Origin of the sequence: Pseudomonas zanjanensis (genome assembly GCF_014268745.2) — a bacterium.
GTDB classification, from domain to species: domain Bacteria; phylum Pseudomonadota; class Gammaproteobacteria; order Pseudomonadales; family Pseudomonadaceae; genus Aquipseudomonas; species Aquipseudomonas zanjanensis.
The window spans coordinates 1203406-1261076 of the sequence record NZ_JABWRB020000001.1 but is presented as its reverse complement, the minus strand read 5'-3'; the positions used below and the strand labels follow the sequence as shown (position 1 = coordinate 1261076).

Annotated in this window: 51 protein-coding genes (2 of these 51 only partly in view); 32 read left to right on the top strand and 19 right to left on the bottom strand. The window is 62.3% G+C overall.

Annotated features, from left to right (window positions below):
• From HU715_RS05745 to HU715_RS05670, 16 genes are all read left to right on the top strand, one after another.
• A protein-coding gene (locus HU715_RS05745; RefSeq protein WP_186708632.1) for a UDP-glucose dehydrogenase family protein crosses the window boundary here: on the top strand, positions 1 to 43 show its 3' end. It extends 1322 nt beyond the left edge of the window; the window shows 43 of its 1365 coding nt (coding positions 1323–1365); its start codon lies beyond the left edge, outside the window; its stop codon occupies positions 41 to 43.
• Positions 40 to 1095: an NAD-dependent epimerase gene (locus HU715_RS05740; RefSeq protein ID WP_186708630.1), complete on the top strand. Its 1056-nt coding sequence runs from the start codon at positions 40 to 42 to the stop codon at positions 1093 to 1095. The genes HU715_RS05745 and HU715_RS05740 overlap by 4 nt, the downstream gene beginning before the upstream one ends.
• Entirely contained in the window at positions 1092 to 1838 is a 747-nt protein-coding gene (locus tag HU715_RS05735; protein ID WP_186708628.1) for a sugar transferase, read from the top strand. Before HU715_RS05740 ends, HU715_RS05735 begins: the two co-directional genes overlap by 4 nt.
• Positions 1839 to 2483, top strand: coding sequence for a CpsD/CapB family tyrosine-protein kinase (locus HU715_RS05730; RefSeq protein ID WP_186708626.1), 645 nt, complete (start codon positions 1839 to 1841; stop codon positions 2481 to 2483). It abuts the gene before it with no gap.
• 20 nt (positions 2484 to 2503) lie between these two features.
• Complete coding sequence (locus tag HU715_RS05725; RefSeq protein ID WP_186708624.1) at positions 2504 to 3526, top strand: polysaccharide biosynthesis/export family protein; 1023 nt, start codon at positions 2504 to 2506, stop codon at positions 3524 to 3526.
• 15 nt (positions 3527 to 3541) lie between these two features.
• On the top strand, positions 3542 to 5134 hold the full coding sequence (locus tag HU715_RS05720; protein ID WP_186708622.1) for a GumC family protein: 1593 nt from the start codon (positions 3542 to 3544) through the stop codon (positions 5132 to 5134).
• On the top strand, positions 5131 to 6234 hold the full coding sequence (locus tag HU715_RS05715; protein WP_186708620.1) for a glycosyltransferase family 4 protein: 1104 nt from the start codon (positions 5131 to 5133) through the stop codon (positions 6232 to 6234). Before HU715_RS05720 ends, HU715_RS05715 begins: the two co-directional genes overlap by 4 nt.
• Positions 6231 to 7601 (top strand): O-antigen ligase family protein, encoded by a 1371-nt coding sequence (locus HU715_RS05710; RefSeq protein WP_186708618.1) that lies wholly within the window; start codon positions 6231 to 6233, stop codon positions 7599 to 7601. Before HU715_RS05715 ends, HU715_RS05710 begins: the two co-directional genes overlap by 4 nt.
• Positions 7598 to 8557 carry a glycosyltransferase gene (locus tag HU715_RS05705; protein WP_186708616.1) on the top strand — a complete coding sequence of 320 codons (960 nt, stop codon included), beginning with the start codon at positions 7598 to 7600 and terminating at the stop codon, positions 8555 to 8557. Before HU715_RS05710 ends, HU715_RS05705 begins: the two co-directional genes overlap by 4 nt.
• Positions 8550 to 9686: a glycosyltransferase gene (locus HU715_RS05700; RefSeq protein ID WP_186708614.1), complete on the top strand. Its 1137-nt coding sequence runs from the start codon at positions 8550 to 8552 to the stop codon at positions 9684 to 9686. Before HU715_RS05705 ends, HU715_RS05700 begins: the two co-directional genes overlap by 8 nt.
• Before the next feature lie 12 nt (positions 9687 to 9698).
• Positions 9699 to 10703, top strand: a complete 1005-nt coding sequence (locus HU715_RS05695) for a polysaccharide deacetylase family protein (RefSeq protein WP_186708612.1) — start codon at positions 9699 to 9701, stop codon at positions 10701 to 10703.
• Positions 10700 to 12004, top strand: a complete 1305-nt coding sequence (locus HU715_RS05690) for an oligosaccharide flippase family protein (protein ID WP_186708605.1) — start codon at positions 10700 to 10702, stop codon at positions 12002 to 12004. The genes HU715_RS05695 and HU715_RS05690 overlap by 4 nt, the downstream gene beginning before the upstream one ends.
• A gap of 263 nt (positions 12005 to 12267) precedes the next feature.
• On the top strand, positions 12268 to 14217 hold the full coding sequence (locus HU715_RS05685; RefSeq protein ID WP_186708664.1) for a hypothetical protein: 1950 nt from the start codon (positions 12268 to 12270) through the stop codon (positions 14215 to 14217).
• A complete protein-coding gene (locus tag HU715_RS05680; protein ID WP_186708603.1) occupies positions 14214 to 14903 on the top strand; it encodes a GNAT family N-acetyltransferase in 690 nt (229 codons plus the stop codon). The genes HU715_RS05685 and HU715_RS05680 overlap by 4 nt, the downstream gene beginning before the upstream one ends.
• A gap of 5 nt (positions 14904 to 14908) precedes the next feature.
• Entirely contained in the window at positions 14909 to 16084 is a 1176-nt protein-coding gene (locus tag HU715_RS05675) for a GNAT family N-acetyltransferase (protein ID WP_186708601.1), read from the top strand.
• Complete coding sequence (locus HU715_RS05670; protein WP_186708599.1) at positions 16056 to 16850, top strand: carbohydrate deacetylase; 795 nt, start codon at positions 16056 to 16058, stop codon at positions 16848 to 16850. The genes HU715_RS05675 and HU715_RS05670 overlap by 29 nt, the downstream gene beginning before the upstream one ends.
• Positions 16851 to 16989: 139 nt before the next feature.
• Here HU715_RS05670 and HU715_RS05665 read toward each other — a convergent pair whose 3' ends face one another.
• Complete coding sequence (locus HU715_RS05665) at positions 16990 to 17532, bottom strand: hypothetical protein (protein ID WP_186708592.1); 543 nt, start codon at positions 17530 to 17532, stop codon at positions 16990 to 16992.
• Positions 17533 to 17693: 161 nt separating this feature from the next.
• On the opposite strand from HU715_RS05665, the gene HU715_RS05660 reads away from it, so the two are divergent.
• Complete coding sequence (locus HU715_RS05660) at positions 17694 to 18632, top strand: alpha/beta hydrolase (RefSeq protein WP_186708589.1); 939 nt, start codon at positions 17694 to 17696, stop codon at positions 18630 to 18632.
• 323 nt (positions 18633 to 18955) lie between these two features.
• Here HU715_RS05660 and HU715_RS05655 read toward each other — a convergent pair whose 3' ends face one another.
• Positions 18956 to 19669 carry a FadR/GntR family transcriptional regulator gene (locus HU715_RS05655; RefSeq protein ID WP_186708587.1) on the bottom strand — a complete coding sequence of 238 codons (714 nt, stop codon included), beginning with the start codon at positions 19667 to 19669 and terminating at the stop codon, positions 18956 to 18958.
• 300 nt (positions 19670 to 19969) lie between these two features.
• On the opposite strand from HU715_RS05655, the gene gudD reads away from it, so the two are divergent.
• The gene (gudD, locus tag HU715_RS05650) at positions 19970 to 21313 is read left to right on the top strand and encodes a glucarate dehydratase (RefSeq protein WP_186708585.1); all 1344 of its coding nucleotides are present in this window, start codon (positions 19970 to 19972) and stop codon (positions 21311 to 21313) included.
• A 353-nt stretch (positions 21314 to 21666) separates the two neighbouring features.
• Here gudD and glgB read toward each other — a convergent pair whose 3' ends face one another.
• The 3 genes from glgB to HU715_RS05635 all read right to left on the bottom strand — a co-directional run bounded on the left by glgB (position 21667) and on the right by HU715_RS05635 (position 29462).
• Positions 21667 to 23901 carry a 1,4-alpha-glucan branching protein GlgB gene (gene glgB, locus HU715_RS05645; RefSeq protein WP_186708576.1) on the bottom strand — a complete coding sequence of 745 codons (2235 nt, stop codon included), beginning with the start codon at positions 23899 to 23901 and terminating at the stop codon, positions 21667 to 21669.
• Between the two features lie 11 nt (positions 23902 to 23912).
• Positions 23913 to 27257, bottom strand: a complete 3345-nt coding sequence (treS, locus tag HU715_RS05640) for a maltose alpha-D-glucosyltransferase (protein ID WP_186708567.1) — start codon at positions 27255 to 27257, stop codon at positions 23913 to 23915.
• A 207-nt stretch (positions 27258 to 27464) separates the two neighbouring features.
• Entirely contained in the window at positions 27465 to 29462 is a 1998-nt protein-coding gene (locus HU715_RS05635) for an alpha-1,4-glucan--maltose-1-phosphate maltosyltransferase (protein ID WP_186708558.1), read from the bottom strand.
• Between the two features lie 212 nt (positions 29463 to 29674).
• Between HU715_RS05635 and HU715_RS05630 the strand changes: the two genes are divergently transcribed.
• Positions 29675 to 29839: a hypothetical protein gene (locus tag HU715_RS05630; RefSeq protein ID WP_186708556.1), complete on the top strand. Its 165-nt coding sequence runs from the start codon at positions 29675 to 29677 to the stop codon at positions 29837 to 29839.
• Between the two features lie 160 nt (positions 29840 to 29999).
• Here the strand turns inward: HU715_RS05630 and HU715_RS05625 are convergent, their stop codons facing one another.
• Positions 30000 to 30500: an MgtC/SapB family protein gene (locus tag HU715_RS05625; RefSeq protein WP_186708554.1), complete on the bottom strand. Its 501-nt coding sequence runs from the start codon at positions 30498 to 30500 to the stop codon at positions 30000 to 30002.
• Between the two features lie 135 nt (positions 30501 to 30635).
• Here HU715_RS05625 and HU715_RS05620 point away from each other — a divergent pair, with 135 nt between their 5' ends.
• The 3 genes from HU715_RS05620 (at position 30636) to mapR (ending at position 34313) form a co-directional block, all read left to right on the top strand.
• Positions 30636 to 30872 carry a DUF3203 family protein gene (locus tag HU715_RS05620; RefSeq protein WP_186708552.1) on the top strand — a complete coding sequence of 79 codons (237 nt, stop codon included), beginning with the start codon at positions 30636 to 30638 and terminating at the stop codon, positions 30870 to 30872.
• 420 nt (positions 30873 to 31292) lie between these two features.
• Positions 31293 to 32705 carry a cytochrome c oxidase accessory protein CcoG gene (ccoG, locus tag HU715_RS05615; RefSeq protein ID WP_186708550.1) on the top strand — a complete coding sequence of 471 codons (1413 nt, stop codon included), beginning with the start codon at positions 31293 to 31295 and terminating at the stop codon, positions 32703 to 32705.
• 198 nt (positions 32706 to 32903) lie between these two features.
• Positions 32904 to 34313, top strand: a complete 1410-nt coding sequence (mapR, locus tag HU715_RS05610; RefSeq protein ID WP_186708542.1) for a GntR family transcriptional regulator MpaR — start codon at positions 32904 to 32906, stop codon at positions 34311 to 34313.
• Between the two features lie 149 nt (positions 34314 to 34462).
• On the opposite strand, the gene HU715_RS05605 is transcribed toward mapR, so the two are convergent.
• Together HU715_RS05605 and HU715_RS05600 are read right to left on the bottom strand one after the other, a co-directional pair.
• Positions 34463 to 35209: an SDR family oxidoreductase gene (locus HU715_RS05605; RefSeq protein ID WP_186708540.1), complete on the bottom strand. Its 747-nt coding sequence runs from the start codon at positions 35207 to 35209 to the stop codon at positions 34463 to 34465.
• Positions 35210 to 35287: 78 nt separating this feature from the next.
• Positions 35288 to 36166, bottom strand: a complete 879-nt coding sequence (locus HU715_RS05600) for a Dyp-type peroxidase (protein ID WP_186708538.1) — start codon at positions 36164 to 36166, stop codon at positions 35288 to 35290.
• A gap of 226 nt (positions 36167 to 36392) precedes the next feature.
• Here HU715_RS05600 and ampC point away from each other — a divergent pair, with 226 nt between their 5' ends.
• On the top strand, positions 36393 to 37541 hold the full coding sequence (gene ampC, locus HU715_RS05595) for a class C beta-lactamase (protein WP_186708536.1): 1149 nt from the start codon (positions 36393 to 36395) through the stop codon (positions 37539 to 37541).
• Positions 37542 to 37718: 177 nt separating this feature from the next.
• Here the strand turns inward: ampC and HU715_RS05590 are convergent, their stop codons facing one another.
• The 4 genes from HU715_RS05590 to HU715_RS05575 all read right to left on the bottom strand — a co-directional run bounded on the left by HU715_RS05590 (position 37719) and on the right by HU715_RS05575 (position 41428).
• Positions 37719 to 38267, bottom strand: coding sequence for a DUF4174 domain-containing protein (locus HU715_RS05590; protein WP_186708534.1), 549 nt, complete (start codon positions 38265 to 38267; stop codon positions 37719 to 37721).
• Between the two features lie 136 nt (positions 38268 to 38403).
• Positions 38404 to 39762: an erythromycin esterase family protein gene (locus HU715_RS05585; protein ID WP_186708525.1), complete on the bottom strand. Its 1359-nt coding sequence runs from the start codon at positions 39760 to 39762 to the stop codon at positions 38404 to 38406.
• Between the two features lie 69 nt (positions 39763 to 39831).
• Positions 39832 to 40617: a sulfite exporter TauE/SafE family protein gene (locus HU715_RS05580; protein ID WP_186708523.1), complete on the bottom strand. Its 786-nt coding sequence runs from the start codon at positions 40615 to 40617 to the stop codon at positions 39832 to 39834.
• A 106-nt stretch (positions 40618 to 40723) separates the two neighbouring features.
• The gene (locus tag HU715_RS05575; protein WP_225917558.1) at positions 40724 to 41428 is read right to left on the bottom strand and encodes a hypothetical protein; all 705 of its coding nucleotides are present in this window, start codon (positions 41426 to 41428) and stop codon (positions 40724 to 40726) included.
• Positions 41429 to 41769: 341 nt separating this feature from the next.
• Here HU715_RS05575 and HU715_RS05570 point away from each other — a divergent pair, with 341 nt between their 5' ends.
• Positions 41770 to 42918, top strand: a complete 1149-nt coding sequence (locus tag HU715_RS05570; RefSeq protein ID WP_186708518.1) for an aldose epimerase family protein — start codon at positions 41770 to 41772, stop codon at positions 42916 to 42918.
• 161 nt (positions 42919 to 43079) lie between these two features.
• Positions 43080 to 43901, top strand: coding sequence for an aldo/keto reductase (locus HU715_RS05565; protein ID WP_186708516.1), 822 nt, complete (start codon positions 43080 to 43082; stop codon positions 43899 to 43901).
• Between the two features lie 149 nt (positions 43902 to 44050).
• Here the strand turns inward: HU715_RS05565 and HU715_RS05560 are convergent, their stop codons facing one another.
• Positions 44051 to 46414, bottom strand: coding sequence for a DNA polymerase II (locus HU715_RS05560; RefSeq protein WP_186708498.1), 2364 nt, complete (start codon positions 46412 to 46414; stop codon positions 44051 to 44053).
• 375 nt (positions 46415 to 46789) lie between these two features.
• Here HU715_RS05560 and HU715_RS05555 point away from each other — a divergent pair, with 375 nt between their 5' ends.
• The 5 genes from HU715_RS05555 to HU715_RS05535 all read left to right on the top strand — a co-directional run bounded on the left by HU715_RS05555 (position 46790) and on the right by HU715_RS05535 (position 50745).
• On the top strand, positions 46790 to 47230 hold the full coding sequence (locus HU715_RS05555) for a CBS domain-containing protein (RefSeq protein WP_030138503.1): 441 nt from the start codon (positions 46790 to 46792) through the stop codon (positions 47228 to 47230).
• 69 nt (positions 47231 to 47299) lie between these two features.
• Positions 47300 to 47896 carry a paraquat-inducible protein A gene (locus tag HU715_RS05550; RefSeq protein ID WP_186708496.1) on the top strand — a complete coding sequence of 199 codons (597 nt, stop codon included), beginning with the start codon at positions 47300 to 47302 and terminating at the stop codon, positions 47894 to 47896.
• Positions 47893 to 48552 (top strand): paraquat-inducible protein A, encoded by a 660-nt coding sequence (locus tag HU715_RS05545; RefSeq protein WP_186708494.1) that lies wholly within the window; start codon positions 47893 to 47895, stop codon positions 48550 to 48552. Before HU715_RS05550 ends, HU715_RS05545 begins: the two co-directional genes overlap by 4 nt.
• The gene (locus tag HU715_RS05540) at positions 48533 to 50191 is read left to right on the top strand and encodes a PqiB family protein (protein ID WP_186708492.1); all 1659 of its coding nucleotides are present in this window, start codon (positions 48533 to 48535) and stop codon (positions 50189 to 50191) included. The genes HU715_RS05545 and HU715_RS05540 overlap by 20 nt, the downstream gene beginning before the upstream one ends.
• A 17-nt stretch (positions 50192 to 50208) precedes the next feature.
• Positions 50209 to 50745 carry a PqiC family protein gene (locus HU715_RS05535; RefSeq protein ID WP_186708490.1) on the top strand — a complete coding sequence of 179 codons (537 nt, stop codon included), beginning with the start codon at positions 50209 to 50211 and terminating at the stop codon, positions 50743 to 50745.
• A gap of 85 nt (positions 50746 to 50830) precedes the next feature.
• Here HU715_RS05535 and HU715_RS05530 read toward each other — a convergent pair whose 3' ends face one another.
• The gene (locus tag HU715_RS05530; RefSeq protein ID WP_186708663.1) at positions 50831 to 51460 is read right to left on the bottom strand and encodes a glutathione S-transferase family protein; all 630 of its coding nucleotides are present in this window, start codon (positions 51458 to 51460) and stop codon (positions 50831 to 50833) included.
• Between the two features lie 222 nt (positions 51461 to 51682).
• Here HU715_RS05530 and HU715_RS27245 point away from each other — a divergent pair, with 222 nt between their 5' ends.
• Entirely contained in the window at positions 51683 to 52195 is a 513-nt protein-coding gene (locus HU715_RS27245) for a phage infection protein (RefSeq protein ID WP_225917557.1), read from the top strand.
• Between the two features lie 199 nt (positions 52196 to 52394).
• Here the strand turns inward: HU715_RS27245 and HU715_RS05525 are convergent, their stop codons facing one another.
• The 4 genes from HU715_RS05525 to HU715_RS05510 form a co-directional block, all read right to left on the bottom strand.
• A complete protein-coding gene (locus HU715_RS05525; protein WP_186710864.1) occupies positions 52395 to 53489 on the bottom strand; it encodes a DUF1615 domain-containing protein in 1095 nt (364 codons plus the stop codon).
• Positions 53490 to 53748: 259 nt separating this feature from the next.
• Positions 53749 to 54723 (bottom strand): porphobilinogen synthase, encoded by a 975-nt coding sequence (gene hemB / locus HU715_RS05520; RefSeq protein ID WP_186710862.1) that lies wholly within the window; start codon positions 54721 to 54723, stop codon positions 53749 to 53751.
• Positions 54724 to 54839: 116 nt separating this feature from the next.
• A complete protein-coding gene (locus HU715_RS05515) occupies positions 54840 to 55697 on the bottom strand; it encodes a PhzF family phenazine biosynthesis protein (protein ID WP_186710860.1) in 858 nt (285 codons plus the stop codon).
• Entirely contained in the window at positions 55694 to 56392 is a 699-nt protein-coding gene (locus HU715_RS05510) for a glutathione binding-like protein (protein WP_186710858.1), read from the bottom strand. Before HU715_RS05510 ends, HU715_RS05515 begins: the two co-directional genes overlap by 4 nt.
• Positions 56393 to 56701: 309 nt before the next feature.
• On the opposite strand from HU715_RS05510, the gene HU715_RS05505 reads away from it, so the two are divergent.
• Positions 56702 to 57376, top strand: a complete 675-nt coding sequence (locus HU715_RS05505; protein ID WP_186710866.1) for a histidine phosphatase family protein — start codon at positions 56702 to 56704, stop codon at positions 57374 to 57376.
• Positions 57377 to 57510: 134 nt separating this feature from the next.
• Here the strand turns inward: HU715_RS05505 and mnmH are convergent, their stop codons facing one another.
• Positions 57511 to 57671, bottom strand: partial view of a tRNA 2-selenouridine(34) synthase MnmH gene (gene mnmH, locus HU715_RS05500; RefSeq protein WP_186710063.1) — the 3' end only. 943 nt of this gene lie beyond the right edge of the window; 161 of the gene's 1104 nt are visible here — the last part of the coding sequence; its start codon lies beyond the right edge, outside the window; its stop codon occupies positions 57511 to 57513.

Sequence of the window (57671 nt, the reverse complement as noted above, 5' to 3'; positions counted from 1 at the left end):
CCACACCGTGCCCAGCCCCCTGGCACCAAGGCCACAAGCATGAACATCCTGGTCACCGGCGCAGCCGGTTTCATCGGCGCCCACGTCGTGCTGCGGCTGCTGCGCGACGGCCATCGGGTGTGCGGGCTGGACAATTTCAACGATTACTACGACCCGCAGCTCAAGCACGATCGCGTGGCCTGGGTGAACGGCCAGGTCGGCAGCTTCCCCTTGGCGCGGCTCGACCTGGCCGACGCGCCGGCCATTGATGAACTGTTCCAAACCCGGCGCCCGGACGTGGTGATTCACCTCGCGGCCCAGGCCGGCGTGCGCTACTCCCTGGAAAACCCCCAGGCCTATGTCGACAGCAACATCACCGGGTTCCTGAACATCCTGGAAAACTGCCGCCGGTATCCCGTCAAGCATTTGATCTACGCCTCCTCGAGCTCGGTGTACGGCGCCAACACGCGCATTCCCTATTCAGTCCAGGACAATGTCGACCACCCGTTATCGCTGTATGCGGCGAGTAAAAAAGCCAACGAACTGATGGCCCACAGCTACAGCCACCTGTTTGGCATTCCCTGCACCGGCCTGCGGTTCTTTACGGTGTATGGCCCTTGGGGCCGGCCGGACATGTCGCCGATCCAGTTTGCCCGCGCCATCGCCGAAGACCGGGGGCTGCAACTGTTCAACCACGGCGAGCACCAGCGGGATTTCACCTACATCGACGACATCGTCGAAAGCATCGCCCGCCTGATCGACCGTGCGCCCCAGGTCACGCCCTTGCTGGATCACGAACAACCGGACCCGGCCACCAGCCGCGCGCCCTGGCGGATCTACAACATCGGCGGCCAGCACCCGGTGGCGCTGCGCACCTATGTCGCGCTGCTGGAAAAACACCTGGGACGAACCGCTCGCATCGAACTGCTGCCCCTGCAAGCCGGCGATGTACTCAACACCTGCGCCGATGCCAGCGACCTGGCACGGGCCACCGGTTTCCGGCCGTGCATCGCACTGGACGACGGCCTGGGTCGTTTCATCCAGTGGTTCCTCGATTACTACCCACTGCCTGCCCACGCGCCGCTCGCGGCCCAACCTCAGCGGAGGAGTCTATGACCCGACATGAACAAGCCATCGAGATCAACGCCCCCGGGCGCGACAAACGTGTCGATCCCGACCACCGCAGGCGCCTGGACGCGGCCATCCACCGCCAGGGCCGTGGATGGTTGACCGGTCGCGACGGCGGCCGGCCCTGGACGGTCTCGCGCACCAACCGTGTCGTGGCCTGCCTCGGCGCGCTGGCGATCCTGGTGGTGTTCTGCCCGCTGTTGCTGGGCCTGGCACTGCTGGTCAAATTTTCCAGCCCGGGCCCGGTGCTGTTCGTACAGAAGCGCACCGGTTATCGCGGGCGGGTGTTCGGCATGTACAAGTTCCGCACCATGGTCGCCGACGCCGAGGCCCTCAAGGAGTCGCTGCGTCACCTCAACAAACACGGCGCCGATGCCATCGATTTCAAGATCGACAACGACCCGCGCATCACGCCCATCGGCCGGTTCCTGCGTCGCAGCAGCCTCGACGAACTGCCGAACCTGATCAACGTAGTGACTGGCGACATGCGCCTGGTGGGCCCGCGGCCAACCTCGTTCAACGCCTATCGCTACAAGGACAACCATCTTGTGCGCCTGAGCATCTACCCCGGCATGACCGGCCTGTGGCAGATCTCCGGGCGCAGCAATATCGACTTCGACCAGCGCGTGGAATTGGACCTCAGCTATATCGCTGAACAAAGCCTATGGCTGGATTTGAAGATCCTGATGCTAACCCCCTTCAAAGTTTTCAGCGGCCACGGAGCGAGTTAAATGGACGGTTCAACGAATATCCTGACCATAGCCAGCCCGAGCGAGACCAACCTGACCTCGACCGTGCTCGACCCTTCCCTGCGGATCCTGCTCTTGACGTCCGCCAACACCGGCACTGGCACCAGCACCAGCGCCATGGCACTCGCCGCGCAACTGGCGCAGATGAGCAACGGTCGCGTCCTGCTGGTGGATGCCAGCCAGTCACCGCGCAACCTCAGCCAACAGCTGTCGTTGCACAAGGAGCGCGGCTTCACCGACCTGTTGTTCAACAGCCTTGCCCCGCCCCTGTTGCAGGATTGCGTGGTGCAGGCGTCCAGCCTGCCCTTCGACGTGCTGCCCCACGGTCGCCTCGGCCGCAATGCCGACCACCTGAGCCCCGAGCGCCTGCGTCCGTTGTTCAGGCAACTGGCGGCGCAATACCGCTTTGTGGTGATCGACGGCGACGCGGTGTATTCGGCCAGCGACACCCTGGTGCTCAGCACCCAGGTGGATGGCGTGGTGCTGGTGGTGCGCGGTGAAGACACCCGCTGGGAAGTGGCCCAGGCCACCCGCCAGCGCCTGTCCCAAGCCGGCGCGAAAGTGGTCGGCAGCGTGTTCAACCGCCGCAAGTACTACATGCCCAAGTGGCTCTACAACAACCTGTAAGCCTGCAAAAGGATGACGAGATGAACGCCAAGATGCTTGTCCTGCTGTTGCTGCCGCTTGCCGGTTGCTCCAGCACCACCGATACCCGCTCGATGCCGGTGCAGATCCTCACGGCCGCGCCGGCCAACGCCCAGGCCACCGACATGCCCAGGGTCGAACAAACCCTGAGGCCCCAGGATGTGTTGGATGTGATTTTTCACATCGACACCACCTCGTCCCAGGCTTATCGAGTACAACCTGGCGATCAGGTTGCCTTGAACTTCACCGCCGCCAGCCAGCTCAACGGCACGCAACAGGTGATGCCCGACGGCAGCATCGAACTGCCGGGCGCCAACACCTCGGTGAAAGTCGCCGGCCTGACCACCGACGAAGCCCGTCTGGCGGTGCAGCGTGCCTACAACCAGAAGATGCTGTTCCAACCCAACCGCAACCAATTGACCGTTTTGGTGACGAGCCCGCTGTCCGGCGAGACGAACTTGCGCAACACCCTGACCCACCCGGCCACGGGCATGAGCCGGGAAATCATCGTGGGCCGGGATGGCTACGCCAGCTTCCCGGAAATCGGCTCGGTGCCGTTGCAAGGCATGACCGTCACCCAACTGGAAACCTTCCTCAACGAGCGCTACGCGCAGCTGCCCGGCCACATGACGGTGGATGTGCTGCTCAAGTCCACCGCCGGCAACGAGATCTATGTCCTCGGCGAAGTGGCGCAGCCGGGTTCCTACCCAATCCGCCGGCCGATCTCGGTCCTCGAGGCCCTGACCCTGGCTCGTGGCACCAACGTCAAGGCAAGGCTCGACTCGGTGGTGATCATGCGTCGCAACGGCAATCAGGTTGAAGCCCGCCACTACGACGTGGAGAAGGCCCTGAGCGGTGACGCCTCGCAGATCGCCTACCTGCAACCGGAAGACATGCTGTATGTGCCCAAGACCGGCTTGGCCAAAGCCGGTGAAATGGCCAGGCAACTGGCCGACGTGGTGCTGTTCCAGGGCGTTGGCGTCAGCTTCGGCTACGACCTCGACAACGACAGCAGCGGCAACTGACCCAGGTGAATGATCATGAACCCCAAGGAAAACTATCTGCACGAGTTCTTCAGGATCTTCTTTGCCAACAAGCAGTGGGTGAAGCGCGTCTTCCTGATTTTCGCCATGATCGCCCTGGTGCTGCCGTTGATGCTCAAGCAGAGCTTCGACATCACCGCCCAGGTGATCGTCCAGTCGAAAAAGCTCTCCCAGGGCGACGCCACCACGTCGCTGAACCAGGAAAACGCCACCTTCATCCCGCCGTCCCTGGCGGACATGGAAACCGAGAGCAACATCCTGCGCTCGCCGGCGCTGATCCGGCAGACCATCAGTGTCCTGCGCGAACAGGGTGAATACACCCCAAGTCCCGGCATTCTCAACAAATGGGTGAGTGAACCGCTCAAGCGCTACATCACCCAGCCCCTGCGCGAGTACGTCGTCAACCCGCTGCGCGATGGCCTGGGGCTTGAGGTCGATCCGGTGCGCGACACCGTGCTCGATACCCTGACCGACGAGGCCATCGAGAACCTGAAGATCGAGACCCTGCCCGGCTCCAACGTCATCTCCATCGTCTACAGCTTCGGCGATCCGGCCCAAGGCACCCGGTTCGTGGCGCAACTGCTGCAGAACTACCTCAGCAACCGCCAGGACCTGCAGTCGATCGAACTGCCGCAGACCTTCTACGAGCAGAAGAAAGCCCAATACCAGACGCGCCTTGACGGCTTGGAAGGCAACCGCCTGACGCTGCTTGAAGGCGTCGGCTCTTCCGATCCCAAGGAAGAAATCACGTTCCGCTTGAATGCGATCAACACCGAGGAACAGGCCTTGAACCTGTACCAGGATCGCTTGCTGCAAAGCCAACGCTGGCTCGACTACCTCAAGACCAGCCTGGCGGCGGCGAACAGCTCGCGGTTCAACGACTACACCTTCCCGTTCACCTTCACCACCACCGTGGACAACATTGCCTTCGAAGACCGGGAAATCCGGCAAATGGGCGAGCAATTGACCAGCCAGGTGAGCCGCTACATGAACGACCTGGCGATCTTCCAACCCAGCAGCGAACCGATGCTGCTGGCCCGGGAGCAGATCGTGCGCACTCGCCAGCAATTCCTCAAAGTGGTGAACAACCGCATCCAGGAACGCACCACCGACCTGGCGGTGGTCAGCTCGGTGATCAACCAGAAAGTCGAACGCATCGCAGCCTTCAAGGAACGCATCCACCAGTTGCAGGAAACCCAGAGCAAGCTGCGGCAGATGGACACCGAGATCAACGCCCTGCATGCGGCCTTCTCGACGTATGCCCAACGCTTCGCCGAGGCCAGCACCGCGCGTTCGCTGGACAACGACCTGTCCAACGCCAGGGTCCTGAGCCCGCCGTTCGAACCCACCGCCGCGGCCTTTCCCAAGCCGATGCTGATCATTGTCTTCGGCATGTTCAGTGGCCTGCTGCTGGCGATCGCCCTGGTCTACGTGCGTGAGTTCTTCGACCATCGCTTCAAGCACCCAGCGCAAATCAGCCAGCAACTGGATCTGCCGGTCTTGCTGGTGATCAACGAGCAGTCACCCGAGCAGATCAATCCACACCGCAACTGGAGCCTGCCCAGCCTTGTCCATTGGGTGAGAAATTGAACGCGCCGTTCGGCCCGTCCCGCCATGACAGCCCCTTGTCGATCATTCATCTGCTCGACAGCGGCGGCTTCTATGGGGCCGAGCGGATGCTGCTCGATCATTGCCTGGCGACACCCGGCCAACATCAGGTGGTGTTTCTGGCGGCGCCGCCGACCTTGATCACGCGGTTCCGCCAGGCCGGAGTCGATTGCCACCACTGCGCCAGTTGGGCCGAGTTGTTGCAACATTTGCGGCAACGGCGCGCCGAGCGACCACTGATCAATACCCACAACTTCAAGGGTCTGTTGTTCGGCTGGTCGGCGGCCACGATGCTGCGCCTGCCGCTGGTGATTACCCAGCACGGCTTCACGCCGCGCAGTCCAAAGCAGCGGTTCTATACGTGGCTGAGCCTGCAACTGTGCCGTACCGCGCCGGTCAAGCGCGTGGTTTGCGTGGCCGAAAGCATCGCGGCGCTGCACCGCCAGGCCAGCGTGCGGGCGGAAAAACTCGATGTGATCCCCAACGGCCTGCCCGCCGTCACGACGCCGCTGCCCCACCACGCCGACAGGCAGCGCTGGCGGGTCGGCTACGTCGGTCGGTTGAGCAGCGAGAAGGGCCCGGACCTGTTCCTCGACGCGATGATCCCGCTGTGCCAGCGCCATGCGTCGCTGCACGCGGTGATGCTTGGCGACGGCCCGGAACGCCAGTCCTTGCTCAAACGCATCACCGATGCCGGGCTGCCCACGCGCATCGAACTGCCTGGTTATCAGACAGACATGAACGGCTGGTGGAGCCGCCTCGATGCGCTGGTGATCAGTTCACGCACCGAAGGCACGCCGATGATCCTGCTCGAAGCCATGCAGGCCGGCGTGCCGGTGGTGGCGTTCGGCGTCGGCGGCATTCCCGATATCCTGCAAGACCGCCACAACGGCCTGCTCGCTACACCGGCCGACAGCGAGGCGCTGGCCAGCCAGATCGAAACGCTGTTCAGCGAACCGCCCCTGGCGCAGATCCTCGCCGACAACGCGCGGTGCACCCAACGCGACCGCTACGACCTGCGCACGCTGGCCGAACGCTGGTCACAACTCTATATCCGCACGGCACGGGAGGCTCGGCCATGATCGTCCCGCTCTCGATCGTCAGTCTGCTGGGGCTGGTCTGCCTGGCATTGTTGGCCAGTCCTTATCCGTTCCTGGCACCGGGCGCAGTGTTCGGCCTGGTGGGCGTCGCCATGCTGTACCGCAAGCCCAGCTGGGGTTTGCTAGGCATTGCCGCGCTGCTGCCGTTCGAAGGCCTGTTCAAGGACAACGCGTTTTCCGGCAGCAAATTCCTCGGCGTGGCGCTGATCCTGATCCTGATGCTGCAGTTGGCCTTGCACCAGATCCCTGGGACGCGCTTGCGCAGCAATATCTGGAAGCCGCTGCTCGGCTTCATGGCGTTGTATGGCCTGAGCCTGTTGATCTCGGAAAACATCGGCGTGTCCCTGACGCATCTGCGAGAACTCGCCGTAGGGCTGATTCTGTTTGTGATCGCGCTGCTGATCGGTCGCGAGCTGAACCTGGATATGTTCGCCCGGCTGATGACGGTGAGCGTCGCCACGGCCTGCGTGCTCGCGATGTTTTCAGCCCGGTACCAGGATCAGGGCCGCGCCTCGGGTTTGCTGGAAGACCCGAACGCCTTTGCACTGTTGATTGCCTTTACCGTACCGCTGGCATTGCTGCTGACCCTACGCAGCCAGAACCTGTTGCACCGGTTGTTCTGGGGTGGCGCTTTCATCCTGTTGTTGGGCGGGATGACGAAGACAGAATCGCGTTCAGGGCTGGTTGTGCTGTTGCTCAGTCTGATGATCGGCTTGTATCACTATCGGGCGCAGCTACCTCGCATACGTCCTCGGCACCTGGGGTTCGCGATGCTCGGCCTGGCACTCATGGTTCCGGTGACAGTCGCCGTGATGCCGGCTGGCTACGTGGCGCGCATCCAGTCGTTGAGCATCCTCAGTTCCGGCACCAATGCCCACAAGGACGGTTCCTTGGGTCGTCGCGCCTCCTACATTGTGGTGGGCAGCCAGATGATCCGAGAGAACCCGATTCTCGGTTCCGGCCCCGGGACGTTTCCGCAGCACTACGCCCCCACCGGCTACGCGAAAGCATTCTCGGCCAATCGCAAAATGGGCGATCTGTACCGCCAGGCCCATAACACCTACCTGGAAATCTTCAGCGAAATCGGCGTACCAGGCGGCTTGATGTTTGTCGCTACGATTGGGCTGGGCCTCTATAACCTGATGCGCGCGCGCCAACTCTGGCTCCGGCGTAGGGACTGGGCCCAGGCGGACCTGCTGACGCACTTGGGCATGAGTTTCCTGTCGCTGGCGTTGTTCCTGATGTTCCTCAGCGCGCCGAACCACAAGTTGCTGTGGATCATGCTCGCCTTGACCAGCATTTTGCGCTACGACGCCGAACAGGCCGAGCCGCGGGAGGCCCGTTCATGAGCCGCGTAAGCATCATTATCCCGATGTACAACGAGGCCCGGCACATCGGCCGCACACTGCTGGCGGCGCAGGAAGCGGCTCGCCAGGCGCGGCAGGATTGCGAGTTGATCGTGGTGGACAACGGCTCCGACGACCATGGCCCGCGCATCGCCAACGAGCTGGGCGCGCGGGTGTTGATCGTACCTGGCGTGCACATCGGTGCCCTGCGCAACCGTGGCGCGGCGGTCGCCAGTGGGGAATGGCTGGCGTTCATCGACGCCGACATGGAAATGCCGGCCGACTGGCTCAAGTCACTGCTCGAAATGGAAGGCCGCCAGGGCGATGTGCTGGGGCTTGACCTGGACACGCCCGGCCAAGCGCCGTGGTTCGCACAGGCTTGGCAGCGCCGCAGTCAGCGTCCGGGCTCCCGCCCCTTGCATCGCGTCCAATGGTTACCCAGCGCCAATCTGTTGATGCGTCGCGCCTGGTTCGAACGGGTCGACGGTTTCGACGAGACCCTGCGCACGGGTGAAGACAAGGATTTCTCCCTGCGCCTGCGCCAGGCCGGTGCGCAGTTGTTGCTGGTCAACGAAAGCGTGGCCCTGCACTGGGGCTATGAAGGCAGCTGGCGCGAATGGATGAGCAAGGAGCTGTGGCGCCAGGGCAGTCACTGGCAGTTGTTGCGCAGCCACGGGCCGAGCCTGCGCCTGCTGCGCTTCCCCGCGCTGTCCATTGGCACCTGGGGCATGGATTTGCTGGCACTGATCGCCCTGCTTCAGGGCCAGGCGCGCCTGGGGCTGATGCTGTTGTTCATCAGCACATTGCCGGCCTTGGTGCTGAGCCTGCGCCAGAGCCAACGCGACCCGCGCCTGGCCTTGCAACTGTGGACCTTGCACGGGGTGCGCCTGCACCTGACCGGTGCCGCGCTGCTGCTCAATCTTTTCCAACGGAACGCCAGGAGACCTGCCCGTGGCTGAATATCTGTATTGGTCTTGCCTGTTGCTACCGGTGTACGCCTACCTCGGCTACCCCGTGCTGTTGACCTTGCTCACTCCGCTGTTTCCGGTACGCCGCTACATCACGGCAGTGCCCATGGACGTCAGCATCATCATTGCTGCCCATAACGAGGCGCGGCACATCGAAGCGAAATTGCGCACGCTGCTGGCCCAGGATTACCCGGCGCGCTCGCTGCAAATCATCCTTGCCAGTGACGGTTCCACGGACGACACGGTGGCCTGCGCGCGCAACGTCATCGACCCGCGAATTACCGTGCTCGACCTGCCACGCCAGGGCAAGGCGGCCGCCCTCAATACCGGCGTGGCCCACAGCAGCGGCGACATCCTGGTGTTCACCGATGCCGACAATCAATGGTTTCCCGACACCCTCGGCCATCTGCTGGCACCGCTAGGGGATCCTGAGGTTGGCGCCTGTGCCGGCCATATGGAGATTCCCGTGCCGGGCAAGGGCCTGAGCCTGGGCGATAGCCTGTATCGGCACTACGAAGGCTGGTTGCGGCGGGTGGAGAGCCGCACCGATTGCATGGTCTCGGCCGACGGTGCCCTGTTGGCGCTGCGCCGGGTTTTGTTCCAACCGATACCGGCGCAAGTCAACGATGATTTTTTCCTCAGCACCTGCGCGCCGGCCGCCGGCAAGTCCATCGTCTATGTGCCCCGGGCCCGGGTGACCGACCAGGGCGTGGACGAGGCCGACAAGCAGTTTCGCCGCCGCCAGCGGGTCACCGTGGGCGGGTTGCAGAGCCTGGCCCAGCGCCGGGAGCTACTTAACCCGCTGCGTCACGGTCTCTACGCCATCGGGTTGATCAGCCACAAATTGATCCGCCGCCTCGCGCCAGTGTTGCTCTTGCCGCTGTTGCTGAGCAACGCCTGGCTGTGGGACGACCATCCGTTCTATCGCCTGAGCCTGGTGGCGCAGTTGCTCGGCTACGCCATGGCACTGATCGGCTTGATGGACGCCGGCCACCGGTTGCCCCGGCCCTTTCGACTGGCGGCGTTCGTGCTGGTGACGCTGGCGGGCATGAGCATCGGGCTCTGGCAGTTCCTGCGGGGCCAGCGCTACAGCCAATGGAACCCCGAGCAGAATCGCTAAGGAGAAGGGCCGATGTCGATCAAACACGTCTTCAAGCGCACCGGCGGCTGGTTGTACCTGAACACGTCCCTGGGCCGCCACCCACTGCGTGGCGCCGGCGTGATCCTGATGCTGCATCGCGTGTTGAACAACGACCGCGCCGCCGAATTGCCCCATCGCAACGAGTTGTGCGTGGGGCCCGATGCGTTTGAACATTTGCTGATCTGGCTGCAACGGCATTTCGAATGTGTGCCGCTGATGAGCTTGCTGCTGGCCGACCCTGAGAGTGTCCCGAATCGCCCACGGGTGGCCCTGACCTTCGACGACGGCTGGCGCGACAACGCCATGAATGCCTTTCCGTTGCTGCGCCAATACCAGGTGCCGGCGAGTATTTTCCTGTCCACCGACTTCGTCGGCAGTCGCCAGCACTTCTGGTGGGAAAGCATCGGCGAAACCCTGTGGGGCAGCCACGGACAGGTGGCACGGCAGTCGCTGATCGAGCAGTTGCATCACGTCGGGCGGCCGTTGCCGGTGCTGCTCGACGATATCGACGATGAGCGCCGCAGCCTGGCGCTGCTGCATTATCTGCAAAGCCTCAAGACCCTCGATCCACGCACCTTGAGCGACCTCACGCAGGCCTGCCCGCACGGCTCGCAACCCCAGGCCCTGGACTGGCCCCAGGTGCGCCTGCTCGAAGATTCCGGCCTGGTCCGCTTCGGCCCCCATGGCGCCAGCCACGCGATCCTGACCGGGCTGGACGACCAGCGCCTGCATGAAGAACTGACCCGCAGCTGGACAGCCCTGGAAAACGGCTGCGCCCAACCCTTGCCGGTGTATTGCTATCCCAATGGGGATAACGATACCCGCGTGCGCCAACAGGTGGCGGCCCACGGTTTTGCCTTCGCCCTGGGCACCGAGGCCGGGCTGTATCGCAACGATGGCGACCCTTTGAACCTGCCGCGTTTCGGCGTCAGCCAGCGCAACGCCTGCCACCCTGAATTGTTGGCCTGGCGCATTCGCCAAGGAGCCCGTTCATGAATCGCGCACATTACATCAGGCTTTTGGTGTTGAGCATGGGCACAAGCCTGGCGATGATCGGCCTGCGCCTGCTGCGCAACGTGTTGCTGGCACGGATCCTGGGGCCCAGTGAACGCGGGCTGTTGGCGCTACTGAGCACCCTGCCGGACCTGATCAGCGCCACCACCAGCGGGGGCCTGAATTCCGCCGTGGGGTATCAGGCGGCGCAGCATCGCTCGATGAGCCTGTTGCTCAGCCATGTGCTGGTCTTCGGCTGCCTGCTGGCGGGGTTGCTGACGCTGCTGGTGGTGGCGCTGGTGCGCGGGTTCGGCGCCGAACTGGACATCACCCTGCAGCTGGGACTGCTGGCCTGGCTGCTGTTGCTGGCCGTGCCGCTGGCGGTACTCAAGAGCGGCCTGCTGACGCTGCACAACGCCTCCGGCGGCGTCGGTGTGTTCAATGCCTTGCGGCTGATGGAATCCCTGGTCCCGCTGTTGCTGTTCGTGGCGCTGTTCTGGATGTGGAAAGACACGGCGCTGGAAGCGGCGCTGATCAGCTGGCTGGCGGGCCTGAGCCTGGTCGTACTGGCGGGCTGGATGTGGTTGCGCCGAGATCATGCGTTCACGCTGCGCTGGGATCGCACCGGCCAGAACGAACTGCTGCGTTACGGTGTCCGCAGTCATCCGGACCTGTTGTTCCAGCAACTGATGATGCGCTCGGATTACCTGTTCATCGGTGCACTGCTGGGCAGCACGGCGCTGGGGCACTACGCCATGGCCAGCGCCGCGGCTGAACTGCTGCATATCGTGCCGGAAGCGGTCACCACGCCACTGATGAAACGCCTGCTGCAGCAAGACACCGACATGAAGCGCCTGACCCCGCTGGCCTTGCGCCTGACCGCCACGGCCATGCTCGCCGCCTGCCTGGGCATGGTACTGGTCGGCGAATGGCTGATCGTCACCATGTTCGGCATCGCCTATCAACCGGCGTACCCGGCCCTGCTGGCGCTGCTGCCTGGGGTGTTCGGGTTGTGCTACGCGAGCATCCTGCGCCTGGACCTGCTGGGCAAGGGCCGCCCCGGTAGCGTTTCGTTATTGATGGGCGTGGGGGCGCTATTGAACCTGGCGCTGAACCTGATCCTGATTCCGAGCTACGGCATCGTCGGCGCCGCCGCCGCTTCGTCCATCGCCTACTTGGGTGTGACCGTTGCCATGCTGGTGATGTATTGCCGCCTGAGCGGCGTGGCGCCGTGGCAGACGCTGATTATCCTGCCCAGTGATTTGTTGCCGATGCGTCAGATGCTGCTGGGGAAATCCGCGTGAGCACCGTGGCCAGCAAAACCGCCATCGCGAGCAAGCTCGCTCCCACAGGGTCCGGTATGTGCAAGCACCACAAATCCCTTGTGGGAGCGGGCTTGCTCGCGAAGGCGGTGGGGCAGCTTGCGATGATGTTGAAAGTGACGGCCTCTTCGCGAGCAAGCCCGCTCCCACAAAAACCTGGCGCCGAGCACAATTTTCATGACCACCACAAATCAACTGTGGGAGCGAGCCTGCTCGCGATGAGGCCAGTGCGGCGCATGCTCAAAATGAGCGGTTGCCTGTGTTTCCTGCTTTTGGCCACTTCGGCCCAAGCCGCGTCCATGCAGTGGACCGGTATCCGTGACGGCAGCCTGTACCTGCAAACCGACCGTCCGGATGCTGTCACCGTACGCTGGGTGCCCGCCTGGCAGGCCGATGCCAATGCCGAACACGTGTATCTGCTCGACGGCCACGGGCGGTTGGCGGGCGAACGCCTGGTCAAGGCCGACCAGGTGCGCGGAGAGCAACAATGGCCCTTGCTGCCCGGCGCCGCCAGTTATCGGTTGGAGATTCCCGGCTACAGTTTCCGGCGCTATAGCGTCGAACACGACGCCCGCACCCGTGCCCTGTTTGCTCCGGCCAAGGTGCATTTCAGTGCTGAAGCCCACGATGGCGACGAGCTGTATTTCAAAGTGGCGGCTGGCGAACAGGCGGTGCTGGCAGGCAAGTTCCACGGCGGCGCGCGGGCATTGCAAGCCCGGCGCGTCGCCGATGGCAAACAGCTGCAACTGAACCTCAAGCCGTACCGCGCCTATTGGCAGTTCGACCAAGTGGCCCTGCCGGTGACGGATGTTGAACAAGTCTGGCGCCTGCATGTACAGGGCAATGGCAAGCTGGCGTTCTGGCTGGACGGCACGGCCAACCTGTTCGCCCAAGACCCGGCGCACTTGCAACCGGTGCGCCAGGATCCGGGGCAGACCCACCTGACGCTCCACGACGAGGCGCTCGGCACGACCCCGAAACTGGGCATATACCTGCCCTACGAATTACTGCCGCCCTCCAGCTACGCGATGCTCGATGCGCTCAAACCCCAGGCGGCAAGCCTCTACAGTTTTGTCGATGTCATGGCGGCCAAGGTCAATCATGAAGACGCCTTCCGACGTTTGTATCAGGGCCGCTTCGGCATCAGCCAGGACATCACCCTGCTGGCCGCTACCCAGCGCCGGGCGGATCTGCAGGCCGACCGGACCAGTCTCAGCGGTTTGCAAGCCTGGCTCATGTCGACCCGGGCTTCGGGCGGCAACGGTATCCATTACCTCAGTTTTGCCGATGAGCCAAACCTGAACTACCCAGACTTCGCCAGTTTCCAGCAACTGTTCCAGAGCATGGCGGCCCAGGTCCGCGCCGATCCTGCCAACGCACGCGCCGGTGTCCGCATCGCCATACCCGCCAGTTCCCGGTTCACCAACGGCCCCTTCACCGACAATGCGGCTGACAAGCGCGGGATCGACTGGGCACGGCGCCTGCTCGCGACGTCCGACGACCAGATCGACGCCTTGGCCTGGCACGAATGGATGATCCGCGACCTGCTGGCGACCCGGGTCTACCGCGACAGCGTCCGTCAGGCCGCCAACCTGGTGGGGCTGGACAGCCAGGGCCGGCCCCGCAAGGCGTTGCTGTTGGACCAGACCAACATATCCAGCGGCTCGAGCCTGAGCCCTTACGACCAGGAAACCCACTACGCCGCTTTGTGGTGGACGTCGGTGGCGATCAACGCCTCCGCGGATGGTTGGCTCGACATGCTCAACTGGTTCATGCTCGCCGACGAACCCGAATACCCCAAAGGCATGGTGCGGGTGCTGGACAATCAGCGCTTCGAGCTCAAGCCCGTGGGCCTGGCCCAGCAGTTCATCCAACAGCACTGGCTCGACCAGGTGCTGCGCCTGGACAACGACGCGTTTGAAGTCGACGTACTGGCCATGGCCACCGGAAAACAACGCAATCTGCTGGGCGTGAACAAAAGCACGCGAGCCCATCAGGTCAGCCTCGACGGCACGGCCTGCCCTCTGCCTGGCATGACCTTGATGTATTTCGGCCCGGACAACCGCAGCCACAGCGCTGTGCTTGATTGCAAGGCCGGCCAGGTCGGGTTCCTCCTGCCAGGGGAAACCGTGTTCGCCCTCAGTTGGACAGCTCCCCTTCCCCCCAACCCTGCCACCCGTCAGGAGGCACCATGAACGCTCTGCAAACATTGCGAGATCGCATCCAGAAAAAAGGTCTGCGCGCCGTTCTAAAGCAGCTGTGCAGACGCTACGTATTTGCCCACACCCGACTGGTGTGGCTGGAGCATGACATACGGACCCCGCTCCCCCCCCATAACCTCAAGCCCTACCCACCGATGCGCCTGGAGTTCATCACGGTCAGCAATGCCGATGCGTTTGCCCGACACTTCGGCGACCGCGTCGAAACCATGCGCGAATTGGCGGCCGAAGGCTACACCGGCTTGATGTACCTGGATGATCAGGGCGACAGCGTGGGCTTCGCCTGGGCCAGTACACGGGACTATTTCGACCGCCATTTCTACCGCTGCAACTTTCCGATCAAGCCTGGCGAGTACTTTCAGTTCGGTGGCGAGGCGATTCGTCAATACTGGGGTACCAGTATCTCGGCGGACATGCAGTTGGAGGTGTGGAAAGTCATGGCGGACCAGGGTTGCAGCACGATGGTCGATGTCTGCGATCTGCAAAACATCCAGGCGATCAAGATGCACATCCGCATGGGCTTCCAGGAGCGCGGGCAGATCACCCACCTCTACCGTTTGTTCGGTCTTTGGCGGTTCCTGCGCAATACGTCTTACGCCGGCACGGCACTGGACGCGTTCCGTAAACCGGCGCAGCCGGCTGCCTCGACGTCGGCGGCCTGATCCCCATGGCGATCCGGTTCCAATGGTGTCGCTCCCTGGGCGCAGCGGATTTTCCTGTATCAGCTTATGAACAGCTGCTGACCCAGGTGGCCGACGCAACACCGTTCAACAGCCTGGCCTGGCTGCAAGCGGCGGAATTCGCCCTGTTGCCCGAGCAGCAGTTGCATGTACTGCTGGGCTGGCAAGACCAGGCCTTGTGCCTTTGCCTGCCTCTGATATCAGGACGTGAACGTATCGGCGGGCTGCGGTTCCGAGTGTTGCATCACTTGGGTTTTCCAATGACCGACCGCATCGCCCTGCTGGCGCGCCTGGACGCCGAAGACATGGGTCAGGCGCTGATGCAGATCCGTCAGCACTTGCCTCACGCGTTGCTGCAATTGAATGAAGTGATCGAGCCGATCGGTGAGCAAAGCGTCCTCAGCGCCTGGATGGCGCTGAGTTCAACCGGAGAACGGCGGCTCAGTTGCCGGGTTCCGGTGCATTTGATCAATGACAGTGACCGTCAAGAGATATCCGGCGATCCACGTTACAAATTGCGCCGGGCGCGCAAGCGGATCGCCGCCTGTGGCGCCGAGATCCGCCGGGTGACACCCGATGCCATCAGCATGGGGCAATTGCTGCGGACCCTCGCCGATGTCGAGGCGGTCAGCTGGAAAGGCGAAGAAGGTGTCGGCATTTTCGCCGACCCCAGGCGCCACCAATGGATGAACCACGCCTTCACCGCCCTCGCCGCCCAAGGCCTGGTGCGGGTGGTGCTGCTGGAGCTGAACGGCGAGTGCATCAGCTATCGCCTCGGCCTGCTGGACCAGGGCCGGCTGTACGATTACAACCTGGCGTTCCTGCCGCAGCATGCCGACCTGGGCAGCGGCCGGGTATTGCTTGAAGAGTGGATCCGCTGGGGGCTGGACGAAAACTGGCGCTGGATCGATGCGTCGCGGGTCAGTCTCAATAACTCCAATCATCAATTGCACGAGCGCATGACCGGCCTGCTGGAACACTGGCGTTGGAGTTTTTATTCCTGGCAGCCTGATGGTTTGCTCCTGGGTTTCGCCTTGCGGCTTTGGAAGAGCCTGAAACCATGGCTTGGCCAGCGCAAGACGAAACCAACCGCGGCGACGTCATCGTCTTCCTCCAAGCCCCAGGAGAACACCCATGCCTCGCCGAGCGATCATCAACGCTGACGACTTCGGGCTCAGCCTCAGCGCAAACGCATTGATCCTGCGGGCCTTCGAGACCGGCGTGATCAGTTCCGCCTCGGCCATGGCCAACATGCCGGGTTTCGAGCAAGCCTGTGAATTGGCCCGGCAACCACTGCTCAACGGCCACGTCGGCCTGCACTTCAATCTCAGCCACGGCCCGTCGCTGGGCCAGGCAATCGCATCGCGCCGGCTTTTTTGCGACGCCAATGGCCAGTTCGACCTGAACCTGTCGCGGTATTGCCTGCGCCTGGGTACGAAGGACCTGGCGGCGGTGGAAGACGAGCTCCACGCGCAATGGCAACATTGTCTGGATCATGGCCTGAGCCCCAGCCACCTCGACTCTCATCAACACGTGCACAATATCTGGCCCATCGGCGAACTGGTGGCCCGCTTCGCCGCCCGGCAAGGCGTGCCCATGCGCCTGGCGCGCAACCTGGGGGTGAACTTGAACCTGCCCAAGCGCATTTTCAAGACCCTGCTCAACCGGCGCTTGCGCAGCCTGTGCGGGGCGACAGCGGATTACGTCTGCACGCCAGCCGACCTGGACCACGCCGCGCCGCCGGAACACGGCTCGCTCGAGGTCATCGTTCATCCGCTGCAATTGGACGGGGATTTTGGCGATGCCAGCCTGATGCCAGGAGACTCGTTGACCCACGTACTGCACAAGCGCCTGGCGGGCGTGCCCAAGGTCGCGCATGACCGGACCACCCAGGTGTTGAAGCTGGTTGAGCGTGGGGACGGGCACTGACAGGGACGCGTATACCTGTGGCGAGGGAGCTTGCTCCCGCTGGGTCGCGTAGCGGCCCCTCAGGCTTCAATGGTGACTTGTCGGGGACTGCTTCGCAGTCCAGCGGGAGCAAGCTCCCTCGCCACAAGTCATCATTGTTTCAACTACCGAAGCTCAGCCGCGCCAGCGAGGCACGGCGGTCGATGGCCTCACGCAACCGGCGCTTCTGCGCCTCCCAGACATTGGCATCCACCCGGGGTGAACGCATCAGCGCCAACATCGCTTCCTTGGCGTTGAGGTATTCGGCCCACGCATCCCGCGCCTTGAGACTGCGCCGCTCTTCCTCGCTCATGTCCATGCGCCGCAGGGCCAGGGCACATTCGTCCTGGATCAACGGGCCGAGGGTCGCCTGGATCTTGTGGGGTGCCTTGAAACACGCCGTACCGGCGACGATCTCCCGCGCCCGGTCCAGGCCCCATTCCAACGCCTGGGCCAGTGGTTCATGCGAGGTGCGATCGTAGAACTCTTCGACCCAAACAGATCCATTCGGACGATAAACACAGACGAAGACTTGCGTCATGCCCTGCTGATTGATTCTTGCTTGAACCTCGACCTGGGTACCGTCCTCCAGGATCTCTTCGTGGTTGCGCGCCGGCAACCGGCTGTTTACCCAAAGCCAATACTGTGCGCTTCTACGTCGCATCGCGTTGCCCTCCCCCTAAGGAATAGGGAGTAAGACACAGGGTTTGGGGATTTTCCAGCGCCGACAAGCGCGCTTCAGACGAATGACAGCCCGAAATCCCTGCGTCGATTTCGGAGAATCTGCTACAAGGCATCTTCGGTTTCGAGTAGCGAATGGCATCGATGTCTTCACTCTTACTTTCTGGCCTGAAACGCCGCTGGTTGGCCTGGCTGTGCATGAGCGCATTGGTGATCGGCCTGCCGGTGGGCTGCGGGGTGTTGCAGCACAAGGAACGAGAACTGGTCTTTCGCATCGAGCCGGGGACGGCGAGCTGGTTCAGTGGGTTGCCCAGCGGTGTGCAGGAATTCGACCTCAAGCCCAAAAGCTTCAAGGCCGGGGAAAATATCCACGGCTGGTGGTGGCCGGCCGAACGCAAGAACGCGCCGGCCATTTTGTATTTGCACGGCGTACGCTGGAATTTGACTGGCCAATTGTTTCGTATCCAACAACTGCGGGCGCTGGGCTATTCGGTACTGGCCATCGACTACCGAGGCTTTGGCAAAAGCCATGGGGAGCTGCCGTCGGAGGCCAGCGTCTATGAGGATGCACGCATCGCCTGGGAGCGTCTCGAAGTCTTGCAACCGGACCCAAGCCTGCGGCTGATCTATGGCCATTCCCTGGGAGGCGCCGTCGCGGTGGACCTCGCTGCGCAACTCGGCCAGCAGGTGGCGAAGGATGGCAAAGCCCGGGTCCGGGGCCTGGTCATCGAATCCACCTTTACTTCGCTGAGGGATGTCGCCACCGCGATGGCGAATACGTCCCTGCCGGTGCGTTGGTTGCTGTCGCAGAAGTTCGACTCCATCGACAAGATCGGCGAGATCAACATGCCGCTGCTGATTGTCCATGGCGCCGCCGACCGCTACGTGCCGCCACGGTTCAGTGAACAACTGTTCAACGCTGCCCGGGAACCCAAGCGCCTGCTGCTGGTGCCTGGGGCGACGCATAACAACAGCATGAGCCTGGCGGGCAAAAACTACCGGCAGGCCTTGGATGCACTGATGAAAAGCTCGCCATCGCCTGTGGCCGGAAACACCCCCGCTGCCCCGGCCAAAGCGGGTTGAGCCACTGAATCCCCATGCCTCCTGTGGGAAGCGGTGGGTCAGTTAGTAGCGATGTTGGCTGTGCCGCCGCCATCGCGAGCAGGCTCGACCCCACCGTTTGTCCGAGGGGTTCGCAAATATTGCATACACCAAAAACCCTGTGGGAGCGGGCTTGCTCGCGAAAGCGGTGGGTCAGTTGGTAAAGATATTGACTGTACCGCCATCTTCGCGAGCAAGCCCGCTCCCACAGGGTTCCGAGGCGTTCAAGAAATCGGCGTCCGCCGCTGATCCCTTGTGGGAGCGAGCCTGCTCGCGATGGCGGTGGGTCAGGCGACGATGAGCCGTCAGGATCCCGCGCCGAACCGGTCACGGCTGTTGGTCAGGTGCAGCCACATGGCGGCGCGGGCGGCGTCCGGGTCCTGGCGCTTGATGGCGTTGAAGATCGCCTCATGCTCAAGGCTGGCAAACTGCGCCAGCTTGCTCAGATCCGCCTGGCCGCGCTCGGCCACGTTCACACGGGTCCTGGGAATCATCGCGTTGCCCAGGTGCTGCATGATCTCGACAAAACAGGCGTTGTCCGTCGCTTCGGCGATGAGCAGATGGAAACGCCGGTCAGCTTCGACACAGCTGTCGTTGTTGTTGGACAACCGCTGGTAATCCTCCAACGCCTGGCGCATCCGCTGCAGTTGATGTTCGCTGCGACGCTGGGCCGCCAAGGCGACGGCCTGGGTTTCCAGGCCCAGGCGCAGTTCCAGCATCGCCCGCACCCCCGCAGCGGTGTCGACATTCAGCCGCAGCCCCTGCTCGCCGGTTTGCGCCAGCACAAAGGTGCCGATGCCGTGGCGGGTCTCCACCAGCCCCGAGGCCTGCAATTTGGAAATCGCCTCGCGCACCACCGTACGACTGACGCCATGGGCCTGCACGATGGCACCTTCCGACGGCAACTTCTCGCCCGGTTTCAACTGCCCCAGCAGGATGCTCTGGCTCAGCTTCGCCACCAGGTCATGGGCCAGGTTGTGGGTGCGCTTGCGCAGGGGGGCGTGGGTGTCTGGCGGCATGAACCGTTGTTCCTTGATACGGGCAGGCTGATCGTCGGATGAAACCTCGTCGCGCCCTGAACTTGTATGACAAGCTAGATCATCGCAGCCTACACAAGGTTGCGCCAGTACAAACGCAACCCTGCCTGAATTTTTTCTTTTTTTACCAACCCCCGTAAACAAAGGAGCCCAGGGAGATTTTCAAGTGATCGCAATCAAAAAGCGACAAAGCTCACTTGTAAGACAAAAAAATCAAGTTGTATGATGTCTATCAACATCGCCCCGTCGCGATGCCCCATAAAAACAACGAGTGGGAAAGACATGCAGATTCAAGAAGCCACCAAAGCCCCGATCATCACCAGCATGCAGGTCGTACCCGTGGCCGGCCACGACGGCATGCTGCTGAACCTCAGCGGCGCCCACGGTCCGTTCTTCACCCGCAACATCGTCATTCTCAAGGACAACGCCGGCCACACCGGCGTGGGCGAAGTGCCCGGCGGCGAGCGTATTCGCCAGACCCTCGAAGACGCCCGTTCGCTGGTGGTCGGCAGCCCTATCGGCACGTACCAGAAGATCCTCAACACCGTGCGCCATGCCTTCGCGGACCGCGATGCCGGCGGCCGTGGCCTGCAGACCTTCGACCTGCGCATCACCATCCACGCGGTTACCGGCCTGGAAGCGGCCTTGCTGGACCTGCTCGGCCAACACCTGGACGTACCGGTCGCGGCCCTGCTCGGCGAAGGCCAGCAGCGTGATGAAGTGAAGATGCTCGGCTATCTGTTTTACGTCGGTGATCGCCAGCAGACCGACCTGGCCTATCGCAGCGAGCCGGATGCCGACAATGACTGGTTCCGCGTTCGCCACGAAAAAGCCCTGGACGCAGACGCCGTGGTGCGCCTGGCCGAAGCGGCCCAGGCTCGTTATGGCTTCCAGGACTTCAAGCTCAAGGGCGGCGTGCTCCAAGGCGACGCAGAAATCGAGGCAGTCACGGCCCTGGCCGAGCGCTTTCCACAGGCGCGCATCACCCTGGACCCGAACGGCGCCTGGTCACTCAAGGAGGCGATCCGTTTGTGCCGCGACCAGCACAAAGTGCTGGCCTATGCCGAAGATCCTTGCGGTGCCGAGAACGGCTATTCCGGGCGCGAGGTCATGGCTGAATTCCGCCGCGCCACGGGCCTGAAGACCGCCACCAACATGATCGCCACCGATTGGCGCGAAATGGGTCACGCCATCACCTTGCAGTCCGTGGACATTCCCCTGGCCGACCCGCATTTCTGGACGATGCAGGGCTCCGTGCGCGTGGCGCAGATGTGCAATGAGTGGGGCCTGACCTGGGGCTCGCATTCCAACAACCACTTCGATATTTCCCTGGCGATGTTCACGCATGTGGCCGCCGCGGCACCGGGCGACATCACGGCCATCGACACTCACTGGATCTGGCAGGACGGCCAGCGGTTGACCAAGGCGCCGCTGCAGATCCAGGGCGGTTGCGTGCAAGTGCCGAAAAAACCGGGGCTGGGGATCGAGTTGGACACCGACCAGCTGGCCAAGGCCCATGAACTGTACAAAGGCATGGGCCTAGGCGCGCGGGACGATGCGGTGGCGATGCAGTTCCTGATTCCGGGCTGGACGTTCAACAACAAGCAACCGTGCCTGGTTCGCTGAGTCGAACCGTTTCCCTGTGAGAGCGAGCTTGCTCGCGATGGCGGTGGGTCAGTCACATTGATGTCGACTGACACTTCGCTATCGCGAGCAAGCTCGCTCCCACATTGGGTCGATGGTAGCCATGAGTTTGAGGCCACTCATGACTCCCACATTGGGATCTGGGGTGGCCTTTGATTTCATGACCGCCGCAAACACCTGTGGCGAGGGAGCTTGCTCCCGCTGGGCTGCGTAGCGGCCCCCTTCCGGCGGTTGCTGCGCAACCGAGCGGGAGCAAGCTCCCTCGCCACGGTCATCATCTGCCTTCAGACATCACTAACCCGCTGCCAGCTATCCGCCGGCCCAGGCATTCAGGCTCAACCCTCCGGCCGCAGGATCAACACCGCCAACGGCGGCAGGTTGAGCTCCAGCGACAAGGCCTGGCCATGGCTGGGCACTTCTTCGGTGGAGGCTCCGCCGCCGTTGCCGTAGTTGGAACCGGCGTAGGTGTCGGCATCGCTGTTGAGCAATTCGACCCAACGCCCGCCGAACGGCACGCCGACCCGGTAGGCCTCGCGTGGCACCGGGGTGAAGTTGGCGACCACCAGCACCGGCCGGCCATCCTTGCTCCAGCGCAGCCAGGCGTAGACGCTGTTGAGGGCATCGTCACCGATCAGCCATTGGAAACCCTGGGGCGCGTCATCCTGGTCATGCAGCGCCGGTTCTTCACGGTACAGCCGGTTCAGATCGCTCACCAACTTCTGCACGCCCCGGTGCTCCGGGTATTGCAGCAGGTACCAATCCAACTGCTGGTCGTGGTTCCACTCGCGCCATTGGCCGAACTCACAGCCCATGAACAACAATTTCTTGCCGGGATGGCCCCACATGAAGCTCAGGTAGGCCCTGAGGTTGGCGAACTTCTGCCAGCGGTCACCGGGCATCTTGTCGATCAGCGAGCGTTTGCCATGGACCACTTCGTCGTGGGAAATCGGCAGCACGAAACGCTCGGACCAGGCATACACCAGGCCAAAGCTCAGTTCGTTGTGGTGATGGGCGCGGTACACCGGGTCTTGCTGGATGTAGTGCAGCGAATCGTGCATCCAGCCCATGTTCCACTTGTAGGCGAAACCCAGGCCGCCCTGCTGGGTGCTCTGGCTGACGCCCGGCCACGCGGTGGACTCTTCGGCGATGACCAGCGCCCCGGGGGTTTCCAGCGCCACCACGTCGTTGAGGTGCCGCAGGAAATCGATGGCTTCGAGATTTTCCCGCCCGCCGTGACGGTTGGGCACCCACTCACCGGCCTTGCGCGAATAGTCGCGGTACAACATCGAGGCCACGGCATCCACCCGCAGGCCATCGACGTGAAAATGCTTGAGCCAGTGCAACGCCGACGCCAGCATGAAGCCGTGCACTTCGGTGCGGCCCAGGTTGTAGATCAGCGTGTCCCAATCCTGGTGGAAGCCTTCCAGCGGGTTGCCGTATTCGTACAGAGCGGTGCCGTCGAACTGGGCCAGGCCGTGGGTATCGGTGGGGAAATGCGCCGGCACCCAGTCGAGGATGACGCCGATATTGGCCTGGTGGCAGGCGTTGACGAACGCGGCGAAATCGTCCGGCGAACCAAAGCGTGCCGTCGGCGCGAACTGTGACAACGGCTGATAGCCCCAGGAGCCGCCGAACGGGTGCTCCATGATTGGCATCAGCTCGATGTGGGTGAAGCCCAGGTCCTTGACATACGGAATCAACCGCTCGGCCATTTCATGCCAGTTGTATTGCCGGGCCACCTCCCCCGCCTCGTCGATTTCGCACTGCCAGGAGCCGGCGTGCAATTCATAGATCGACAACGGCGCGCCCGGTAGCTGGCGTTCGCGACGGCTTTGCATCCACTCATCGTCGTGCCATTCGATGTTCAGCGGCGAGGCGACCTTGGAAGCGGTGTCCGGCGGCATCTGCGTGGCCAGCGCCACCGGGTCGGCCTTGAGGGGCAGGATGCCGTGGGCACCGAGGATTTCATATTTGTAGCCTTCGCCAGCACCGAGCCTCGGGATGAAGATCTCCCACACGCCGGATGGATAACGGATGCGCATCGGATGTCGCCGGCCGTCCCAGACGTTGAAGTCGCCGACCACCGACACCCGTCGCGCGTTCGGTGCCCAGACCGCGAAGCGCACGCCGTCGACGCCATCGACGGTCTTCAACTGCGCCCCCAAGCAGGCGCTGAGATCACGATGGTTACCTTCGGCGAACAGGTAAAGGTCCATCTCCCCCAGCAACGGGCCGAAGCTGTAGGGGTCTTCGGCAACCTGCTCGCCGCCAGCCCAACGGGTGCGCAGCAAGTACGCCTGGGCGCGAGGGAAATGGCCGACGAACAGCCCCGGGGTTTCGGTGACTTGCAGCTCACCCAGTTCTTCGCCGCTGTCCCGGGCCAACACATGTACGCTCAGGGCACCGGGCAGGTAGGCACGGATGAACTGGCCGCCGGCGCCGTCGCCATGGGGCCCAAGGATGGAAAACGGGTCGTGATGTTCGGCACGCACCAGCGCGTCGATGTCATGGGGCGCCGGCAACAAGGACTCCTTGGCCTGCCCCTGGGGTTCTTTATTCGAGACACTCATGATTCTCTCCACTAAATCGGTCCGGCTACGTCGGAAAAGGGTTGCAGCCCCTTCAACAACCCGACCAGGCCGTGCAGCGGCACGGGCAGCCAGGTGGGGCGATTCTCGGCTTCATAGGCCACTTCATAGGCCGCCTTCTCCAGGCCGAACAACGCCAGCGCGGCGTCTTCGCCTTCAGCATCCTTCCACTCATGGGCAAGACTAGCTGCCGCCAGCCGATATGCCTCGACAAATGCCTGGCGAGCCTCTTTCAAATAACGATCGGCGACCCGTTGCCGCGCCGCATCGGCATCGGCCGTGCTGTCGACGGTGTGCAGGTGAATCGCCATGGCCGCCGCATAATCGAAGGAACGCAACACGCCACTGACATCCTTGTACGGGCTGTGCTTGCCCCGTCGCTCATGCAATGGCCGCGCCGGCTCACCTTCGAAGTCGATCAGGTAAGCATCGCCCTTGATCACCAGGACTTGGCCCAGGTGCAGGTCGCCATGGACGCGAATGCGCAAGCCACCGGCGGCCTTGCCGGCCAGTTCCTGGACATGGGCCAGGACGGTTTTCTTGTGCTCCAGCAAGCGTGCGACCATGGCCTGGTCGGCGGGGTTCAATTGGCCTTGGTTCTGCTTGAGCAGGCGCAAGGCGTTTTCCACCTGGGCGGCCACGTCCTTGCCGATGGCCTGTGCTTCCTTGGCGTTGGTGGTTTGCGGTGTAAAGTCCGGGTCGTCGGTGGCCTGGGCCAATACCTGGTGCATTTCCCCCAGGCGTTGGCCGAGCATGCCGGCGAAATCCTTCAGCTCGCCCAAGGCGTTGTAATGCTGCTCCTGCTCGGACACCGCGTCCGCCAGCTCATCGCGCAAGGCGCGTTCGAGGTTGTTCTGGGTCCATTCCCAGGCGTCGCCCTGGTTGCTCAGGTAGCCTTGGGCGATCATCAGCAACGCATCTTCGCCTTGGGCGTCGCGGCGAATCACCGAACCCAGCAGCGGTGAAATATTGCTGAAGCCGGCAGCGGTCAGGTAGGCACTCATTTCCAGTTCCGGGTGCACACCCGAGGCGACCTTGCGGATCAGCTTGAGGACGAGGCTGCCCCCCACCACCACCGAACTGTTGGATTGTTCGGCGGACAGGTAGCGCACCTCCGGCTCGTCTCCCAGGTTCAACGCGGCCAGGCCTTCGGTCGGCTCGAAACGCAACTCACCTTCGGCGAACGGCAGCACCGTGGCGGCCTGCATGCTGTGCAGTACGGCGCGCACGAAGCTTTCCAGGCTGAAGGCATCGGTGATCAAGCCCACCTGACGCACCCGACGAACCCGGGACAAAGCCAGCTGCTGCGGCAATGCCGCACCGACCTGGTCCTCGGCAAGCAGGCCGAACGGCAATTGGTAACGCAGGGTCTGGCCGCCACTGGTGACATCGATTTCACTGAGCAGCACCGGATGCTGTGGATCGCCGAAGCGCACGCCATAGACAATATCGACCTTCTCGATCGCGCTGTCCTTGCCGGCGAACCAGCGCCGGTTCTGCAACCAGGTCGGCAGGATGGTTTGCTCCAACGTGGTGCGCGATGGCGCTTCGAGCAATTCTTCCAGGCGTTTTTTCAGCACCAACGTGGTGAAGTCCGGCAGGCTCTGGGCCGGTTCCACGTGCCAGCTCGGCATTTGGTTTTCTGCCGCCAGGGCGAACCAATAGAAGCCGTACGGCGCCAGGGTCAGGAGGAAGTTCAACTGGCCGATGGGCGGGAAGGCATTGCCGCCGAGCATCTCCACCGGGACCATGCCGGCGTAGGCCGACAGGTCCAGCTCGGCGGCCTGGGCGCTGCGGGACACGTTGGCCACGCACAGGATGATTTCGTGCTTGCCGTCAGGCCCGGTGTATTCGCGGGTATAGGCCAGGATCCGGCGGTTGCTCGGCGAGAGCATCTTCAGCGTGCCCCGGCCGAAGGCCTTGGATTGCTTGCGCACCGCCAGCATGCGGCGGTTCCAGTTGAGCAGCGAGTGCGGGTCGCCGGCCTGGGTCTCGACGTTGACCGACTGGTAGCCGTACAGCGGGTCCATGATCGGCGGCAGCACCAGGCTGGCCGGGTCGGCGCGGGAGAAACCACCGTTGCGGTCGATGGACCACTGCATCGGCGTACGCACCCCATCGCGGTCGCCCAGGTAGATGTTGTCGCCCATGCCGATTTCATCGCCGTAGTACAACGTCGGCGTACCGGGCATCGACAGCAGCAGGCTGTTGAGCAACTCGACGCGACGACGATCGCGCTCCAGCAGTGGCGCCAGACGCCGGCGAATGCCCAGGTTGATACGCGCCCTACGGTCGGCCGCATAGTAATTCCACAGGTAGTCGCGCTCCTTGTCGGTGACCATCTCCAGGGTCAGCTCATCGTGGTTGCGCAGGAAAATTGCCCACTGGCAATTGGCGGGAATCTCCGGGGTCTGGCGCAAAATGTCGGTGATCGGGAAACGATCTTCCTGGGCCAAAGCCATGTACATGCGTGGCATCAGCGGGAAGTGGAAAGCCATGTGGCATTCATCACCGTTCAGCCCTTGGGCGTCGACATCGCCGAAGTACAACTGGGTGTCTTCCGGCCATTGGTTGGCCTCGGCCAGCAACATGCGGTCGGGGTAGTTGGCGTCGATCTCGGCGCGGATCAGCTTCAGGACGTCATGGGTCTCGGGCAGGTTTTCGTTATTGGTGCCGTCGCGCTCGATCAGGTACGGGATGGCGTCCAGGCGCAGGCCGTCGATGCCCATGTCCAGCCAGTAGCGCATCACCGACAACACGGCCTTGATGACCTGCGGGTTGTCGAAATTGAGGTCGGGCTGGTGGGAGTAGAAGCGGTGCCAGAAGTACTGGCCCGCCACCGGGTCCCAGGTCCAGTTGGACTTCTCGGTGTCGAGGAAAATGATGCGCGTGCCGTCGTACTTGTGGTCGTCATCGGACCAGACGTAGAAGTCCCGCGCCTTCGAACCTTTCTTGGCTTTGCGCGCGCGCTGGAACCAGGGGTGCTGGTCGGAGGTGTGGTTGATGACGAGCTCGGTGATCACCCGCAGGTTGCGCTTGTGGGCTTCGGCAATGAACCGCCGGGCATCGGCCATGGTGCCGTAGTCGGGGCTGACGCCGCGGTATTCGGCGATGTCATAACCGTCGTCGCGCCGGGGGGAAGGATAGAACGGCAGCAGCCAGATGGTGTTGACGCCCAGGTCGGCGATGTAGTCGAGTTTTTCGATCAGGCCGGGAAAGTCTCCGATCCCGTCGTTATTGGAGTCGTAATAGGATTTAACGTGAACCTGATAAATCACCGCATCCTTGTACCAGAGCGGATCCTTGATGAAGGTGGCAGACCGGGGTTTCTTCGCCATGTGCAACTCCTGATAATTCAATAAAGCCGCGGGATACAGGCCTGTGAGGTCTTGTTATGCGGCGAGGCCTTGTTCTGTGATGAGGTCTTTGTGGCGAGGGAGCTTGCTCCCGCTGGGCGCGAAGCGGCCCCCTTGAAATCACGACTGCTTCGCAGCCGAGCGGGAGCAAGCTCCCTCGCCACAACAGCCCTCAGTCAACATCGCGCATCACGCCACGCTGATCCGCCAAATCCCGAACGGCTGGTACGCCGGGTCGATCCGCATGAACTGGTACTTGCCGTACCAGGTCCAGCGATGTCCGTTCATCAGGTCCTCGCCCTGGGTCTGGGCATCGTCGGGCAGGCCCATTTCCCACAGCGGCAGTTCGAAATTGGCTTCCTGTGGGTTGTGCGGGTCGAGGCTCACCGCCACCAGGATGAAATTGCTGCCATCGGCCGTGCGCTTGCCGAAATAGAGAATGTTGTCGTTCCAGGCGTTGTAGATCTTCAGGCCCAGATGGGTATGCAGCGCCGGGTTCTGCCGGCGGATGCGGTTGAGCTGGGCGATCTCGGCAATGATGTTGCCCGGCGCGGTGAAGTCCCGGGGACGGATCTCATACTTCTCCGAGTCGAGGTATTCCTCCTTGCCCGGTACCGGGGCCGACTCGCACAGTTCGAAGCCTGAATACATGCCCCACAGGCCTGAGCCCATGGTCGCCAGCGCCGCGCGGATCAAGAAGCCCGGGCGCCCCGACTCATGGAGGAAGGCCGGGTTGATGTCGGGTGTATTCACGAAGAAATTCGGCCGGTAGCACTCGCGCAACGGCGACTCGTTGAGCTCGCTGAAGTAGGTCGCCAGTTCGGCCTTGGTATTGCGCCAGGTGAAATAGGTGTAGCTCTGGGAATACCCGACCTTGCCCAGCCGCGCCATCATCGCCGGCGTGGTGAACGCTTCAGCCAGGAAGATCACCTCAGGGTATTGGGCCCGGACATCGGCGATCAGCCATTGCCAGAACGGCAATGGCTTGGTGTGTGGATTGTCGACCCGGAAGATCTTCACGCCTTCCTCGACCCAGCCCACCACGATGTCCCGCAGTTCTTCCCACAGGCTGGGGATCGCATCGGCCGCGTAGAAATCGACGTTGACGATGTCCTGGTATTTCTTCGGCGGGTTTTCCGCATATTTGATCGTGCCGTCCGGCCGCCAGCTGAACCAGCCGGGGTGCTGCTTGAGCCAGGGGTGGTCCTGGGAACACTGGATGGCGAAGTCGAGGGCAATCTCCAGGCCGTGCTCAGCGGCCGCCGCCACCAGGCGCCGGAAGTCCTCGCGACTGCCCAATTGCGGATGAATGGCCTCGTGCCCGCCCTCCTCGCTGCCGATGGCATAGGGACTGCCCGGGTCGTCGGGGCCGGCGGTGAGGGAGTTGTTCGGGCCTTTGCGGAAACTGCGGCCGATGGGGTGGATTGGCGGGAAGTACAGCACATCGAAGCCCATGTCCTGGATCACCGCCAAGCGCGAATGCACGTCGTTGAAGGTGCCGTGGCGCTGGGGATCGTCGGTGATCGAACGGGGAAACAGTTCATACCAGCTGGCAAACTCGGCCAGTTTTCGCTCCACATCCAACGGGTATTCGGGGCTGATGCTCAAGTAGGGTCGATGATCGGCCAGGGACATCAGGTCGGCACTGCGTGGGGCCAGGAACAGCGCCACCTGTTCGTTCGGCAACAGGCCGGAGAGTTCGTGGTGCAAGGCCGCCAGTTGCTCGCTCAGTTCACCGCTGCTGCGCTCGGCAGCCATGTGCACTTGGTTGCGCCCTTCCTGCAACTCCAGGCTGATGGGCACCCCGGCAGCGAACTTCTTCTCCAGCTCGTAGCGAAAACTGGCGAACTGGTCGATCCAGGCCTCAATGCAGAACACATAGCGGCCTTGCTCCGGCACGGTGAACTGGCCGCGCCAGCCGTTATTGCCCAGGTCGCTCATGACCTCGCTGTTCCATACGTCATCCTGGAGCGAGCGCCAGCGGATGCGCACCGCCAGCTTATCGTGACCGTCGGCGAACACTTTGCTGGTCACCGTCACGTCCTGCCCGGCCACGGCCTTGGCGGCGAATTGCCCGCCGTCGATCACCGGCATGGTGTTTTCAATCGCGATACGCGGCAACAACAAGGCCTGAGACAACGGCAAATGCGGGTTGTAGGCCAGGTCAGACGGGTGTTCGGCAGTCATCGAGCATCGCTCCTTTTACGCCCCATGGACGCGCTTGTGGCGGTAAAGGCCCAACGGGTCCCTGAAAAAACTCACTTAAACTCCGAACCGGAACGACGGCTAAAAGTTCAGCGGGATTTGCCCCCGGGATGCATCCGGGATCAAACCCGGCGCTGGGTGGTCAACAACCATAAGCACGACTCAAGCCATGTGCGTTACGGAGACCCGTCCCGATGAATATTCCCATCCCGGCCGAAACACCCGATCCGAACATCGACGACCCCAACTTGCCCCCGCCCAGCCCTGATCCCGAGCCGATTCCCGAGGAAGACCCGCCGCTGAATCCGCAGCCGCCCAAGGGTGACCCGCCCAGCGAGAAGCCGCCGGCGCGGGTTTGATTCAAGCGTAGTAATAAAGGAACTGGATGACGAAAAAACCTGTGGGAGCGGGCTTGCTCGCGAAGGCGGCGTGACAAGCAATATCTTCATCGACTGACACACCGCCTTCGCGAGCAAGCCCGCTCCCACAGGGTTGTGTGTGTTCAGGCTGGTTCTCGTGTCACAGCTTGTCGTCCTTCTCCAGCGCCCGGACGATCATCGGCATCACACTGAAGATCGCCAGGGCCAGCACTGTGCTGAGGACTGCCGTGGCTTCCCGCCCCAGCCCAGCCGCAACGCCGATGGCGGCTGTCATCCAGAGGCCAGCCGCCGTGGTAAGGCCCTTGACGTGACTTTCGTCGCCGTCGTTGTTTTTCAGGATGGTGCCGGCGCCGAGAAAACCGATGCCGGCGACCACACCCTGTATCACCCGGCTCATGGCATCGGCCTGGGACCCGGACATCTGTGGCACCAGGACGAACAGCGCCGCCCCCAGGGCCACGAGCATGTGGGTACGCACACCGGCCGCCTTGCCCTTGTGTTCGCGCTCGAAACCCAGGATGCCGCCCAGCAGCGCGGCCATGACCAGCCGCACCGTGACCCGGGTCATCTGCTGGGCATCGGTGATGTCGGCGAATTCCGCCTGCAGGGTTATCCAGACTTCATGCCACCAGGCGTTCATGGACCGTCCTCTTTTGCGTTGGATAAACGATGGACCGCAAGCGAAGCCAGAGGTGCAGCCGACCGCTGATCAGGCGCGACGAACCCTGGCTTGGCCGAGGGACCTAACATTCATGATCCCAGAAGGAGGAACGCCATGACTGTCCGTATCGATGACAACCAGACCTGCCATTTCGAAACCCCCAACGGCACCGAACAGCGCTCCGCCAGCGAGCTGACCATCATCACCGACCCGGACAAAGCCATGTCGGTCGTGGAACTCAATGGCGACCGGGTCTACATCACCGAGGCTGAAGCCGATGCCCTGACCGTGGCCGGTGCGGTCGATGAGCGCAAGCACCTCAAGGCCACGGACAGCGGCTCGGCGATCTGAGCCCATCTACCAGAGCAATAAAATCCCAGTGGTCAGAGCAATGTAGCCCTTGTGGCGAGGGAGCTTGCTCCCGCTGGGCTGCGAAGCAGCCCCAACACATCGCGCCCGGGGTATCAGGACGACCGCGTTGCGACTCTTGGTGTCGCTTCGCAACCCAGCGGGAGCAAGCTCCCTCGCCACAAAATGTTATTCGCCCAACCACCGGTTTATCAGCCAGAAGATGTGGTTCTCCCAACTGTCCCAGCTGCGGACACATCAGTCATAAGGTGTTGTTCGCTTGTCCCCGGGTGCATCAAAGTGTCGCAGCGCTTGGGCTTCGCGGCATCTGATCCGGTTTTTATCGAAACACCTGAGTCTGTTATGCAAACAGTTCCATGGTCATAGTGCGCCGGCCAGATAGAGGCTGATGAGCGACCGACCATGAGCGATAGAATCCCCGTCCAGTTGATACAGACGTTCGAACCTGCGCCAACCAAGATCAAGGCCAGGACCACCGACGCCCTGATCCACACCCGCAGCTTCACCGGCTTGTTCCGCACCTTGCGCATCAGCGGTGCGGGGGTTCTGTTCCTGCTGTTCTTCGGCACGGTGTGGTTGAACTGGGGCGGCCGCCAGGCGGTGCTCTGGGACCTTTCCGAAAGCAAATTCCATATCTTCGGCGCGACCTTCTGGCCCCAGGATTTCATCCTGCTGTCGGCGCTGTTGATCATCGCTGCCTTCGGCCTGTTCGCGATCACCGTGTTTGCCGGTCGCGTGTGGTGCGGCTACACCTGCCCACAGAGTTCCTGGACCTGGCTGTTCATGTGGTGCGAGAAAATCACCGAAGGCGAACGCAACCAGCGGATCAAGCTGCAAGCGGCGCCGTGGGGCCTGAACAAACTGTTGCGCCGCAGCGCCAAGCACACCTTGTGGTTGGCCATCAGCCTGCTCACCGGCCTGACGTTCGTGGGCTACTTCACGCCGATCCGCCCCTTGGCCGAGGAACTGCTGACCCTGCAAATGGCGGGCGTGAGCTTGTTCTGGGTGCTGTTCTTTACCGCCGCCACCTACCTCAACGCCGGCTGGCTGCGTGAGGCGGTGTGCATGCACATGTGCCCTTATGCACGTTTTCAGAGCGTGATGTTCGACAAGGACACCTTGACCATTTCCTACGACACGGCCCGCGGCGAAATCCGCGGCCCGCGCAAACGCGAGGTGAATCCGGCCAATATTGGCCTGGGCGATTGCATCGACTGCCAGATGTGCGTGCAGGTCTGCCCCACCGGCATCGACATCCGTGACGGCTTGCAGATGGAATGCATTGGCTGCGCCGCCTGCATCGATGCCTGCGACTCGATCATGGACAAGATGGGTTACGCCCGTGGCCTGATCAAATACACCTCCGAACATCAATTGCAGGGGGGCAAGACTCACCTGCTGCGCCCGCGACTGATCGGCTATACCGCCGTGCTCCTGGTGATGATCGGCGCGCTGGCCGTGGCGCTGGTGCAACGGCCCATGGTGTCACTGGACGTCAGCAAGGACCGCGGCCTGTTCCGCGAAAACAGCGCCGGCCAGATCGAGAATATCTACAGCCTGAAAATCATCAACAAGACCCAGCAGCGCCAGGACTATCAGCTGTCCCTGGTGGACGGCGACGGCTTCGTCCTGCAGGGCAAGACCCGGTTGAGCCTGGCCCCGGGGGAAATCGTCGATGTGCCGGTGTCGGTGGCGATGCAAAGCGAACGGCCCGGCAAAGGTTCCCTGGAAATGACCTTCAAGGTCGCCGACAGTGACGAGCCGGACAACAACAGCGTGGCCAAGAGCCGTTTTGTCGCACCGATGAATCGTTGAACCCGTAAGATGCCGGGCACCTGTGGGAGCGAGCCTGTGAGGGCAAGCCTGTGGGAGCAAAGCTTGCTCGCGAAGAACGATGACACGACCTTACTGTTGATTTGTGTCGCCTGTATCGCGAGCAAGCTTTGCTCCCACACGCTCGCTCCCACAGTTTAAAAAGCGCAAACCACGCGTCATTCGAGACTGGGCCCCACCATGAAACGCTACGAAAAATTCGCCGACGACATCGCTGAACTGATCCGCTCGGGCATGCTGGGGCCGGGCCAGCGCGTGCCGTCGGTGCGCTACGCCAGCCAGACCTACGGCGTCAGCCCGTCCACGGTGTTCCAGGCCTATTACCTGTTGGAGCGACGCGGCATGATCCGGGCCCGGCCGCGCTCCGGCTACTTCGTCAACACCCATGCACCGAGTCCGTTTTCCGAGCCGGCGATCAGCAGCCAAGTGCACGAGTCCACCGAAGTCGACGTCAGCGAGTTGGTGTTTTCAGTCCTGGATTCGATCAAGGACCCGAACACCGTACCGTTCGGCTCGGCATTCCCCAGCCCGACGCTGTTCCCGTTGCAACGGTTGTCCCGCTCGCTGTCCAGTGCAACACGGGACATGGACCCGCGGATGGTGGTCACGGACATGTCACCGGGCAATCCGCAACTGCGTCGCCAGATCGCCCTGCGCTACATGGTTGGCGGGCTGATGCTGCCCATGGAAGAACTGCTGGTCACCAACGGCGCCCTGGAAGCCTTGAACCTGTGCCTGCAAGCCGTGACCGAGCCCGGCGACCTGGTGGCGATCGAGGCGCCGGCGTTCTATGCCAGCCTGCAGGTCCTGGAACGGCTCAAGCTCAAGGCGGTGGAGATTCCGGTCCACCCACGCGACGGCATCGACCTCGACGTGCTGGAGCAGACACTGGAGCGTCACCCGATCAAGGCCTGCTGGTGCATGACCAGTTTCCAGAACCCCGTGGGCGCAACGATGCCCGAGGAACGGAAACAGGCGCTGGTAGAGTTGTTGCGTCGTCATCAGGTGCCGCTGATCGAGGACGACGTCTACGCCGAGCTCTATTACGGCCAACAGGCCCCCAAGCCCGCCAAGGCGTTCGACACCGAAGGGCTGGTGATGCATTGCGGTTCGTTCGCCAAGAGCCTGGCCCCGGGTTATCGCATCGGCTGGGTCGCCGCCGGGCGCTACGCGCAGAAGATCGAACGGCTCAAGCTCATGACCTCGCTGTGCGCCTCGATGCCGGCCCAGGCCGCCATCGCCGACTACCTGCAACACGGTGGCTACGACCGTCACCTGCGCAAGCTGCGCTACGCCCTGGAAGAACAGCAAAACGCGATGCTCGCCGCCATCGCCCGCTATTTCCCGGCCCAGACCCGGGTCAGCCAGCCCGCGGGTGGCTACTTCCTGTGGCTGGAGCTGCCCGAGCAGATGGATTCGCTGAAGCTGTTCCAGATGGCCCTGGCCCAAGGCATCAGCATCGCCCCGGGCCCGATCTTTTCACCGACCCGGCGCTTCAGGAATTGCATCCGTTTGAACTATGGCAGCCCGTGGACTGAAGCCTCGGAAAAGGCCATGGAGACGTTGGGGCGGATTATTCGGTCGTTTTGAATACGATGTCGCTCTGAAAGTTGCCTTCGCGAGCAAGCCCGCTCCCACAGTGGATCTACTGCGTACATGAAATATGTGACCGCGGGGGAACAATGTGGGAGCGGGCTTGCTCGCGAAGAGGCCAGTGCAGACAACGAAAAACCCCGAGGTCAGCGCCCGCCCCCCAAATCCACAAACGTCCCGGTCGCATACGAAGCCTTGTCCGACAGCAGCCAGATAATCGCCTCGGCCACTTCATCCGGACGCCCGCCACGGGCCATGGGAATCGCCGACTCCAGCTTGCTGACCCGATCCGGATCGCCGCTCAGGGCATGAAAGTCGGTGTAGATATAGCCGGGACGCACCGCGTTGACGCGAATGCCTTCGCCGGCCACTTCCTTGGACAGGCCGACAGTGAAGGTGTCCAGCGCGCCCTTGGAGGCCGCGTAGTCGACATATTCTCCCGGCGAGCCCAGGCGGGCGGCCACCGACGAGACGTTGACGATGCTGCCGCCCTGCCCGCCATGTTTGGGCGACATGCGCAGCACCGCGTGCTTGGCGCACAGGATCGGCCCCAGCACGTTGGTCTTCAGTATCTTGAGGATGCGGAATTCGGACATTTCATCGAGTCGGGATTTATGGGCAACCGTACCGGCGTTATTCACCAGGGCGGTGACACGTCCCAGTTCGGCATCGACCCGATTGAACAGGCCGATGACTTCATCTTCGATGCTCACGTCGGCCCGCACGGCAATTGCCTGTGCGCCCTTGGCCCGAACCTGTTCGAGCACCTCTTGCGCGGCACTTTCATCAGACTGGTAATTGATGCAGATCCGATAGCCCGCTTCGGCAGCCAACAGCGCCGTGGCCGCCCCGATTCCGCGGCCGCCACCGGTGATGACGATGACTTTATCCACGCTTGCTTCTCCCCATTCCACGGATAGACGTGCGGCCCAAGAATAGCGTTCACGTCACGCTTTGCAAAACCGCTGCGCTTACCGGGCCAGGGCGCGCAGATCCAGGCGTCCATCCAACAGCGGCGGGCACCAGTAGTAACCACCGGTGATCGGCCGGCTCATGCGATACAGGCCATCGGTGATGCCGTCTTCCAGGCCACTCATGCGCCGCAATTGCGCCTCGAAGGCATCGAGGGAGAAACCGAACGCCAGGAACATCAGCCCGGCGCGGTCGCCTTCGATCCAAGGCATGGAACGCCGGACCACGAAGGCCTCCGGGGCGAAGCTCTCCTGGGCGGTGCGCTTGACGTGAGCCGATTCCGGCGCGTCGTCGAGTTCTTCGTTGTCGCTCAGGCGCCGGCCCATGATGTTGTCGCGCTCATGGGGCTGCATCGCCGCGAAACCATCCAGGTCGTGCTGCCACTGCTGGATCGCGGCGAAACTGCCTCCGCGCAACCCATCGGCGCCCTGGGCCAGGGCGGCAGCGATGGCCGCTTCGTCGTGAGGGTTTTCGGTGCCGTCTTCATAGCCGGTCAAATCGTGGCCGGTCATGTGGCGGAAGGTTTCGTTCATCTGCACCAGGCGCAGTGCCGGGGCCAGCGCCGCTTCGATGGCGCGACTGCGGTGCATCAGCTCGCCGCGGTCTTCACCGTGCAACCAGCACCACAGGGCATGCTGGGTTGAGGGGTTGTCCACGCCGACGCCGGCCAACGCCGGAAAAGCCCGCAGGCCATCGACCTGGGCGCCCAGCGCCTGGACCAACGATTCGCCGAAGCCAACCACGGCCCGGCCATCGAGCAGCAACAGGAGTTTGTCTAGCGCAGCCGGCAGTGCCTCGACCGATTCCAAGGCAAAAAACAAATGACGGGCCTGAGGCGGAACAGGGGTGGCGAGAATGCCGGGCTGGTAGTAACTCATGTGAACTCCTTTAGAAAGAGCGCAAGTTTACCCGGCAGCCGCCGCTTTGTGTGGTTTGGCTTGAAGCCTGGCCGCGTCGGGCAACCGGCGATTTTGTAGGAAGGTTCCCCCCGCCCTATAGGAAGACTCAGAAACATGCCTCAGCCTTGATAGCCTCGGATTGCCGGGCAGCCAGAAACGCCCTAGATTGTCCCCCCTCCAGGAAGGCCAACGAGAGCGCTGCACCATGCACATTGCCAGATCGATACTCGCCGGGACTCTTCTCCTGGCCTGCGGGACGTCCACAGGGTTTGCCCAGGAGCGCATTGAAGACACGGTCAATGCCGTCATCCAGCCACTGATGAAACAACAGGACATCGCCGGCATGGCCGTGGCGATCACCTACAACGGCCAACGCCATTATTTCAACTACGGCGTGGCCGCCAAGGACACGAAAAAGCCGGTCACCGACCAGACCCTCTTCGAAATCGGCTCCGTCAGCAAGACCTTCACCGCCACCCTCGGTGCCTATGCCCAGGCCAGGGGCAAACTGGCCCTGACGGATCCGGCCAGTCGCTTCGCCCCTGAGCTGCGCGGCAGCGCCTTGGAGCGCAGCCGCCTGCTCGATCTCGTTACATACACCGCTGGCGGCCTGCCCTTGCAGTTTCCCGACGAGGCGGATCATCCGGACCGGATGTTCAGTTATTACAAGACTTGGAAGCCGCTCTACCCGGCCGGCACCCAGCGACTTTATTCAAACCCGAGCATCGGCCTGTTCGGTTATCTGGCGGCCCGCAGCCTGGGGCAACCTTTTGACGACGTGATGGAGCGCACGCTGATGCCAGGGTTGGGCCTCAAGCACAGCTATGTCCGGGTACCGCAGGATCAAATGGACCGATACGCCCAAGGCTATGCAAAGGACGGCAAGCCCGTGCGGGTCGGCCCTGGCGCCCTGGACGCCGAGGCTTACGGGGTGAAAACCAGCTCGTCGGACCTGCTTCGTTTCATCGAGGCCAACCTGCGACCTGACAAACTGGACGCGGATTTGAAGCAGGCCATCGCCACGACCCATACCGGTTTCTACAGGGTTGGCGGGATGAACCAGGGACTGGGCTGGGAGTTCTACCCCGCGCCGTTCAGCTTGGATGACCTGCTCGCCGGCAACACACCGCAGATGGCCCTGACGCCTCAAAAAGTCGAAGCTTTGAACCCACCCCTTCCAGCACCGGACGGCGCCTGGATCAACAAGACCGGCTCCACCAACGGTTTTGGCGCGTACGCGGCGTTCGTGCCTGGCAAGGACATGGGGATCGTCATGCTTGCCAACAAGAACTACCCGATCGAGGAACGGGTGAAGGCGGCGCATCGGATCCTGATGGCGTTGGAACAGCAATAACTCATGACGCCTCGGGGTGATGAGTTTCTCTGTGGCGAGGGAGCTTGCTCCCGCTGGGTCGCGCAGCGGTCCCAAACCAGTCATTCGATAATCCATTGAAAAAAAGCAGAGGGCTGCTGCGCAGCCCAGCGGGAGCAAGCTCCCTCGCCACAAAAGCGGCCTCGGCGCTAGCGGGAGTCAATCTTCCAAAGGCTTCGGCGCCGCCGCCGGCTTGGCGGCCTTGCCAGGCTTGGTGCCTTTCGCATCCTTGGCCGGTGCAGGCTCGGGCGTGGGAGGGGGCGCTGGTGGCGTTGCTTCTTTTTCCGCGGCGGGGAGTTTATCGACGGTGTCGAAGAGGTCCTTCAATTCAATCGCGCCGGAATGCTCGAGTTTCTTTTCCCCGTCCTTGCCCACCAGGATGATCTTGGTCTGGGCACCGGCGCCCAGCTTGAGGGAGCGAATCAGTGCCATGGTGCTTTGCGGGTCCAGGTCCTTGCCATCGCGCTGGCCGATGGTATTGAGCACGGTGTAGAGCACCATGTTGCGCTCGGAAAAACCCTGCTTGCCCGCCGGTTCATCCAAGGCCTTTTTCAGGCTGACCCAGGTCGGGTCGACCGTGCTGGGCGCAATGACGATCAGGGAACGCGACTTGCCGACTTCCGCCACCAGAGGGGAGTCGCCATCGGCAGCGAACAGAGGGCCGGCGATGGCCAGCAAGGTAGCGAAGGTCAACGACCGAATGAGCATGCGCCTCTCCTTTTGATAGTTACGCTGTACTGATTGCACAGGGCGGCGATTGTTCCGCGAGCGTCGCCCGATACTGCACCTGCCTGCCTTGAAGCTTAGGCGAGCACGTTCATTGCGCAACCGCCCTGCACAGCGTTCAGAGGCCAAACGGGAACGTATCCTCCTCGTGTTCCAGGACCTGCGGCGCCGGCAATGGCGTAACGGCTTCGCTCTGTTCGAACCAGAGCCAGGCGTCGAACTGCTCGGCCAGCACCGCTTCGAAATAATGGCTCTGACGCTCGGTTTCAGGGCGGTAGATCACACCAATCGCGCGTTCGAGCAGTGGTTCGGACAATGCGTCCAAGAGCGCCTCGTCAGGGTTGGTCCGCCATTGCGTCAACGAGGCACGCACACCGGCCTGGAGGAATTGGTGCTCCCAACTGCCGGGCAACGCTGGCCGCACCTGTTTAATCTTCATCGGCGCATCCCAGTCGTCCGCCGCCGCGACACTGCCACGGTCGGTGCCCATGCCCAGCAACACCGCGCTGCGGCCATAAGCCATGCGGCAGAGCTGGCCAATATTGAACTCCCCTTCCCAGCCCATGCGTGTCGCGGCGGCATTGCCGATGTGGGAGTTATGCGCCCAGACCAACGCCTTCGCATCAGTGCCCCGATGCTCCAACAAGGTTTGCAGGGTGTCGAACATGTGCCGGTCCCGCAGGTTCCACGATGACTTGCCCCCGCGGTACATGGCTCGGTAGTACTGTTCGGCGGCGCGCACGACCCGGGCGTTCTGGGTGGCGCTGAAGAAGGCCTCATCATCACTGATCATCGGATCCAGGCGTTTGGCCAACAAGCTGTTGAGCTGCTCGACCACGGCGTCTTCACACGTCGCCAGGTTGCCGCGCTCGGTGAAATGACCATACAGCGCCGGGTCATCGTGCCACGGCGTGAGGCAGCCATAACGATGACGGGCATCACGGGCCATGTCCGGATGGCTGGTATCCAGATAGTTCAGCACCTCATCGATGGAGTGACGCAGGCTGTAGACGTCCAGGCCGCGAAACTCCACCCTTTGCCCCATGGGCTGCTCCAGATTGTAATCGCGCAACCAACGGACGAAGCCTTGGACTTCGCAGTTGCGCCACATCCAGGTTGGGAATCGGGCGAATGCCTGCTGCTTCCACGCCGACGGCCCCAAGTCGCGTACACAGCGGTCGATTTGCCCGGCATCGGGCCAGTCCGCTTCGACGGCAACGATATTGAAACCGTGATGCTCTATCAGGTGTCGGGTAATGGCGGCACGGGCCCGATAGAACTCATGGGTGCCGTGGCTGGCCTCGCCAATCAACACGACCTTGGCATCAGCGAAGCGATCGAACATCTCACCAAAGGCCGGGCTGTCCTCGGCAGGCAATGGCTCGGCGTGGTGACGCAGGATATCGGCAATGTCGGTGCGAGGCTCGGCGCCACGCCGGCGTAGACGTTGCAGCAGATCTCTGGCTGGGCTGTTCATGGGTCTTGGCCTCATCAGTACCTGGTTTACAGGTATGACTGTGGCTATGGACCCATGACTCCGATCAAATCAGAACGCGAGTTTGAAGCCGATCATCGCCAGCATCACCGCCAGGCAAGGCCGTAGGACCTCATCGGAGATGCGTCCCGACAAATGGCTGCCCAGGTAGATCCCCGGCAACGAACCGATCAGCAGGAAACCCAGGATGTGCCAATCCATGTTGCCCATGCTCGCATGGCCCAGGCCTGCCACCAGGGTCAGCGGCACGGCGTGGGCAATCTCGGTGCCCACCAGGCGCTTGGTGACCAGGAACGGATAAAGTATGAACAGCGCCACAGTGCCCAGGGCGCCAGCACCGATGGAGGTCAAGGCAACCATCGTGCCCAGCACCAGGCCGGTGATGACCGTCAGCACATTGAGTCGTGAACCGGAGGGGTTGTAATGACCGCCAGCACGATCATGGGCGAATTGCAGCAGGCGCTTCTTGAACAGGATCGCCAGGGCGGTGGCGAACAACACAAAACCCAAGGCTTGTTTGATCACCGCGTTCATAGCGTCGGGCGAGCTGTGCAGGCTGCTGAGAAACCACAGCGTCAATCCGACCGCCGGCACGCTGCCCAGGGTCAACCAGCCGGTGATTGCCCAATCGATATTGCGGTTTTTTGCGTGAACCAGGACGCCGCCAGACTTGGTAATGGCCGCGTACAGCAGGTCGGTGCCCACCGCTGTCGCGGGGTTGATACCAAACCACAACAGGATCGGGGTCATCAGTGAACCACCGCCAACGCCGGTCATTCCAACGATGAAGCCGACCACCAGGCCCGCAACGACTAAACCGACATTACCGAAATCCATTGAACCCGTCTCGACACGACCGCGTGAAAAATCTGGCCGCGAGCATAGCGATTTTTCTTATAACCCCCTATATCGATGTGATCTATCTTTATTCCTTTTTCTCAGCTCACTGGACCGGCAGGAAGTTGAGGAACAGCAGGCTCTGGGCGTAGTTCAAGCCGATGCGCCGGTAACGCTCATCGAGCATCTGGGTCAGCAGGTCCAATCGGGCGACGATTTTGCCGAACTCCACGGCGAAACTCAGGTTGCTGCCCTCCTCCGAAATCTCATTGGAAAACAGCAACGGCGTGCCGTCCTTGTTCTGCCGCTGACTGAGCAGCCAAGTGGCTTTTTCGATGTTGCGCGCCGCGTTGCTGACAAAACGCGGGTCGATGGTATCGGTCATGTAGAACTCGAGGCGATTGCCATGAGCGGTGACCAGCATGCTGCCGATGGCGTAGATGAACGCCCCGACCCGATCACCGAGAAATTCCGGGCTCATGGCATAGCTCAGGGCGGCCAAGTCCTTCTTGCCCCCCAACGTCGGCAAGGGTTGTTGCTGCTCGATGGCCATGCGCACCTGTTTTTCCGCGGTGCGGGCGTCGAGAAAGCCGGACTTGCGCAGTTCCTCGGGGTTGCGCAGGTACAGCTTGCTCATCAGCAGGTAAAGGCTTTGCAAGTTGTCGTGCATCGACAATGTCGCCATGCGGTCGACGCTGGTCTGCAAGAACTCCTGGGGCCTGGCTTCGCTGAACTGCGTGACCATGTCCTGCCCCTGTTGATGGCTGCAGCCGCCGCTGAACAGCATCGACGCACCAACCAATCCGGCCATGCAGGCTTGGCGCAACCTGGTCACAGAAGAAAAAACACCGGCCATCGAGTCTCAATCTAGGCATGGGGAAGCGATGGGGGTCGCCGCTTCCAGGCCAAGGATAGAGCTGTAAAAACCGCAAAAGTGCGACGCCCGAGGTGAAAGCGCTCGCTTGGGCAAGCCTCGCCTCGCTCAATTAGTCTTACTTTTTAATTGATAAATCCCGATTTATAGCTATAAATCCATTTCCTAGCCGTAAATAGAAAGACTACTGAACAGAAAAACCTTCATCGTTGTCCGACCAAGTAACGGACTCGACCGCGTTAAAACAACAACAAAACAACAGGAAGGAAGGTCACACCATGCTTGAATCCAGACATCTGCTCACGGCCCTCGGAGTCTCTCTGATGATTGCCACCTCCTCCCAGGCCGCCGGCCTGACCAATGAACGCGTTGCCTTCGGCAAGACCGACGACGGCACCGCGGTTGAGAAATTTGTCCTGCGCAACAGCCACGGCATCGAGGCGACCGTCATCACCTATGGCGGGATCCTCCAGTCGCTGATCGTGCCGGACAAAAACGGCATGACCGCTGATGTCGTGCTCGGCTTCGACGATGTGCAGGGCTACCAGAAGAACGGCAGCGTGTATTTCGGCGCGACCATTGGCCGCTTTGGCAATCGCCTGGCCGGTGGGGCGTTCGAGCTGGATGGCAAGCGTTACCAGGTGCCGCAGAACGACAAGGACAATTCCTTGCACGGTGGGCCACAAGGGTTCGACAAACGTGTTTGGAAAGCCGAACCGAGCAATGACAAGGATTCGGTGGGCGTGACCCTGACGTACCTGTCGGCGGACGGCGAAATGGGCTTTCCCGGCAACCTGAAGACGGATGTCACCTACAGCCTCAACGACAAGAACGAGCTGCGCATCGACTACAAGGCCACCACCGACAAACCGACCGTGTTGAACCTGACCAACCACAGCTATTTCAACCTGGCGGGTGCAGGCAACGGTGACATTCTCAAACAAGTCGCGACCCTGCACGCGGCCCGTTACACCCCGGTCACCGGCAAACTCATCCCTACCGGCGAGCTAGCCCCCGTGGCCGGCACACCGATGGATTTCACCAAGCCCACCGCCATCGGCACGCACATAAAGGCTGATCACCCACAACTCAAGTTCGCCGAACCGAAACAGGGCGGCTTCGATTTCAACTGGGTGCTGGATGCCAAGGGCGATGTGGACAAACTGGCCGCCGAGGTGCATGACCCGCAGTCCGGACGACTCCTGCAGCTCTACACCAGCGAGCCTGGCGTGCAGTTCTACACCAGCAACTTCCTCGACGGCACCGTCAAGGGCAAGCAAGGCAAGGTGTATCCGCATTGGGGCGCGTTCACCCTGGAAACCCAGCATTACCCCGACTCGCCAAATCAGCCGGACTTCCCTTCGACGCGGCTTGATCCGGGCCAGACCTACACCCAGACGATGGTGTTGAAGTTCTCCACGAAATAGAAAAGCTGCGCAACACCGGTAGGAGCTGTCGAGCGAAGCGAGGCTGCGATCTCTCCCCAGACAATTGAGTCTGGAGCGAAAAATCAAAAGATCGCAGGCTTCGCCAGCTCCTACTATCCTGCTGTCCATTGGATGATGGATCAGCACAACAGGAGAGAGTCATGAGGACGCTGGAATTGGCGGGTGTGTCCGTACCGGTCATTGGCCAGGGCACCTGGCGCATGGGTGAAGAACCGTCCCATCACAAAAAAGAAGTGGCCGCCCTGCGGTTAGGGATCGAACTGGGCATGACCCTGATCGACACTGCAGAGATGTATGCCGAAGGCGGTGCCGAGACCGTCGTCGGCGAAGCGATCACCGGCTTGCGCGACCAGGTGTTCCTGGTGAGCAAGGTCTATCCCCACAACGCCAGCCGCAAAGGCATTCCCCTGGCCTGCGAACGCAGCTTGCGCCGGCTCGATACCGATTACATTGATCTTTACCTGTTGCACTGGCGCGGCCAGTACCCCTTGGAAGAAACCGTCGAAGCGTTCGAGCGTCTGCGCGAAGAAGGCAAGATCGGCCGTTGGGGGGTGTCGAACCTTGACGTCGATGACCTTGAGGAGCTGGCTTCTCCGGCCTGCGCCACCAATCAAGTGCTGTACAACCTGCAGGAACGCGGCATCGAATTCGACCTACTGCCTTGGTGCCAGCACCGACGCATGCCGATCATGGCTTACTGCCCTGTCGGCCAGGGCGGGCACTTGCTCAAGGATCACACCCTGGGGCAGATTGCCGAGCGCCATCGCGCAACATCGGCCCAGATAGCACTGGCCTGGTTATTGCGCCAGGACAACGTGATTGCCATTCCCAAGGCGGTGAAGCCTGAGCATGTGCGCCTGAATGCCGAAGCGGCCAACCTCAGGCTCGAGCCCCAGGACCTGGCCGCCCTCGACCTGATCTTTCCCCAGCCCCAGGGCAAGCAGCGGTTGGCGATGGTGTAGTCCTCGCAAATCAAACGCTTTTTGTGGCGAGGGAGCTTGCTCCCGCTGGGTCGCGTAGCGGCCCCATTATCCTTGCGATCGCTGCGCAATCGAGCGGGAGCAAGCTCCCTCGCCACAAAAGCAGTCCGGCGCCTCGCAAACGACAGCCGTTAGAACAACCCCATCTGCCCCCCCACCAACGTTGAAAAGTCATCGTCCACAAACGGCAGGATCGCGTCCGCCACCGGCTGCAGCTGTTTGGTCACGTAGTGGTCGTAATCGATTGGCGCGCTGCGGGTTTCCAGCGGTTCGGGACCGGCGACAGTGATGACATAGCTGATCCAGCCGCCATTCTGGTATTGCCGCGGACGGCCCTGGCGCTGGTTGAACTCATCGGCCAGCCGCGCGGCCCGTACATGGGGCGGGACGTTGCGTTCATAGTCGTCCAGCGGTCGACGCAGGCGCTTGCGATAGACCAGCCGCTCATCGAAGGCACCGGACAGGGTCTGCTGCACATAATCGCGCACATAGTCCTGATAGGGCTTGCGGTGGAAGATCCGCCCGTACAACTCCTGCTGGAACTGCCGGGCCAGCGGCGACCAATCGGTCCGCACGGTTTCCAAACCCTTGTAGACGATTTCATCGCTGCCGTCGGCGCGAGTCACCAGTCCGGCGTAGCGTTTCTTGCTGCCCTCCTCGGCACCTCGGATGGTCGGCATCAGGAAGCGCTTGAAATGCGTTTCGAACTGCAGCTCCAGCGCGCTTTCCAGCCCGAACTCGGCACGCACCTGTTCACGCCACCATTGGTTGACGTGGGCCACCAGCTCGCGACCAATCTTGGCCGCCTCCTCCTGACCGTGGGCACGGCGCAGCCAGACGAAAGTGGAATCGGTATCGCCGTAGATCACCGAATGCCCCTGGGCTTCGATCAACTGGCGGGTGTGCTGCATGATCTGGTGGCCACGCAGGGTGATGGACGAAGCCAGGCGCGTGTCGAAGAAGCGACAGCCACTGGAGCCGAGCACGCCATAGAATGCGTTCATGATGATTTTCAACGCCTGGGACAGCGGCGCATTGTGTTCGCGCTTGGCGGTTTCCCGGCCTTCGGCGACCCGCGCGACGATGGCCGGCAGGCAGTGCCGAGTACGGGAGAAGCGCGCCCCGCGAAAGCCGGGTACCGACTTGTCGTCATCCGGGTGGCGCAGCCCTTCGATCAAGCCCACCGGGTCGATCAGGAAGGTGCGGATGATCGACGGATACAGGCTTTTGTAGTCCAGCACCAGCACCGACTCGTAGAGCCCCGGTTGAGAGTCCATGACAAACCCGCCCGGGCTGGCCTCGGGCGGGCGCTGGCCAAGATTGGGGGCAACGAAACCCTGGCGGTGCATCAGCGGCATGTACAGGTGCGTGAAGGCTGCCACCGAACCACCGCTGCGGTCCGCTGGCAGGCCGGTGACGCTGGCCCGCTCCAAGAGGAACTTGAGCAGTTCGGTCTTGGCGAAGATCCGCGTCACCAGCTCGCAGTCCTTGAGGTTGTAGCGGGCCAGGGCCGGCTTGTCCTCGGCGAACATGCGATTGATCTCGTCCATGCGCTGGTACGGGTTGTCGATGGACTTGCCCTCCCCCAGCAGCGTCTGGGCAACATTTTCCAGGCTGAACGACGGAAAACTCCAAGTGGCCGAGCGCAAGGACTCGATGCCGTCGATGATCAGCCGACCGGCCGCCGAGGCGAAGAAGTGGTTGTTGCGCGCGCCGTGCTCGCGCCATTGCATTTCTTCGCCACCGCGCCCCAGGCGCAACGGCACCGCCAGCCGCCGGGCATGTTCATGCAACACCCGCAGGTCGAACTGCACCAGGTTCCAGCCAATGATCGCGTCGGGGTCGAAACGGGCGAACCAATCGTTGAGTTTTTTCAGCAGCAGCGTGCGCGATTCGCAATATTCCAGCTGGAAGTCCACGCCGGTATCGTCGCCGTTAGGTGGCCCGAGCATGTAGACCTGGCGCTCGCCGCAGCCTTCCAGCGCAATGGAATACAACTCGCCCTGGGCGGTGGTTTCGATGTCCAGGGACACCAGGCGCAACGGTGGACGGTAATCGGGCGCCGGTTTCATCTGGGCATCGACCAGCAGGCCATCCGCAGCCGGGGTACCGCCGAACCAGACCGGGGCGGTGATGAAACGCTCCATCAGGTAGCGCTCCGGCGGCCTGACGTCCGCTTCGAACACCTCCACACCGGCGCGGCGCAAGGTGGTGTCCAGGCGCATCAGCTGGGCATGTTGCTGGCAATACAGGCCCAGCACCGGGCGATGCTCGAAATCCAGCAGGTCCAGGGGGCGCAGTTCGATGTCCTTCTCCCCTTGCAGCAAGGCTTCGAGCTGGCCGCGCTGGACCTGCGGCACAAAGGCCACCGACGTTTGCATCGGCAGGCGCACGCGCCGGGGACCGGCGTCGGTCGCCAGCCAGAACTCGACTTCGGTGCCGGCCGGGGTGTCGCGCCAATGCCGGGTCAGGACGAAGCCCTGCTGTAGATCCACCGCTGCAACCTCGAATTTTGCGTAGGCGACGATTCTACCTGTGGCGGGGGGACTTCACCTGACCAACTGACACACCACCCACCTGCTTAACTGACACCCACCTGCTTTTTGTGGCGAGGGAGCTTGCTCCCGCTGGGGTGCGAAGCAGCCCCAAAACCGACCACCTCGGTATATCGGGCGAATGCCAACAACCCGGGGCTGCTGCGCAGCCCAGCGGGAGCAAGCTCCCTCGCCACAGGGTGCATGGCGTCACTTCGGTGGTGAATTTACCGGCAATGACGTTTTTGGACGATTGGCCGCCGCTTTACCGCTTGCTCTGCGCCGTTGGGTCTACGATGCTTTAACCACCTGCAAAAACAACACCCGAGGCTCCCCATGAAAACCGTCGCGCAGTTGCTCCGGATAAAAGACGAGAAGAACCAGCAAGTGCACACCATCTCACCGGACGACATGGTATTGCAGGCCCTGATGCGCATGGCCGAGAAGAACGTCGGCGCCTTGCTGGTGGTGAAGAACGATGAGGTGCTGGGGATCATCAGCGAGCGCGACTATGCGCGCAAAATGGTCCTGCACGGGCGCTCGTCGGTGGGCACGAAGGTCAGCGACATCATGGTCTCCCCGGTGATCACCATCGACCCGCACCAAAATGTCGAGACCTGCCTGAGCATCATGACCGAGAAGCACTTGCGACATTTGCCGGTGGTAGAAGACGGCAAACTCGTCGGGCTGCTGTCCATCGGTGACCTGGTCAAGGAAGCCATCGCCGAACAGGCCGACCTGATCCGACAACTGGAGCAATACATTCGCGGCGAATGATCCGTCGCAACGGGTTGCTCATTCTCAACACACTTCTATATTGAAGGGGTTGTTCCTGCGAGCATCCCGATGGCCGCCACCGACCGACTGATCATTTGTGAACATTGCGATGCGGTGTACGAGCCGGTTGTGCTCGCTCCGCACCAGAAAGCCGCGTGCGTGCGCTGTCACGCGGTGATCCAGCGCTACAACGGCCTGACCATCGAACAGCGCCTGGCCTTGAGCGTGACGGCCGCGGTGTTGTGGGCTTTCGCCAACATTTATCCGGTGATGAGCATCCGCCTCCAGGGCCTGAGCAACAGCGCGACGTTGTGGGACTCCATCGTGGCGCTGAGCCAGGGCCCCATCACTTTCATCGCCCTGGTGACAGCGGTGGCAATCATCATTGCACCAGCCTTCCAACTGGCGCTGCTGCTCTGGGTCCTGGGCCATGCCTACCTCCAGCGGCGGGCGCCGGGCTTCGCCCTGTGCATGCGCAGCCTGGAAACCCTGCGGCCCTGGAGCATGCTGGAGGTGTGCCTGCTGGGCGCACTGGTGGCGGTGATCAAGCTCGCCGGCCTGCTGGACGTGCTGCCGGGCATCGGCCTGTTCGCCCTCGCGGCCTTGAGCCTGTTGATGATCCGCATTGCCGGGCGTGATGTCCGCGACCTGTGGGACAGCCTATGAGCGGCCAGCCGCTGGACACCCCGCCCGAGGCCCGCGACCTGAACCTGTGCCTGTGCCACAGTTGCGGCCTGGCCTGCGACATGACCGACGAACCCGATACCTGCCCCCGTTGCGACGCTCCCCTGCACCGCCGCAAACCCGACGCCATCACCCGCACCTGGGCCTACATGCTCGCCGCGCTGGTGTTCTACATCCCGGCCAACCTGCTTCCGGTCATGAACACCCAGATGCTCGGCGAGGGCGCCGACAGCACGATCATCAGCGGCGTCATCGAGTTCTGGCAAAGCGGCGCGTGGGACATCGCCCTGATCATCTTCATCGCCAGCATCGCGGTGCCCGGCATCAAGTTCGTCGTGTTGACCCTGCTGCTGGTGACCGCACAGCGGCGCAGCACCTGGGCCCAGGTCCAACGGGCGAAGCTGTACCGACTGGTGGAAGTCATCGGCTACTGGTCGATGCTCGACGTGCTGGTGGTGGCCCTGGTGGCGGCCCTGGTCAAGTTCCAGGCACTGAGCGATATCGAACCGCGACCGGGTATCCTGTTTTTCGGCCTCGTGGTGCTGTTCACCATGTTGTCGGCCATGAGTTTCGACCCCCGGCTGATCTGGGACACCCAACCTTCCGAGGAGACCATGGATGAAGTCGCAAGTCACTGACGGGCAACAACCCGCACCCGGTCGGTCTCACGTCAGCACCCGTCGCTGGACGGTGTCGCTGGTGTGGATCGTGCCGATCATCGCGGTGCTGGTGGGCATTTCCCTGGTGGTCAACAACTGGCTGCAGGAGGGCCCGACGATCACCATCACCTTCAAGACCGGCCAGGGCCTGACCGCCAACAAGACCCAGGTGAAATATCGCAACGTGGTGATTGGCCAGGTCACCGACGTGCAATTGAGTGAAGACCAGAAGAACGTCACCGCCACCGTCAAGCTCGCCAAGACCGCCGACACCTTCACCCACGAAGACTCGGTGTTCTGGGTCGTACGGCCGCGCATCGGGGCCGGTGGGATCTCGGGAATCGACACGCTGCTGTCCGGCGATTTCATCGGTGCCGACGCTGGCCAGTCGAAAGTGCGCGCCAAATCCTTCACCGGCCTGGAAGCCCCGCCGCCGATCACCTATGGCGAACCGGGCAAACGCTTCACCCTGCACTCCCAGGACCTCGGTTCGCTGGACATTGGCTCACCGGTGTACCTGCGCAAGATCCCGGTGGGCCAGGTCGTGTCCTATGCGCTGGACGCCGACGGCAAAGGCGTCGACATCGACGTGTTCGTCAACGCGCCCAACGACCGGTACGTCACCGAAAACACCCGGTTCTGGAACGTCAGCGGCGTGGACGTGAACGTCGGCGCCAACGGGTTCGCCGTCAAGACCGAGTCGCTCTCGGCCTTGCTGCTTGGCGGCATCGCGTTCAGGGCACCGGAATACAGTCCAAACGACACCATTGCCAGCGAAGACAAGACCTTCGAATTGTTTGCCGACCAGCAGAGCGCCCTCGCTCCACCCGACGGCAAGGGACAATACCTGGCCCTGCGTTTTGACCAGGCACTGCGCGGATTGCGAGTCGGCGCACCGGTAGAGTTCCTCGGCGTTGAAGTCGGCCGGGTGGTGGCCATCAACCTGGATTTCGATGAGAAACAACGCAGCTTTCCGGTCAACGTCGGCGTGGTGATCTACCCTCAGCGCCTGGGCAAGGCCCATGAAAAACTGCTCAAGTCGCTCAACCACGATCCGGAAGACGAAGCCGCCGGTGCCCGCCTGATCGGCAGCTTTGTCGAGCGCGGCCTGCGCGCCCAGGCCCGCAGCGGCAACCTGCTGACCGGGCAGTTGTACATCTCGCTGGACTTCTACCCCAAGGCCGAAAAAGTCGCCTTCGACCCCAGCGCCCGCCCCGTGCGTATTCCAACCCTCCCGGGCAGCCTGCAGCAATTGCAGGAACAACTGCAGACGATGGTCGAGCGGATCAACAAACTGCCATTGGAGAGCATCGCCGGCAACCTGGATGGCAATCTGGTGGAGTTGCGCAAAGGCCTGGCCCAGTTCAACAGCAAGACCTTGCCCGGCGTGCAAAGCACCTTGCAGGACGTCAGCAAGACCCTGCAATCGGCCAACTCGACCCTGGCCGAAGACTCGCCGCAGCGTGAACAACTGACCCAGACCTTGGACGACCTGGGCCGCATGTCGCGCTCGTTGCGCGAGCTGTCGGACTACCTGAGTCGCCACCCCGAATCGCTGCTTCGCGGTCGTCCCAAGGACGCACCGGCACAGAACCTTACCTTGCCGGTGAAAGAATGATCACAGGAGCCCGCCCCATGCCACTGACGCTGAAACTCACCCTGGTTGCCGTGGCCCTGCTGCTCGGCGCCTGTCGCAGCGATCCGATTCATTACCACACCCTGAGCCCGGTTCAGCCGGCAGGCCAGTCACGCTCTGGCATGGACATCCAGATCGAACAGGTGAGCGTTCCCCCCCAGGTGGATCGCACCCAGATGGTCATTCGCCAGGGCAGCAGCGGGTTGGCGATCCTCGAAACCGAATGGTGGGGCGCCAGCCTGGCGGATGAACTGCACAGCAGCCTGGACGAACAACTGAGCAACCCTGGCGCGCCGAAATCATCGCTGCGGGTGGATGTGCAGCGCTTTGACTCGATTCCGGGCCGCTACGCCCGCATGGACGTGCAATGGCGGCTACGAAGCCTGGGCGGCGATACCCGCCCCCTCGTTTGTCGCAGCAGCCTGCAGACACCGTCGGGCGCCAGTATCGACGACCTGGTGACAGCCCATCAGCAGAACGTCCGGCAATTTGTCGACCTTGTCGAGCAGGCGGCTGTACGCAAAGGCTGTCCTTGACCTGTAGGAGCTGTCGAGCGAAGCGAGGCTGCGATCTTTCGATCTTTCGCTTGAGATTCAAGCGTCAGGGGAAAGATCGCAGCTCCTACAACGGCCAATGCAGCGACAGTATCGGCGCCACGCGTGGATGGCGGTCGATGCGCTCCAACAATCCGTAGAATTGCGGGCGGGCGTTGAGCATCGCCTCTCGCGTATTTCTCCACTTGGTGATCACAGCCGCCAGGATATCCAACGCCCCCGGCTCGGCACCGCCGAGAAACGGTTGGGCCGGGAATTGGTCGGCAAACAGCGCCCAGTTGCGGTAGAGCCGTTGCTGGGTACCTGATACCAAGCGCTGCCGAGTCTCTTCGTCCGCATCGTCCAGCCAGCGCTCCGGAAAATCGATGATGCCGATGGGGGTGTAGCAGTTGGCCGCGATGTAAACCAGGCCTCGTATGGCTTGCGCACGTTGGGCTGCGTCGTCAGGGAGCAGCTTCGAGGCGGGAAAGGTCAGCCCGAGGTGAATCAGAATCGCCGATGCCTCGGTCAGCACCGAGCCATCTGGCAGTTGCAGCGTCGGAACCTGCTTCAGGGGGTTGAGGGCCTCGAGCTCTTTCGCTGCTTCACTTTCTTCCGTCGAATAGGCATCGACCCGCCGATAAGCCACATCACAAAGGTCCAGGGCCACCTCTACCGCCGACGAGCCGGATTGCCTGTGACCGAATAACTGATACATGAGCTTGCCTCCTGCCTGTGGGTTACCCGGTAGAACCTGCAAATCTGGCAGTGTTCCACCCGAAGGACGACGCGCACGCCAGGGGGACACCCTCGCTGGATCAACCGACATCGAGCTATCACTGCCGTCGATGTTCACCATCATGCCAATGAAGTTCTCTTGATGATCGCCCGGGACAACAATGGCCCCACACAAACCACTGCACCCCCGGAGCACACCATCATGAAACGCCAAGTCATCCTCAGCCTCGCTTTCTCCGTACTGGCCGCCAACGTATTCGCCGCCTCCTCGCAACCCGTCGTCGCCGAAGGCGGTTCTGATCGCCTGATCGAAAACCGCGTCGCCGAAGGTGGCGCTGATCGCCTGCTGGATCGCCGCGTAGCTGAAGGTGGCTCTGATCGTCTGCTGGAACGCCGCGTTGCCGAAGGTGGCTCCGACCGCCTGATCGAAAACCGCGTAGCTGAAGGTGGTTCTGATCGCCTGCTGGAACGCCGTGTAGCCGAAGGTGGTTCTGATCGCCTGATCGAAAACCGCGTAGCTGAAGGTGGTTCTGATCGCCTGCTGGATCGCCGCGTCGCCGAAGGTGGCTCTGATCGCCTGCTGGATCGCCGCGTCGCCGAAGGTGGCTCCGACCGCCTGATCGAAAACCGCGTAGCTGAAGGTGGTTCTGATCGCCTGCTGGAACGCCGTGTAGCCGAAGGTGGTTCTGATCGCCTGATCGAAAACCACGCATGAGTTGCTTGACCGTAATGCCTGAAAACAACGCAAGTCATAGGCAACACACCCCGTGGCGAGGGAGCTTGCTCCCGCTCGGGCGCGCAGCGGCCGCAATGATCGACAAGCCGCTGCGTAGCCCGCCCGACACACCCATCAAGACGACTCCCCCCTAAAAGCCCGGCCTCATCCACCGGGTTTTTTCATGCCCCGACATCTGCTAACGCCCCGCCGCCCGCGCCATGCAGCGCTGATAACGCTCATCCACCCGCTTGGCAAACCATGCCGTGGTCAGCTTGCGCGTGATCTTCGGACTCTTGAGCACGATCCCCGGCAATATCGCCCGCGGCAACGGCTTGCCCTCGGCGCGCTCAGCCAGTTCGAACACCCGCTTGTAGAGCTTGCTGTCCTCGAACGCTAGGCTATCGCCCTGCTCCAACTGATCGCGAATGGTCGGGTTGCGCATCCCCAACGACTTGCCCAGCGTGCGAACCGCCAGCTCCGTGCTGCCCGGCATGATCGAGTCATGGGCAACCAGATCGCCATCCAGCGCCAGGGAAATGCCCGACGCCACACTGACCGCATGCTGGAAAGCCGCGTTGCGACTGGCGTACCACCCGGCGTTGAAATCGGCGAAACGATACAACGGCTCGCTATAGCTCACCGGATAACCCAGCAAATGCGCGATACCGAAGTACATCCCGCCACGGCGACTGAACACTTCGCGACGAATCGAACCATCTACCGTATAGGGGTAATCCCGCGCATTGGCTTGGGCAAACGCGATGCTCACCTGCATCGGGCCACCGGTGTGCACCGGATTGAAACCGCCGAACAGCGTCTTGCCCAGCGGCACCATGCCGATGAAATCATCGAAAATCCCGCTCAGCTCTTTCTCGCTACGCGCCGCATTGAGTCGATCGCTGTAGCTTTTGCCATTGGGCGAACGCACCTGGAGCGCGCCGCTGACCAACAGCTCCGGAATGTGCACCTTCGCCGCCCGGCGGTTGATCTCTTGACGAGCGATCTTGCCCAGCCCCGGCACTGGCGGGTCGGCCTGGAACGTCGACTCCTGTTCGGTCACCGCCAGGACCGCACAGATATTCTGCGTCGTGGACGGAATCTGCTGGGCCGCAAAGGCCACGTAGATGTCAGTCGCCCAACCTTGGCGATCCGTCGTCTTGGCCGGCAATAATTGCACGATCTGCTTCTTGACCTCAGCGGGTTGGCGCTCGGGCTCCTGGGCCTGACGACTACCGCAACCGGCCAGGGCCAGCAACGCCGCGAGGCTGATCATCAATCGGTCGAATTGCATGGGGCTCCATCGGGTTTGTTGTTCCGGAGCAACCATACGATCAAAAGTGAATGCGGGCTATGCCCAATGTGGGAGCGGGCTTGCTCGCGAAGGCGGCGGCACATGCGGCATTGATATCAACTGACCCACCGCTATCGCGAGCAGGCTCGCTCCCACAGGAGAATGGCGGTGTGCCTGGATTTCCCATCCAACCCAAAACCACTGTGGGAGCGAGCCTGCTCGCGAAGGCGGCGGCATTGGCAACATTGATGCAGGCGGATCAGATCCCGCTCAGCGCCAGATCCATGGCGAAGTAAGTGAAAATCAAATCCGCCCCCGCCCGCTTGATGGCACCAAGGCTCTCGCGTACCACGCGGGCCTCGTCAATGGCACCGGCCTGGGCGGCGAATTTGATCATCGCGTATTCGCCACTGACCTGATACGCCGACAGCGGCAGGTTCGACGCCTGGCGAATGTCGCGGATGATATCGAGGTAGGCACCGGCCGGCTTGACCATCAGCGCATCGGCACCTTCCTGCTCGTCGAGCAGGGATTCGCGCAAGGCTTCGCGGCGGTTCATCGGGTTCATCTGGTAGCTCTTGCGGTCGCCTTTGAGCGCGCTACCGCCGGCCTCGCGGAACGGGCCATAGAGCGCCGAAGCGAATTTGGTGGAATAGGCCATGATTGCCGTCTGGCTGAAGCCGGCGTCATCCAGGGCCTTGCGAATCGCCTGCACCTGCCCGTCCATGGCTGCCGACGGCGCGATCACATCGGCACCGGCGCGGGCCGCCGCCACGGCTTGCTTGCCCAGGTTGACCAAAGTCCGGTCGTTGTCCACTTCATCGCCGTGGAGGACGCCGCAATGACCATGATCGGTGTATTCACAGAAGCAGGTGTCGGACATCACGATCATTTCCGGCACCGCGTCCTTGCAGATCCCGGCCATGCGCGACACCAGGCCGCGCTCGCTCCAAGTGTCGCTGCCGTCGTTGTCCAAGTGATGGGACACACCAAACGTCATTACCGACCTGATGCCAGCACGGGCATAGCGCTCGATCTCACTGGCCAGCTTCGATTCAGGGATGCGCACCACGCCGGGCATGCTCTTGATCGGCACAAAATCATCGATTTCTTCTTCGACGAAAATCGGCAGCACCAAGTCGTTCAAGGTGAATTCGGTTTCCTGGAACAGGCTGCGCAAGCTTGCATTGCGACGCAGGCGGCGTGGACGTGCTTCGGGGAACTGGCTGGACATGGGACTCCTGGGCAAAAAAGGGTGCTCGATCACAGAGCGCAAAGCTTATGCCCTGGCCAGCCAGGGCACAAACGCCGGCTGGAAAACAGAGTGTTACCAGCCGAGCAATAATCGCCTCACAAGGTCAACGAGCCATTGATGCACGTCACGACTGCGCCGCCAATCCAGACTTCATCCCCCACCTGCTCGACATGAATGCGCCCGGCCCGGCCCATCGTCAGTCCCTGGCTGACCACGTAGGACGCCGGCGCCAGGCCTTTGCCCAGCATCCATTGCGCGAGCCCGGCGTTCAGACTGCCGGTGGCCGGATCCTCGGGCATGCCATCACCGGCGATGAAACCGCGCACTTCAAATTGGGCCTCATCGCCATCCACGGCCCGATCCCAAGGTGCGATCACGCCCACGGCCAGATCCAGCAACTGCGGGTAATCGGGTTCAAGCGTCAGCACCTGCTGGCGATCCTTGAGCATCACCGCCAGCCAACCGGCACCGTTATCGACCCATTGCGCCTCGACAATCGCCTCCGCGGCAAGCCCTAGCCCCTTGCGCACCCGCTCCAGCAGCTCGGCGTCCAGCGGACCGGACTTGAGCAAGGGTGGCGCGAGGAACGCCAACCCATGATCGCTGCGGCGAATCCTGACCAGGCCGACGCCGCACTCCTGCACGATCTCCTGCCCTTTCGGCACGCCGCCGGCTTCCAGCCAGGCGTGACAACTGCCCAAGGTCGGATGCCCGGCAAACGGCAACTCGGTCAAGGTGGTGAAGATACGCACCCGGTAATCGGCTTCCGGGTGCCGCGGCGCCAACAGGAACGTGGTTTCGCTGAGGTTGGTCCAATTGGCAAAAGCCGCCATGTGCCCGTCACTGAGCCCGTCGGCCCCCAGCACCACCGCCAGTGGATTGCCTTTGAGCGGCACATCGCTGAACACATCCAGTTGCTTGTAATCGAAACGGCGGGACGTCGGGCCACTCATTCCGGAATCTTCAACCCGCGCGCCACAGCCGGTCGCGCCAGGAAGCGCTCCAATACCCGCGTCACATTGGGGAAGTTCTGGATACCCACCAGATCACCGGCCTCATAAAAACCGATCAAGTTGCGCACCCAGGGAAACGTGGCGATATCGGCGATGGTGTAGCGCTCGCCCATGATCCAGTCCCGGCCTTGCAGACGGCCATCGAGCACCTTGAGCAGACGCTTGCTCTCTTCGACATACCGATCCCGCGGCCGCTTGTCCTCGTAGTCCTTGCCAGCGAACTTGTTGAAGAACCCCAACTGCCCGAACATCGGCCCGATCCCACCCATCTGGAACATCAGCCACTGGATCGTCTCGTAGCGCGCCGCCGATTCCTGGGCCAGCAACTGCCCGCTCTTGTCCGCCAGATAAATCAGGATCGCCCCCGACTCGAACAGCGCCAACGGCTGGTCTCCCGGCCCATGGGGATCGAGAATCGCCGGGATCTTGTTGTTAGGATTCAGGGAAAGGAACTCGGGCGACATCTGGTCGTTGCTGGCGAAGTCCACTTTGTGAGGCTCGTACGGCAGGCCGATCTCCTCCAGCATGATCGAGACCTTCACGCCGTTGGGGGTAGGCAGCGAGTAGAGCTGGAGCCACTCCGGGTATTGGGCGGGCCATTTTTCGGTGATGGGGAACGAAGTCAAGTCGGGCATGGGGTCGGCTCGGAAATGAAAGAAAGCCCGAGGATAATCCAAGATGTAGGGCACGGCATCACTGCCCGTCATGGAATTCACCTCGTCCGTTCTTAATTTCGCAACATCCTGTCGTTAACGTTCAACCCATCTCCTGACGGAGATCGCTACAGTGCACCGAAATCGAACCAAACCGCTCAAAGGGACTCTGAGCAATGCCCCCCCGAGGATTCGACGAGGCGTAACGACAGGGAAAACACCCGAAGCCAGGCGCCTCGCGGTGCCAGGGTTTGTCAGCCTGACTCACGCGTGCCGAAGACTATTTATTCGATGATGAACCCACTGAATTTCGCCAGACGTTTCAAACACCGTTCGTGGCTGATGCTGCCGACGCTGCTTGTGGTCTGTGGCCTGGTGTTGTCGCTGGAGTCCAGCGTCAGCCGTGCCCAGCCAGCCGACGGTGTACAGACCCTGGTGTTCCTGCGCCACGCGGAGAAACCCGCCGGCGGCCTGGGCCAGCTCAACTGCCAGGGCCTCAACCGCGCCATCGACCTGGCCACCCTGTTGCCGGAAAAATTCGGCAAGGCCGATTACGTGTTCGCGGCCAACCCTACCCGCAATGTCGAGGAGGGCGAACAGGACAACTCCTACAGCTACATTCGCCCGCTGATGACCATCAGCCCCAGCGCCATCAAGCTCGGGTTGCCGGTGAACATCAATTATTCGGCCAACGACACCAGCGACCTGGCTGATGAACTGCTGGACGACAAGTACCACAACGCCACCATCTATACCGCCTGGTCCCATGGTTACCTGCCGGAGCTGATCAACGAAGTCGCCGGGGAGGCCTTGGGCAAGAAGCAGACCATTACCGATGACTGGGCCTCGGGAGACTTCGACTCGCTGTATGTGCTGACCCTCACCTGGCACAACGGCAAGGCCAGCCTCACCAGCCAGAGTTATAAGCAAGGGTTGGATAATGGCCAGGAGACCTGCCCGACATAATCAGGCGGTATTCCCTGTGGGAGCGGGCTTGCTCGCGAAGGCGATGGCACAGTCAACATCCTCGTCAACTGATCCACCGCTTTCGCGAGCAAGCCCGCTCCCACAGGGATTGACAGTGGATATGGAACCTGTGGTCAACCGCCCCGGGCCGCCCGCTCCCGCAGATATTCCAGCACCTCCGCCTGCTCCCCCGAGAACTCGATCCGCAGCCCTTTCTTTTCCCGCTGGAACACGTACATCGGGTCGTAATACTCACGCAACAGACCTTCGATCCACCCGCGATGCAAATCGACGG

Bases quoted from the DNA above. Each gene is read 5' to 3' on its own strand.
- HU715_RS05735 (WP_186708628.1), top strand. From the start codon at position 1,092: ATGACCCGACATGAACAAGCCATCGAGATCAACGCCCCCGGGCGCGAC.
- HU715_RS05625 (WP_186708554.1), bottom strand. From the start codon at position 30,500: ATGAACGCCTGGTGGCATGAAGTCTGGATAACCCTGCAGGCGGAATTC.
- hemB (WP_186710862.1), bottom strand. From the start codon at position 54,723: ATGTCCAGCCAGTTCCCCGAAGCACGTCCACGCCGCCTGCGTCGCAAT.
- HU715_RS05690 (WP_186708605.1), top strand. From the start codon at position 10,700: ATGAATCGCGCACATTACATCAGGCTTTTGGTGTTGAGCATGGGCACA.
- HU715_RS05565 (WP_186708516.1), top strand. From the start codon at position 43,080: ATGAGGACGCTGGAATTGGCGGGTGTGTCCGTACCGGTCATTGGCCAG.
- HU715_RS05730 (WP_186708626.1), top strand. From the start codon at position 1,839: ATGGACGGTTCAACGAATATCCTGACCATAGCCAGCCCGAGCGAGACC.
- HU715_RS05660 (WP_186708589.1), top strand. From the start codon at position 17,694: ATGTCTTCACTCTTACTTTCTGGCCTGAAACGCCGCTGGTTGGCCTGG.
- HU715_RS05570 (WP_186708518.1), top strand. From the start codon at position 41,770: ATGCTTGAATCCAGACATCTGCTCACGGCCCTCGGAGTCTCTCTGATG.
- HU715_RS05535 (WP_186708490.1), top strand. From the start codon at position 50,209: ATGCCACTGACGCTGAAACTCACCCTGGTTGCCGTGGCCCTGCTGCTC.
- HU715_RS05670 (WP_186708599.1), top strand. From the start codon at position 16,056: ATGCCTCGCCGAGCGATCATCAACGCTGACGACTTCGGGCTCAGCCTC.
- HU715_RS05550 (WP_186708496.1), top strand. From the start codon at position 47,300: ATGGCCGCCACCGACCGACTGATCATTTGTGAACATTGCGATGCGGTG.
- HU715_RS05635 (WP_186708558.1), bottom strand. From the start codon at position 29,462: ATGACTGCCGAACACCCGTCTGACCTGGCCTACAACCCGCATTTGCCG.
- HU715_RS05725 (WP_186708624.1), top strand. From the start codon at position 2,504: ATGAACGCCAAGATGCTTGTCCTGCTGTTGCTGCCGCTTGCCGGTTGC.
- mapR (WP_186708542.1), top strand. From the start codon at position 32,904: ATGAAACGCTACGAAAAATTCGCCGACGACATCGCTGAACTGATCCGC.
- HU715_RS05575 (WP_225917558.1), bottom strand. From the start codon at position 41,428: ATGGCCGGATTGGTTGGTGCGTCGATGCTGTTCAGCGGCGGCTGCAGC.
- HU715_RS05530 (WP_186708663.1), bottom strand. From the start codon at position 51,460: ATGTATCAGTTATTCGGTCACAGGCAATCCGGCTCGTCGGCGGTAGAG.
- ampC (WP_186708536.1), top strand. From the start codon at position 36,393: ATGCACATTGCCAGATCGATACTCGCCGGGACTCTTCTCCTGGCCTGC.
- HU715_RS05695 (WP_186708612.1), top strand. From the start codon at position 9,699: ATGTCGATCAAACACGTCTTCAAGCGCACCGGCGGCTGGTTGTACCTG.
- HU715_RS05510 (WP_186710858.1), bottom strand. From the start codon at position 56,392: ATGCCCGACTTGACTTCGTTCCCCATCACCGAAAAATGGCCCGCCCAA.
- HU715_RS05505 (WP_186710866.1), top strand. From the start codon at position 56,702: ATGATGAACCCACTGAATTTCGCCAGACGTTTCAAACACCGTTCGTGG.
- HU715_RS05600 (WP_186708538.1), bottom strand. From the start codon at position 36,166: ATGAGTTACTACCAGCCCGGCATTCTCGCCACCCCTGTTCCGCCTCAG.
- HU715_RS05630 (WP_186708556.1), top strand. From the start codon at position 29,675: ATGAATATTCCCATCCCGGCCGAAACACCCGATCCGAACATCGACGAC.
- HU715_RS05680 (WP_186708603.1), top strand. From the start codon at position 14,214: ATGAACGCTCTGCAAACATTGCGAGATCGCATCCAGAAAAAAGGTCTG.
- HU715_RS05740 (WP_186708630.1), top strand. From the start codon at position 40: ATGAACATCCTGGTCACCGGCGCAGCCGGTTTCATCGGCGCCCACGTC.
- HU715_RS05720 (WP_186708622.1), top strand. From the start codon at position 3,542: ATGAACCCCAAGGAAAACTATCTGCACGAGTTCTTCAGGATCTTCTTT.
- HU715_RS05675 (WP_186708601.1), top strand. From the start codon at position 14,909: ATGGCGATCCGGTTCCAATGGTGTCGCTCCCTGGGCGCAGCGGATTTT.
- treS (WP_186708567.1), bottom strand. From the start codon at position 27,257: ATGGCGAAGAAACCCCGGTCTGCCACCTTCATCAAGGATCCGCTCTGG.
- HU715_RS05515 (WP_186710860.1), bottom strand. From the start codon at position 55,697: ATGAGTGGCCCGACGTCCCGCCGTTTCGATTACAAGCAACTGGATGTG.
- HU715_RS05555 (WP_030138503.1), top strand. From the start codon at position 46,790: ATGAAAACCGTCGCGCAGTTGCTCCGGATAAAAGACGAGAAGAACCAG.
- HU715_RS27245 (WP_225917557.1), top strand. From the start codon at position 51,683: ATGAAACGCCAAGTCATCCTCAGCCTCGCTTTCTCCGTACTGGCCGCC.
- HU715_RS05665 (WP_186708592.1), bottom strand. From the start codon at position 17,532: ATGCGACGTAGAAGCGCACAGTATTGGCTTTGGGTAAACAGCCGGTTG.
- HU715_RS05525 (WP_186710864.1), bottom strand. From the start codon at position 53,489: ATGCAATTCGACCGATTGATGATCAGCCTCGCGGCGTTGCTGGCCCTG.
- HU715_RS05585 (WP_186708525.1), bottom strand. From the start codon at position 39,762: ATGAACAGCCCAGCCAGAGATCTGCTGCAACGTCTACGCCGGCGTGGC.
- HU715_RS05540 (WP_186708492.1), top strand. From the start codon at position 48,533: ATGAAGTCGCAAGTCACTGACGGGCAACAACCCGCACCCGGTCGGTCT.
- glgB (WP_186708576.1), bottom strand. From the start codon at position 23,901: ATGAGTGTCTCGAATAAAGAACCCCAGGGGCAGGCCAAGGAGTCCTTG.
- HU715_RS05620 (WP_186708552.1), top strand. From the start codon at position 30,636: ATGACTGTCCGTATCGATGACAACCAGACCTGCCATTTCGAAACCCCC.
- HU715_RS05590 (WP_186708534.1), bottom strand. From the start codon at position 38,267: ATGCTCATTCGGTCGTTGACCTTCGCTACCTTGCTGGCCATCGCCGGC.
- HU715_RS05545 (WP_186708494.1), top strand. From the start codon at position 47,893: ATGAGCGGCCAGCCGCTGGACACCCCGCCCGAGGCCCGCGACCTGAAC.
- HU715_RS05710 (WP_186708618.1), top strand. From the start codon at position 6,231: ATGATCGTCCCGCTCTCGATCGTCAGTCTGCTGGGGCTGGTCTGCCTG.
- HU715_RS05655 (WP_186708587.1), bottom strand. From the start codon at position 19,669: ATGCCGCCAGACACCCACGCCCCCCTGCGCAAGCGCACCCACAACCTG.
- HU715_RS05705 (WP_186708616.1), top strand. From the start codon at position 7,598: ATGAGCCGCGTAAGCATCATTATCCCGATGTACAACGAGGCCCGGCAC.
- ccoG (WP_186708550.1), top strand. From the start codon at position 31,293: ATGAGCGATAGAATCCCCGTCCAGTTGATACAGACGTTCGAACCTGCG.
- gudD (WP_186708585.1), top strand. From the start codon at position 19,970: ATGCAGATTCAAGAAGCCACCAAAGCCCCGATCATCACCAGCATGCAG.
- HU715_RS05685 (WP_186708664.1), top strand. From the start codon at position 12,268: ATGAGCGGTTGCCTGTGTTTCCTGCTTTTGGCCACTTCGGCCCAAGCC.
- HU715_RS05580 (WP_186708523.1), bottom strand. From the start codon at position 40,617: ATGGATTTCGGTAATGTCGGTTTAGTCGTTGCGGGCCTGGTGGTCGGC.